Below are 57,671 nucleotides of genomic sequence, written 5' to 3'. Positions count from 1 at the left end.
ATCGCCCGGCTGACCTGGGCTACTCCCGGGGTGTAGGCGATGGAAAGGTCGCGCTTGCTCTCCAGCGGGGCAGTGAGGCCTATCCGCAGCTTGCCACCCTCGTGGGCGCTGAAGATTTCCTCGCTGGTGAGATCGATTCGTGCGGAGTTGCCGGTTTCGCTAGTCACGTGTGTTTCCTTCTGTTGATCCTTCCCATCACGGAAGGGCGCATGGGTGGCCCGGCCGGGCACAGGTTGACAGGAGCAGGTCCTGAAGGAGACCCGGCTGGCCGTGCAAAACGCGTGGGGCGCGGCACCTTCGACTCGACTGTAAACTGGGTTCGGGACGGCCGCGCAGTCCTTGGCTGGTCGAGCTAGGGACCGGATTTTCAAGGTTACCCGACGTCCGCGCCGCTGGGCCCGCTTGTGTCATTTACCGTCCGATTGTGTCGCCTTCCCTAAGGCAATGCTTGCAAACCTGCAGGTGCTGCAGTCTAGTTGTCCACGTTTTCACAGTTGTAGACCGAAGTTATCCACAGGCGTGTATAACTTTGGGGATTATTTTTCCGTTGGGCCGCTGATCGCCGGAATGACGTTATCCACACCTGTGGAACTACATGTGTGTAAGTTATCCTCACTGTGGACAACCCCTGTGGATAAAGCCGTTTATCCATAATTCGGGACGGAAATTCTCCACACTCTCACCCACAGGATGGGGACAAAGAGAAGGCGGACAGACACTGCTTCCGAAATGGACGCGGTGCCTGCCCGCCTGGGGCGGACCGGGATGCCTTAGGCGAACGCCTTCAACGCAGTCACTGCTACCAGGAGCAGGAAAATGGCTGTGAGTCCCGTGAATTGCACGATGTTGCGGTTCTTACCCTTGGGCGCATAGGCCAGCACCACGGCGGACAGCGCGCCGACCAGCAGACCGCCCAAGTGCGCCTGCCAGGCTATGCCGGCGACGACAAACCCCAGCACGGCGTTGATGCCGATCAGCACCAACAGCGACCTCACTTCACCGCCACGCTGCCGCTGCACGATGAACAAGGCGCCGAAGAGTCCAAAGATCGCTCCGGAGGCGCCGACCACGGGGACATTGGGCGCCGAGAGCAGGAGCACGCCGACGGATCCACCGAAGCCGGACAGCAGGTAGAGCGCAAGGAACCTCAGGCGCCCCAGCAACGGTTCGAGGTGCCGGCCCAGGATCCACAGTGCGTAGAGGTTGAAGGCGATGTGCAGCAGGAAGTTCGGCGAATGCAGGAAGGCCGAGGTGATCATTCGCCACGGTTCCGCTGGCAGGAAGGGATTCGGCAGGGTGTACAGCGGCGCGTACAGGAACTGTTCGGTGAAGCCCGGGATGACCCACTGCAGCAGATACGCTACGGCGCAGATGCCGATCAAGGTCAGCGTCACCACCGGCCGGCCCATCGTCGCGGCCCCGCCGTAGACGGTACGGACCGCCGGCGTGCTCCGGGAAGTTTCCCTGACGCAATCGACGCACTGGATGCCTACCGAGGCCGTGCGCTGGCATTCCGGGCAGGCCGGACGTCCGCAGCGTTGGCAGCGCACATAGGAAACGCGGTCCGGATGCCGCGGGCAGACGGGGACATCGGTCTGCGGCGGTTCGGCCGGCATTCCGTAGGACATGGAGGCGCTCCTGCTGGGACATGGTCCCCGCCCGGGGTTCCCGGGCGGGGACGGTAGGCAAACTTAGAGCTGCTCTACGGTGATGTTCTTGATGACCACATCTTCCAGCGGCTTGTCACGCATGTCAGTGGCCACCGCATTGAGGGAATCGACGACGGCGCGCGAGGCTTCGTCGGTGACGTCACCGAAGATCGTGTGCTTGCCCTGGAGCCAGGTGGTGGGGACGGTGGTGATGAAGAACTGCGACCCGTTGGTGCCGCGGCCGCCCTGGATGCCTGCGTTGGCCATGGCCAGCTTGTAGGGCTCGTTGAAATCCAGGTCCGGGTTGATTTCGTCGTCGAACTGGTATCCCGGGCCGCCGATGCCCTGGCCCAGCGGGTCTCCGCCCTGGAGCATGAAGTCCTTGATGATGCGGTGGAAGATGACGCCGTCGTAGAGGGGAGCGTTGGTCTCTTCACCGGTTTGCGGGTGCTTCCAGGTGATCTCGCCGGTGGCCAGTCCCACGAAGTTCTTCACGGTCTTCGGGGCGTGGTTGCCGAACAGGTTCACCACGATGTCGCCGTGGTTGGTGTGGATAGTGGCTTTAGCTGTAGCAATAGCAGTCATGGCACCATTCTTCCACGCCGTTTTGAGCCCAGGCCCGCCAGTGGCCGGTTCCGCGGTGAGTGAAAATCCTGCGTATTCCTTTGCCGGCATAGCCGTGTCCAAACACAGGAAGTAGGCTGAGGAGCGACCGTCACCATTTCCGGGAGGTAGTTGTGAAGAAAACCGATCGAGTAACCCGCGAAGCAGAAGGCAACGTTTTGGTCGCCGTAGAAACAGCGAAGGACTGGGCCTCTCCCAAAGTGGAAGCCGCTTTAAACTGGGCCGTCCCGCGGATCGAAAAAGGTATTGGAACGGCAGCCAAGGATCTCTCCCACGGCCTCGCCACTGTCACGCCGCGAATCCAGGGCGGGCTGGAGGGCTTGGCGCCCAAGATTGCCCAAGCCATGGATGAGGCGGCACCGCGGATCCAAGTCACCCTTGACCGTGCGACCCCCGCCATCACGCATGCCCGTGACAAGGTGGTCGGCGAGTACATACCGACCGTCTCCGCCCGGCTCGGCGCCACCGCGGACCAGGTCGCCAGGACCTTGGACAAGACGGCCGTGCCTGTCTCCGTCCAGGCCGCCGCGATCAAGGCAGGCGGATCCAAACGGGCACTGAAGAAGGCTCAGAAGGCGGCCGCCGAGAGCGCCAAATTGGCCGCCAAGAAGCTGAACAAGGCCCAGAAATCGGCTGCCGGGAGCGCCAAGCTGGCCGCCGCCAAGGAGCTGCAGAAGCAGCAGAAGACCCGCGGCGGCAAGGGGTGGCTGATTGTCGGCATTCTCGCCGCAGCAGCCGTGGCAGCGGTGGCCGCCTGGCGCGCTGCCCGTCCGGTCGAAGATCCTTGGAAGACACCGGTCCAGCCCACCACTCCGGCGGCCGCCCCGGTAGCGGGACCAACCGCCACCCAGGCAGCACCGACCGCAGCAACCGCCGAGACTACTGCGGGAACCACTCCTGCTGCGGCCTCGGCCAAGCACGTGGACACCGCGGGTACCGATGCTGCAGCCGGCACGGCTGCCCCGTCTGGCACGGCAGCCGCCGGCGGCAAGAGCGCGGCCAATGGCGCCTCCCGCTCGGCGCGATCGGCCGGACAGAAGGCGGCCGAAGCTGCCGACAAGGCGGAAGAGAAGGACGTCAAGGAGTAAATCCTAGCGAACCCGAGCATGCGAATGGGAGCTCCCGGATGGGGGCTCCCATTCGCCGCTTCTGGCCCAATGGGGCACGGTCCGTGCCTCCCCGCCTGCGGAGAACGGGACTGATAGATTCATGCCGTGAAGAGTGCCGCACCAGGGGTTTCGATCATCATTCCGGCCTTCAATGAAGAGTCCGTCATCCGCCAGTGCATCTACGCTGCCCTGTGCCAGTCCGTGGCTCCGTCGGAGATCATCGTGGTGGACAACAAATCCACCGATGGCACGGCAGACCTGGTCCGCAGCATGCAGCACGAGTACCCGGACGTGCCGCTCATCCTGCTCCATCAGGATGCCGAACAGGGCCTGATTCCCACCCGGAACTTTGGCTTCACCCATGCCACCGGGGAAATCCTGGGCAGGATCGACGCGGACTCGGTGCTGGAACCCGACTGGGTCGAGCAGGTACAGCGGGCCTTCGCCGATCCGGAGGTCATGGCGTGCACCGGTCCGGTGCTGTACTACGACATGCCGCTGCGCCGCTTTGGGCTGCAGGCCGACGACCGCATGCGCCGCTTTGTCCTGAAGCTGGCCAAGAAGCAGTACCACTTCCTCTTCGGATCCAATATGGCCATCCGGCGCGGAGCCTGGGACATCATCAGCCACGAGGTGTGCCTCGATGAAGAGGACCAGCTGCACGAGGACATCGATATTTCCGTGCATCTGGCCGACCACGCACTGAGGATCCAGTACGTGCCGGAAATGATCAGCGGCATGTCGGCCCGGCGGTTGGAAGATTCGCCCAAGGACTACCGGTACTACGTCACGCGCTTCGAGCGGACGTACAGCGCCCACAAGATTCACCGCCGTGTGTTTCGGGTACCGATGCTGATCTTCATGACCGTGTACTATCCGGCAAAGCTGCTGCGCCGGGTCCACCAAGCCCGGACCCAGCTGCGCGTTCCCCGAGGCGGGCTGTAGCCGGCTATTCCGGCGCCGGGCCGGTGGCTTCCGCGGCCGGCGCCGGTGCAACCAGCTTTGGTCGATTCTGCGAGAGCACGACGGCGGCCAGCCCGGCCAAGATCAGGCCGAGCCCGATGTACGTGCCCCAGGGCAGGCTCTCACCGAGGAATATGGCCGCCAGTAGCGCTGCCCCGGGGATTTCCAGCAGTATGAACATGGAAACCACCAGCGGGCTCAGAACGGCCAGCAGGTGATTGAAGACCGAGTGGCCCAGCAGCTGGGCAACGACGGTTACGCCGAGGATCCCGATCCAAGCCTCAGCGGGAAACCCCACCAGCGGCTGGCCGAAGGCCAGCGCCATCACCAGCAGGATCACTGCGCACAGCCCGTAGCAGATGGTGGTGTACGGTCCGGTCGAAAGCCGGCGCCGGACCCTGCCTCCGGCCATCGTGTAGATTCCCGCCATCGCCCCGCCGACCAGGGCGAGCAGGTCGCCCAGGAGCGCCTCATTGGAGAGCTGCAGGTCGAATCCGGAAATCACCAGCACGCCGACGAAGGCGAGACCGACGCCGCACAGGATCAGCCGCGAGGCCTTGATTCCGCGAAGCCTGTTGAACAGGACGATCCACACCGACTGCAGGCAGACGAGAGCGGTAGCCGCCGCCACGGAGGTCAACTGCAGCGCCGTGATGAAACAGGCAAAGTGGAGCGCCAACGCAACCGCCGCCAGCGCGCTGTAGCCAAGGTCCGACGTCGTTAGTTGCCGGAACTCCCGGCGGCGGCCGACGGCCGACGGGACGCCCATTACCACGGCACCGAGCATGTTCCGCCAGAAGGCGATGGCGAGGGCCGGCGCAGCAGTGGCCGCCATGATGGGACCCGAGGCGGAAATGCCGATCACGGCCAGCGTGGCCAGGAAAATGATCACCCCTCCAGCGTAGGGGCGAAGCGGGGCGATCACGCGCCATGCGCTAGCGAATGGACGGCAAATGCAACGAGGCCCCGATCCGCAGATCGGGGCCTCGTTCATCCGGTGGAGGCAAGGGGACTCGAACCCCTAACCCCCTGCTTGCAAAGCAGGGCGGCAAGAGGCGTTTGTGCTTTGTTCAAGGCCTCTGCCAGCTTGAACATGTTGCTGGCGTTCAGCTCCCGAGTCGCACTGCTCAGCAGCCGGGCAATGTCGATCTGCACGTCGACCAGTGCCAGCGTGGCGTGGCCAGTCATCGGGCGGAGCGCTGATGCATGCGGCCTTTATGTAGGCGTCGATGATCGGCTGCAGGCGCTGCCCGAAGCCCGCTTAAACTGCTTCCAAGCGGTCCTCGGCGCCAAGCGGTCCTCGACGTCGTCGCCGAAGTAGGCCACGCCGTCGTCGGCCGCGTCCAGGTGGCCGTGCAGGCTCAGCTGCAGGATCCAGAAGATCACGGTGGCCAGATGGGCCTGATCCGCGTCGATGACTAATGTGCCGTCGTCGACCCCCGGTTCCTGGGGAGGCCTCCGAACACAAGGGAACTCCGCGTTCCGGCCGTTCAGTGGCCGGTGCTGCCGGGGGAGGGCGCCAAGCCTTCCGCGCGCGCCGGGTTGAGCGCGTCGAGCGCCGGCAGGGCTTTGCCGTCCCAGTCGAAGAGGGTCAAATTGCTGTGGTTGTTGCCGGAGCCGGTCCCTGCCGGCACGCCGGGCAGCCAGCCGGGTTCCCAGACGAAAAAGCCCGCGCCATGTCCGGACGGCACATCGGCCAGCACCCTCCTGAGGCCCTGAAAGAACCGGGCCTGTCCTTCGGGCGTAGGGGGGTAGAGTTGTCGCTCCGGCAACTGTGCTGCGCTGCTGACCACGCTGGGTACAGAGTCACCGCTTTCCAGGGTCCAGGGATAGGCCGTCTCCACAATGACGATGTCCTTGTCGTACCTGGCGGCCAGGAAGTTGAGGTTCCGCCCGAGGTTGGCCAGCGGGCCGCTCCAAAAGGGGTAGTAGGTGAGGCCGATCATGTCGAACGGCATCTCGTTCCGCCGGACCTGATCCAGGAATTTTGCCGTGGTGTTCGCGTCGCCGCCTGAATGGGCGTGGATCAGGATCAAGGGGGGATGACCCGGATTGCCTTCCCTGGCACCGGCCGCTGCCGCTTTGAACACGGTGGCGAAGCCGTCCCACCACTCACCCCATTCGAACACGATCTGTCCCCAGGGCCAGAGCATGCCGTACGTGACCTCATTGCCCACCTGCACTATCGCCGGCGGCGTGCCTTGCCGGGCGAAGGCCGCGACCACGTCACGGGTGTAGGTCCTGACTGTCTCGGCGAGTTCGTCCAGATCCAGTCCGGTCCATGCGGCAGGAATGGGCTGGTTGCGCACGTCCGCCCACGTATCCGCATAGTGGAGGTCCAGGAGGAGGTCCAGCCCGGCGGACTTTGCCCGCCGTGCCAGCGCAAGGGCGGAATCCAGATCGCTGGTCCCGGGGCGGGGATTGACCCACAGCCGCAGCCGGGCGTAGTTGACCCCGTGGCTACCGAGGGCTTCCTCAATGGGAAGAGTCCGCCCGTTGTCGCTGACGTGGTTATCGATGGCCTCTTCCTGAAGAGTGAAGGAAATGTCGGCCCCGACAATGGGCACATACGCCGGTCTGTTGCTGGCAGGGCTGCCTGGTGACACAGTGATCCCTCCGAGCAGGGCGGCGGCTCCCACCACGATCAAGGGCAGTTGCCTCCTGGCTATCGGCCTCTCGCCGGGTGCCCACTTCGGGCCGTGCCGCGACTCATTACTGGAAGTCTCCGCCGTCATCTTTAGTAAGCCCCCGCACAGTCTTTACTTTGGAGCAGAATACACTCGTTGGGTTTCCCAGCGTCGTCCATCACAAGGTTTCCGATTTCGCCGAGCCGCCCGTGTACTGCCTTACCCGTGTACTGCCTTATCAGTAGCTGACAAGGCCCAGCAGATACTGGGGATACTGTACAGCGGCGGTAAGAACCAGGGCACAGACACAGGCAGCGAGGGTCAGCGGCGCCGCTGCCGTAGTTCGCACCGAGGTGGCCAGGGGGACGCCGGCCGCGCGTGCCGCTTCGAGTGCATGCAGCAACGGGACGGCCAGGGCCACAACGGCGTAGCCGGCGGCTCCCAGCAGGCATAGGAAAACGTACCCGTAGGCGCCGGTGGTTGCCTCACCGATCAGGGCAGCGGTGGCGAGCGTCGCGGAGATGATCGCGTACGGGAGGATCAGCCACGCCCGCAGGGGTTCCAGTTCCCCGGAGGTCTTGGGCGTCACCCGGAATACCACCGGGCGCGGCTGGGCTTTTTGCCACACGGCTGCAGCAACGCCCCAGGCGACAAACGGCCAGCGCGCCAAACCGTACAGCCAGTTCTCCCAGCTCACAACGGGCGCGTTGGCCGGACGCAGCATGCCACGGCGGCGCAGGAAAAGAATCATCCCCAGCATGCACAGGCTCAGCGCCATCCATCTGCCCAGGAACTCGAAATAGTTCACGTTGACCCACGGCGTGCCCGTGACGGCTGCCACCACCGGCAGGGCCAGTCCCGCTACGGTGACGATGGCCAGGAGAGGGTAATAGGACAGGGCGAACAGGAAGCGCACCCGCAGCCGCCAGGGGAGTCTGCGGATATGCTTCGGCGCCATGGCCATGAACAGGACCATAAGGCTGCGGGACCACTGGAACTCCTGCGTAATCATTGCGGCAAAGGTTCGCGGCCCTTCGCCGTGGGCCTCAGCGGTGTCTACGAAGGCGGATCGCCAGCCTGCCGAGGTGAGGAGCAACGACGTCGAAAAGTCCTCGGCGAGTTCGGGCCCGATCCCCCCGATGGACTGCACCGCCTGGGTGCGTACGGCGTAATGGGAGCCGATGCAGGCGGGCGCGAGCCCGTCAGAGTGGCCCAGCTGGAAGGGGCCGTGGAGGGTGGCCTCCCGGTGCAGCCGCCCCCGGGCGGACCAGGAGCTGGCAGCGTTGGAGTCGTTGACACTCGGGGCGGCAACGTAGCCGATGGCAGGATCCGCAAAGGGGCGGACCATCTCCGCCAGATACGACGGCGAGGGCACATGGTCGCAGTCCAGTTGCGCCACGACGTCGTAATCCCGGTAGCCCCAGCTGTCGTAGAAGTAGGCGAGGTTCCCCTCCTTGCACTTCGTCCGCCGCGGCCACTGCGGCTGGTGATACTCGGCGATGCCGAACCTGGTGGAGACCCGGACTCCGTGCTCCCGGCACCAATCGAAAACTTTCTGGTCGGGGTCCTCGTCGCAGAGCCAGACGTCGTAGGCATGGGGTAACTGTTGGGCCAGCATCGCCAGGAGGGTGTTCCTGGCCAGGTCCCAGGGCTCTGACGGTGCCTTGGTGACGACGAAGGCGACGCGAAGGTCCGGGACCGGAATGTCCGGGTTGACGCGGCGGAGGCGGTTAACCATCACCAGGAAGTAGCAGGGCAGGTAGGAGACGTAGAACAGCAGAACAGAGTTGAGTATCAGGCCCGCCCGCCCGAGGCGATGCTCCGGTTGGAGCCACCACACCCAGAACGCGGTGAAGACGACTGCCCAGACTGCCGTCAGCAGGGCGACGACGACGGCGTCACGGGTGGACAGTGCCGCAACGAACGTCCCGCGTGCGGTAGGAGGCAACGTGGCCCTCCGTCCCGCGAAGACCGGTCCGTCAGGAGTGGACGCAACGATGGCGGTGCTGGGATGCCGGCCGTCGCGGGCGCTGCCGGTGGGCGTGTCATCGGGGGCCTGGTACGGCGCCGGGGTTGTCGGCACCTTCAGGCTCTCGCTTTTCATGCGCCTGTCCCGGTGTCTGTAGCCGTGCCGGCGTATCCCTGTGGGTTTTGCTCCTGGAACCGCCAGGCATCCCGGCACATGTCGGCCAGGTCCCGGGTCGCCTTCCAGCCCAGTTCGATGCGTGCCAGTTCCGGCGAGGCGACAAGTTCCGGGACGTCGCCCGGCCTGCGGTCGGTCAAGCGGTAGGGGACGGAACGGCCGGTGACCGCCGCGAACGCCTGGACGAGCCCTAGCACGGAGGTTCCGACCCCGGTGCCGAGGTTGTAGCGGCGGCATCCGGGCACCCTGCCGGTTTCCAGGGCGAGCCGGTGCCCTTCAACCACGTCCAGGACGTGAATGTAGTCCCGTACGGCGGTGCCGTCCTGGGTGGGGTAGTCCGAGCCGAAGATACTCAGTTCCTGGTGCCTGCCCGCGGCGAGCTGGGCCAGGAAGGGCACGATGTTGCTGGGCACTCCGGCCGGATCCTCGCCCAGCCGGCCGCTGGGGTGGGCGCCGGCGGGGTTGAAATAGCGCAGCGCCGTCACCGACCACTCGGGGTATCGGGCGCAGAAATCCTGGAGGATGAGCTCGCCCATCCATTTGCTCCGGGCATACGGGTTCGTGGGACGGGCCGGCGATTCCTCCGTGAGCGGTCGCTCTGCGGCATCCCCGTAGATGGAGCAGGAGGAGGAAAAGATCAGGTGCTTAACGTCGGCGCCGCGCATGGCGTTGAGCAGGCTGAGCAGCCCGGAGACGTTGTTGCTGTAGTACTCCAGCGGCCGTTGGACGGATTCCCCGACCGACTTGTGGGCTGCGAAGTGAACGACGACGTCAACCGCGTACCTGGCGAAGACCTCGGCCAGGGCCGAGCCGTCATTGATGTCGAGCTGATGGAACGTGAGCTGGCCTCCGCCGAGCTCCAGGATCCTGCCGATCGCCGCGGGGGAGCTGTTGACAAGGCTATCGACCACCACGACGTCATAACCGTTGTCCAGCAGATCACGGCAGCAGTGGCTGCCGATGAAGCCGGCGCCACCGGTCATCAGGGCTGTTGGACGCGGCATCAAAGGGATACCAGCGCTGGCTTCGACGGACCTTCGAACTGGGCGCCGGCGACGCTTCCGGCGGCTGCCACGACTTCGTCAGGTAGCGAACGGAAGTACTCAACGGTCCGGCGAAGCCCGTCCTCCGTGGTCATCTCCGGCTTCCACCCCAGCCGCTGTACCGCCAGTCCGATGTCCGGGCAGCGGCGGATGGGATCGTCCACGGGCCGTCGATGGAATTCAATGCCCGACGACGAGCCGCTGACCTCCAGGACCAGCTCGGCGAGCTCCTGAACTGTCTTTTCCTCCGGATTGCCAAGGTTGACGGGCCCTGTTACATCACAGTCCAGCATCGCGATGAGGCCCCGAACGAGGTCATCGACGTAGCAGAAGCTGCGCGTCTGGGCGCCGTCACCATAAATGGTCAGCGGGTCACCGTTTAGCGCCTGGACGATGAAGCTGGAGACTACCCGGCCGTCCTTGGCCCGCATCCGGGGTCCGAAGGTGTTGAAGATCCGTACTATGCCCACGTTGACGCCGCGGCTGCGCGCATAGGCCATGGAGATGGCTTCGGCGAACCGCTTGGCCTCATCGTAAACGCTCCGCGGCCCCACCGAGCTGACATTGCCCCAATACTCTTCCGTCTGTGGATGGATGGCCGGATCGCCGTACACTTCGCTGGTTGAGGCAAGGACGAATCTGGCCGATTTGCGCTCGGCCAACATGAGCGCATTCTCAGTGCCCCCGCTGCCGGCGGCCAGGGTTTCCAACGGGAGGCGGTGATAGTCAGGCGGGGATGCGGGACTGGCCAGATGGGCCACCATGTCCAGCGGCCCGGCTATGTCAAGGCGCTCGCTGACGTTTCCGTGGACAAAGGTGAAGCCAGGGTCAGCTGCGAAGGAGGCGAGGTTGCTCATCCGACCAGTCGATAGATCGTCCACGCATATCACCGAATCGCCTCGGCGCAACAATGTTCCGCACAAGTGAGATCCCAGGAACCCCGCGCCGCCCATCACTAAAGCACGCATACACTGCCTCCGCCGCCCCCATGGTGCCCCAGAAGGGCACACTGCCAATGACTCAACCTACGGGCGGAGGCGGTAGCAGGCGCGGGTAGTGTGTACCCGTTTGTCCCTGCGCGGTACCTGCATTCGAAACAGGGCTGCGTGTCCGGGTACAGGTAGGGGACCGGCCGAAGTTCAGTTCACGTCGTCGGGGTGCTGGCCGATCCTGCCATTCCGGTCCAGCCCGGCCAGTTGCGCCATGGCCTCCGGGTCCAGATTAAAGTCCCCGACGCGCCGGTTCTCGGCCATGCGCTCCGCGGAGCTGGCCTTGGGAATCGCGGCGTGCCCAAGCTGCAGGTGCCAGCGGAGGACGATCTGCGCGGGGGTCCTTCCCGTTGACCTGGCCAGTTGCGCCACTACGGGATCTGCGAGCGCGGCGCCCCGGGCCAGGGGGCTCCACGCGATGGTCTGGATGCCATAATCTGCGTTGAACCGGCGCACGCGGTCCTGCTGGAGCCACGGATGCAGCTCAATCTGATTCACTGCCGGTACAACGTCGGTGGCCTTGAGCAATACCTCCAGATGCTCGGGATGGAAGTTCGAGACGCCGATGGCCCGCACGCGTCCTTCCTGGTATAACCGCTCGAGTGCCCGGTAGGTCTCCACGAACATATTCCGCTTCGGCTGCGGCCAGTGGATTAGGTACAGGTCGACGTAGTCGAGGCGCAGCTGTTGCAGGGAGGCATCAAAGGCCCGCAGCGCCTGGTCATAGCCGTGGTCGCCGTTTTAGACCTTGGTGGTGACGAAAATGTCCTCGCGACTGGCGAATCCCTGGGCGATGAACCGGCGCACCTCGCCGGCGCCGGATTCGTTGGCGTACAGCGCGGCCGTGTCGATGTGTCGATAGCCGATATCCACCTGTGGGCGGCGATGGCTTCGGCTGATCCCTGTGCTGGCCGGAAGTTCCCCAGCAAGGCGTACGCTTCGATGCGATTGTCCAGGGCGGGCTGGGCGGCGCTGTTCTGCTGGGTGGTTTCAGGGCGGTCGTCCATGGCTGGGGGCCTTTCGGGAGCTGTGGGTGGAGTGAAGCGTAGCCCTTGCAACCGACCCAATTACTGTGCCCACCGCTCCATCAGCCAAACCCATCTGAGGTTAGGCAACACCGCGCCGGGGTTCGACACCATAAACAAGTTCATGGCCAACGACCAAGCTTCGGCACTTACTGGCCTCCAACAGTCCAAGGCAGCACACCATGCCGTGGTGGAGAAGCCCGTTGTTCAGCGGGCGTTCGCTGCTATCCGCAACGCGGAGGGACGTACAATTTCGGAACAACGAGCCTACGATGCCGCGTTGAAGGGCCGCGAGGGCAACGACGACTCCCAATACGGCGACTAAGCGTCCAGCACGGCGGCCCTGGAGCCTCCCGGACCCTCAAGGAACGCTAGGCCGCCTGAGGACGTCACCAACAAGGCGGCGGCATGATTCCTGGAGCAGTTCAGAGCATGCCAGTCGTCGTCAGGGTCCTTTGCGGTTACGGGACTCTCTGCCACCATGAACTATGCGCGCAGAGCCGGGCGAGCCAATGTCCGCTGGTGACGAGAAACACCGGACCTCCACAAACCATTCGACGGATACGAACGGGAAACCAAGCAGCCCAACTGCGGGTCGCCTTGGACGAGGCCCGGGCACGACAGACGCCCGAAGCGGTGGTACGACTGGCCCAGCTGACACCGCCGCCGCTGCAGTCACCCTTCGATACTCTGAGATCGCCGGATGGGAAGCTCCGGACGGATCCGGCATCACGGAGAGAAATGGCCCGCTATTTGCGCCGTACAATTCGGGCCGCGCAATTGCGGGTCGCCCTGGACGAACAGCGGGGCCGGCCGACTCCCGAAGCCGTGAAGCAACTGGCCCAGAGAAAGCTTCCGACATTGATGCAGGGCACGGCAAGGCGCCTGACGTGGACGGACGGTTTCGGCGCCGATCAGTTGACCTCAGAACATGACCGGGGGCCGGTGACGGCCGCCCTATTCGGGGCTGAAGTCACAACGGACCGTGTGGCAGGCTCAGCATGTGATTTGTGGCGTGATCGCCGCGCCGGGTCACCGAGGCAGGCAGTGGGGTAGAGGCTCCTGTGCTGAAGCGGCGTGATCACATTCAGCCAGTCCGCACGTGGTGGGTTGGGGCGGGGCCCGAACCAACCAGCGCTATCGGCGCTGCGCAGGGTCTCGATGTAGTTCTGGAGCCGTTCCGTGCGTGCCCGGGCGGGAATACCACGCCCGCTGCGCGCCGGCCGTGCAGGCTTCGATGAGAACTTCCTGGGCCAGCCCGTGCCGATGCCCACCCTGCCCGGTGTGGAGACGGTCCTGTTGCCCTACACGCACTTCTCGGTTCTGCTGCGCCCGGATAAGCGACTGGCCGCCGTTACAGGACTGGGTATGGACGGCAGCAAGCTCATGGACCTGGACCGGGCCGGGATCCCCTGGCGGCTGGATCCCCGGCTGGCCCCCGACCTGCAGACGGGCGAGCGGGTCTACGCCCGGAACGACATCGACCGCGGCCACCTGGTCCGCCGGGCCTCGGCGGTCTGGGGCGACACGGCCGCCGAGGCGAAGCTGGCCAACGAAGACACCTTTCACTACACCAACGCCGCTCCCCAGGCGGCCAAGTTCAACCAGGGCATCGAACTGTGGCTGGGCCTGGAGTCTTACCTGCAGGAGCATGCCGCCGAATACCGGGACAGGATCGTCGTTTTCACCGGGCCGATTTTCAGCGCCCAAGATCCCGTGTATCGGGTCGTGGAGATCCCGTTGCGCTTCTTCAAGGTCGCCGTGTTAATCCACCAGGGAGAGTTGGCGGCCGTCGGATACGTGGTGGACCAGACGCCTGAGCTGAGCGAACTGCCCGACGTCCCGCGGCCGGAGGCCATCGACGACGTCCCGCCGCTGGGCCCGTTCCGGATGTTCCAAGCACCCATCAGGGACATCGCCGAGCTGACCGGCCTGGACCTGGACCAGTTGGTCGCCGTGGACCGGATGCCGATCGCCTCGACCCTCGGCACTGCCGGCGTCGGGTCCACGTGGCGGCAACTGAATGCCGTCGAAGACCTCGACCTGGACTTCGACCTGGAGGACTAGACCGGCTCGGGTTGGTTTGCACTAAAGCGGCTACGACCAGGGTCGGCATCGAGACGATTGACGGCATCGGCGGAGGGCCTTCAAAACGACCGGACACGAAGGGGAGCTGATGACGCAAGACCCACAACATAATGTCAGTTATGTTGTGGGCGGTGAAGTCAGGTGGCCCGGCGGACGACCAGACGGCCCGGTCAAACTTCAGAACACGTTTCGAGTTAGTGATGGCGGATGAGCACACCAACAAGACCCCGGACGACGTTTCAGTCATCTGAACTGAGCCGCGCTTCCGCTGAAGTCTTTGCGGCTGCGGCCGACCACCCTGTCCGGATTACCCGCCGTGACGGTGAGTCCTTGGTGCTGATGTCCCAGAGCGCAGATCAGGCGCAAGCATCACTGTTGCAACTGGCGGCCCAACTTGTCGCTGTCACTTGCATCCACAGTGAAGGCGGTGTTGGAATCGGTCACGCTGCGGCGTGCCCTCCAAGGTGGGTTGTAGCAGCTCATAGGATGGCCGGAAGATAGGGCGATGAGGGGGCGTGGAAACGTGGGCCGGTTATCGAATGCAGCGATATACGGGGTTGGCTCGATGATGGTTATCGTCGGCCTGACTAGTGCCTTTTTCTCCTGGCTCGGTTTCGGTGGGATTGATGAGGCCAATGACGACATCCGGCCCTCTGCGCTCCGGATTGGAGTCACTCTCGGTTTTATGGGACCAGCCGCCCTGGGGGCCGCCCTGGTGTTGTTCGTTATCGCGCGGGGCATTTGGGCAACGTTCAGGCGAAGCAAGGGGTAAGGGCGGGAGGGGACGGAAGCCTGGTCAGGTGAACGACACCTACCCGGCGTCCCAGCAGCCGGCGCAGGAATGGGAGGGCTTAGGCTCGTCCTTCTCTGTGCGGTGGGGTGAACGGGTACTGGCCCCGGTGAGCTACAGGGCCGTCGACATCATCTCCCAGCACGAAATCCACGGCCTTTTTTCTGAGAACGAACGCGACGAGTACAAGGGCGAGAGAGGCCAGAATCCCGAATAGCATCGCAGGCCCGCCGACAGCTGCGAAGGATCCGGCGTGTACACAGACGCCCGCGAAGATCACTGCCATGAAACTTAGGGAAACTGCCAGGACATTAGCCCATCGCTTTGCTCGACCGGGCGAGGCTCCGCTGGCCGCCGCGGCCGAAAGTAGTTGCCACGCTGCCAGCAAAGCCACCTCAAATCCGCCGATTGCAACCACGATTGCAGTGAGGTACGGGGCCGCCAGATACGCAACCTCGGGGTAGGCCTCGGCGTACTCAGCCGCGGTGCTCGGAACAATCATGACTTTGGTGAGCAATGCCCCCAGGGCAAATGCTCCGAGGAGAACACGGAGAGGTGCGACTCGCTGGCTGATCATGTCGGAATCATAGTTTTACCTGCATTGCCTGTCAGCGGACCTCCGTGGGCGCACCGGGCGCACCTAGTCGAGAGGGCTGTCAGCTCCCCGCATGTTTCCGCGGGGGCCTTAGGCGCACTAGGCGCACCAGACCAAACACGTATCACTACCATTTCTCTGCCGAATATCTACCGATTGCAGTGGCTTGGAGGGCCGACTCTTGGTAAGAACAGTAGGCACTTCGCTGTCGAAAACGGCGCTGACCTGCGGTGATACAAAAAGGAAGGCCCGAACCTTTGCGGTTCAGGCCTTCCTTTTTCCGGTGGAGGCAAGGGGACTCGAACCCCTAACCCCCTGCTTGCAAAGCAGGTGCGCTACCAATTGCGCCATGCCCCCGGAAGGGTTCGGCCGGTACCTGTCCGGCCGAGACGGAGTCAGTCGACCTTGTCGGTCGCCTTACTCCATGCGGATTTCTCCGCTTCGGATTCCTGCCACTTCTTGTAAGCGAACACGCCCGCAGCCGCGGCTGCCAACAGCAGCAACTTCTTCACGGTGTCCTCCCAAAATCGGTGGGATTGGTAAATCCGTGGGCGTACCAGGACTTGAACCTGGGACCTCTTCGTTATCAGCGAAGCGCTCTAACCGCCTGAGCTATACGCCCCCTGCCCTTGCGGGCCGAGATACGACTTTACAGCACGCCGGGCCGGAACTTCAAATCGGCTCAGTCGTCCGTCAGCGTGACCCCGATGCCACCCACCAGGGTGGCCGAGATGTTGTAGAGCACCGCGGACAACATGGCCAGCGCGGTCAGCAGAACCACGTTGACGACGGCGATGATGGTGGCGAATGAAGCCACCTGTCCCAATGACGCATAGGAGCGCAGGTCGAACCCGCCGCCCTCGGTGCCGGCGATTTCCGTCAGGAGCCCGTTGACGCGGTCGAAGATGCCGGTGATGTCCAGCGTCGTCCAGAGCACGATGGAAGCCACCACGGTGACGATGCCCAGCGCAACGGAGAGCAGGAAAGCCATCTTCAACACCGACCACGGGTCTACCTTGCTGACCAGCAGGCGGGCACGGCGGACCTTGGCCTTCGGCGCCGGCCGGACCAGCCCGGCGCTGCCGGTCTGACCCGCGGGGCGCTGCCCGCCGTTAGCCGGACGCTGCCCGCCGCTGGCCGGCCGCTGGGCGGGGCGGGCGGGCGTGCCGCCGCGAGTGGTACCAGCCCGAGGCGCGTTGGCCGGCTGCGGGCGGGTGCCCGGCCGTGGCGTTTTAGGTGTACTCACTCGTTACCTCCGTTTTCCGGCGCCGGCGATTCGGCTGCGGACTGCGTCATGTCTGCGTCCAACGGTACTTCATCGTTGGCCTGCGGCGCAGTTTCGGCGTCGGTTTCGGCGTCGATCGCGGTGCCGGTTTCGGGAGCTTCGGGAGCGTCCGGATTCTCGATGTCTTCCTCGTCGCCGCCCAGGCCCCGCTCGGAGTTCCGTGCCACGGCGATGATGCGGTCCTTCTTGTCCGGCTTGGCGAAAATGACGCCCATGGTGTCGCGGCCGCGGGCGGGAACGCCGGCGACGGAGGAGCGGACCACCTTGCCGCTTTCCATCACCACCAGCACCTCGTCTTCTTCCTGGACAATCAGCGCGCCGACCAGATGCCCGCGTTCCTCTTGGTACTTGCCCACCTTGATGCCCAGGCCACCGCGGCCCTGGACCCGGTATTCGTCGGCCAGGGTCCGCTTGGCGTAGCCGCCCTCGGTGACAATGAAGACGTAGGAGTCGTCGCGCACCACGCCTGCCACCAACAGTTCGTCGTCCTCGCGGAACTTCATGCCGGTCACGCCCGAGGTGGCCCGGCCCATAGGCCGCAGCGCCTCGTCCGTGGCCGTGAAGCGCAGCGACTGGCCCCGGCGGGAAACCAACATCATGTCGTCGGTTTCGGCCACGAGCCGCGCCGAGACGAGCTCGTCGCCTTCGCGCAGGTTGATCGCGATGACTCCGGCGGACCGGTTGGTGTCGTAGTCTTCCAGCCGGGTCTTCTTGATCAGGCCGCGTTTGGTGGCCAGCACCAGGTAGGGCGCCTGCTGGTAATCCTTCAGGTCCATCACCTGGGCAATGTGCTCATCCGGCTGGAACGCCAGCAGGTTCGCTACGTGCTGCCCCTTGGCGTCGCGTCCTGCCTCGGCCAGTTCGTAGGTCTTGGCCCGGTAGACCCGGCCCAGGTTGGTGAAGAACAGCAGCCAGTGGTGCGTCGTCGTGACAAAGAAGTGCTCGACGACGTCGTCCCCACGCAGCTGGGCGCCGCGGATCCCCTTGCCGCCGCGCTGCTGGGACCGGTAGTTGTCGCTGCGGGTGCGCTTCACGTAACCGCCGCGGGTAATGGTCACCACCATTTCCTCTTCGGGAATGAGGTCTTCCATGCTCATGTCCCCGCCGTAGCCCATCATGATCTGGGTCCGCCGGTCGTCGCCGAACTTCTCCGTAATCTGCGCCAGTTCCTCGCTGACAATGCTGCGCTGGAGCACTTCGGAGGCCAGGATGCGGTTGAACTCTTCGATCATGCGCTCCAGTTCCGCGTGGCGGTCCTGGATCTTCTGCCGTTCCAGCGCAGCCAGCCTGCGCAGCTGCATGTCCAGAATGGCCCGGGCCTGATCCTCGTCGATGTCCAGCAGCTGCATCAGGCCGTCGCGGGCTTCTTCGGTGGTGGACGAGGCGCGGATCAACGCGATGACTTCGTCCAGGGCATCCAATGCCTTGAGCAGGCCGCGCAGGATGTGCGCTTCTTGTTCCGCCTTGTTCAGCCGGAAGCGCGTGCGGCGGACAATGACTTCCAACTGGTGGGTGACCCAATGCCGGATGAAGGCGTCGAGGGTCAAGGTGCGCGGCACGCCGTCGACAATTGCCAGCATGTTGGCCGCGAAGTTTTCCTGCAGCGAGGTGTGCTTGTAGAGGTTGTTCAGCACCACCTTGGCCACGGCGTCGCGCTTGAGCACAATGACCAGGCGCTGGCCGGTACGGCCCGACGTCTCGTCGCGCAGGTCCGCGATGCCGGCGACCTTGCCGTCCTTGGCCAGTTCGGCGATTTTCATCGCCAGATTGTCCGGGTTCGCCTGGTAGGGAAGTTCGGTGACGACCAGGCAGGTGCGGCCCTGGATTTCCTCTACATTGACCACCGCCCGCATGGTGATCGAGCCGCGGCCGGTGCGGTAGGCGTCTTCGATGCCCTTGTGGCCCAGGATCTGCGCACCGGTGGGGAAGTCAGGTCCCTTGATCCGCTGGATCAGGGCCTCGAGGAGTTCCTCGCGGTTGGCGGTCGGATTATCCAGGTACCACTGGACGCCCTCGGCCACTTCGCGCAGGTTGTGCGGCGGTATGTTGGTGGCCATGCCGACGGCGATGCCCGAGGATCCGTTGACCAGCAGGTTCGGGAAGCGGGCCGGCAGGACGGTTGGTTCCTGGTTCTTGCCGTCATAGTTGTCCTGGAAATCGACGGTGTCTTCGTCGATGTCGCGGACCATTTCCAGCGCCAGCGGCGCCATCTTGGTTTCGGTGTACCGCGGGGCGGCAGCGCCGTCGTTGCCGGGCGAGCCGAAGTTGCCCTGTCCCAACGCCAGCGGGTAACGCATGGTCCAGTCCTGGATCAGCCGGACCAGGGCATCGTAGATGGCCATGTCGCCGTGCGGGTGGTACTGGCCCATGACCTCGCCCACCACGCGCGCGCATTTGTTGAAGGATCGCTCCGGCCGGTAGCCGCCGTCGAACATCGCGTAGATGACGCGCCGGTGCACCGGCTTGAGACCATCACGGACGTCCGGCAGCGCGCGGCCCACGATAACCGCCATGGCATAGTCCAAGTAGGACCGCTGCATTTCGGTCTGCAGGTCCACCTGCTCCACCCGGTCGGTGAGGATTTCGCCCTCGATCGGCTCTTCGCCGATGCCTTCAGGCAGGTCCGGCGTCTCTTCGTCGCTCATCGTTTCAGTTCCTTTACGTCAAAGCCTGGTCGCGGTCCGCTGCCCATGGGCTCGCCATTGGCGGGTCCATAGGGGACGCGCTAGATATCGAGGAAGCGGACGTCCTTGGCATTCTGCTGGATGAAGGAGCGCCGGGATTCGACGTCCTCTCCCATCAGCACCGAGAAGGTCTGGTCCGCTGCGGCAGCGTCCTCCATGGTCACCTGCAGCAGCGTGCGGTGGTCCGGGTCCATGGTGGTGTCCCACAGTTCCGTGTAGTCCATCTCGCCCAGGCCCTTGTACCGCTGGATGCCGTTTTCCTTGGGCAGCCGCTGGTTGTTCGCCAGGCCGCGGCGGACGGTTTCGTCCCGCTCGCGGTCACTGAACACATAGTCGTGCGAGTGGTTCGACCACTTGATCCGGTACAGCGGCGGCTGCGCGAGGTACACGTAGCCGTTCTCGATCAATGGCCGCATGTACCGGAACAACAGGGTCAGCAGCAGCGTGGTGATGTGCTGGCCGTCCACGTCGGCGTCGGCCATCAAGATAATTTTGTGGTACCGGGCCTTCTCGACGTCGAAGTCCTCGCCGATGCCGGCGCCGAAGGCGGTGATCATGGACTGGACTTCGGCGTTGCCCAGTGCTCGGTCCAGCCTGGCCCGCTCCACGTTCAGGATCTTGCCGCGCAGGGGCAGGATGGCCTGGGTTTCCGGGTTCCGGCCGCGGACGGCAGATCCACCGGCCGAGTCACCCTCCACGATGTAGATTTCCGACTTGGATGGATCGCGGGACGAGCAGTCCTTGAGCTTGCCCGGCATGCCGCCGGATTCCAGCAGTCCCTTGCGCCGGGTGGATTCGCGTGCCTTCCGCGCGGCCAGCCGGGCCTGCGAAGCCTGGATGGACTTGCGGATCACATCGCGGGCCGGGCCCGGATTGCGTTCCAGCCAGTCGCCGAGTCCGTCCGTGACAACACGCTGCACAAACCCCTTGGCCTCGGAGTTGCCCAGTTTGGTCTTGGTCTGGCCCTCGAACTGGGGCTCGCCCAGCTTCATGGAGACGACGGCAGTCAGGCCCTCGCGGATGTCATCGCCGGTGAGGTTGTCTTCCTTCTCCTTGATCAGGTTCTTTTCCCGCGCGTAGCGGTTGATCAGGGACGTCATCGCGGCACGGAAGCCCTCTTCGTGGGTGCCGCCTTCATGCGTGTTGATGGTGTTCGCGTAGGTGTGGACGCTCTCCGAGTAGGAGGTGGTCCACTGCATCGCGATTTCCACCGAGAGCTTCCGCTCCGTGTCCTCGGTCTCGAAGGCGATGACCTCGGGGTGGATGACTTCCACCTTCTTGGAGGAGTTCAGGTGGGTGACGTAGTCCAACAGCCCGTGGTCGTACTTGTAGACGACCTGGCGGTGTTCGGCCGTGGTCTCGACCTCGGAACCGGCGGAGTCCAGGTCCACGTCTTCGCTGTCCGGGGCGTGGGTTTCCGGACGCCGCTCATCGGTCAGGATGATCTTCAGGCCCTTGTTCAGGAAGGCCATCTGCTGGAACCGGGCGCGCAGCGTCTCAAAGTCGTACTCGGTGGATTCGAAGATTTCCGGATCGGCCCAGAAAGTCTGTGACGTACCGGTCTCGGTGGTCTCCTCGCCGCGGCGAAGGTCGCCCACCGGCATGCCGCCGTTGGCGAACGACTGTTGCCAGACGTAGCCCTGGCGGCGGATCTCGGTTTCCACCCGGGCGGACAAGGCGTTGACCACGGAGATGCCGACGCCGTGCAGGCCGCCGGAGACCGCGTACCCGCCGCCGCCGAATTTGCCGCCGGCGTGCAGGATGGTCATGACCACCTGGACCGTCGGCTTGCCTTCGGTCGGGTGCATGTCAACGGGGATGCCGCGGCCGTTGTCCACCACCCGGACGCCGCCGTCGGCCAGCAGCGTGACATCGATTGTGTCGCAGTAACCCGCAAGCGCTTCATCAACGGAGTTGTCCACGACTTCGTAGACCAAATGGTGCAGACCACGCGGACCGGTGGAACCGATGTACATGCCCGGCCGCTTGCGGACGGCTTCCAGGCCTTCGAGGACAGTGATGTCGCTGGCGTCGTAATGCTTGCCGTCGTTGCCCTCTGCCATTGCGGGTTCTGCGCCGGTGTTTTCCAGCTCGTTGTCCTCTGCCACAGTTGCCGTTGACTCCTTGTGTTCCGTCCGGATGGACTCGTGTGTCGGCGCCCTTCCACACTGAGGACGGGCGCCGCCCAGTCAATTCTACCGTGTCAGGGCGGTGAAACCTGCACAAACATGGCTCTAAGCGGCACGGAAAGCGGCTTTTAACGCCTCCGCCGGGTACTTGATGGGACCGTATATGTCCGTAGGGCCCCGCAGCGCTCTGCATGCCGTTTACGCAAGCGCGTCCCGGATGCTTCCGGATTGCACGTTTCGAGGGCTGGATTTAGCCGTAGGTATCCCGCGGTCCGCGGCCGCTGACGGTCCGTTTGCCCTTGCGCCAGTTGGGCGCGGCGGGTGCAAGGACCTGAATTTTGGTCACGACGCCGGGGCCCAGCTTTTCGCCGAACCGCTTCAGCAATGCAGCGTTCATCAGCCTCAACTGCGTGGCCCAGGCGGTGGAATCGCAGCGCACTTGCACCGTCGTGTCCTCGAAGCTTTCGGGCCGGCAGTGGGCTGCAATGTCCGCCCCGACCAATTCATCCCACCGCGAAATTACTGACCCGACGGCCACGGGGGAGTTCCAGCCGCGTTCTGCGACGAACCGGTCGAATACGCGGCCCAGTCCTTGCGGGTCGCGGCCGAAATCCTGCGGCGCGGCAACCGGCCGATTACCCCGGGATTGACGACGGCGGCTGTTGGCCCGGGTGCGCACGTCACCGCGGGCCGCAGCTGCCAAGCGAACCCTGTTGAGGACCGCCTTCGCCGCGTCCAAATCTTCCTCCCCGCCGGCGCCCAGGGCCGGTTCCGCTGCCGGCGGTTTGGCGGGCTGCGCATGCCCCACCAGGTCCGGCAGGCCGGTTTGTGCCACCGGGTCTGCTTGTTCCTGCGGGTTCGGCTGGCGCTCAGACGGTTTCCTGGCCACTGGCCACGCCTCCCGGAACCACCTTGAACTGTTCGCCGCTCAGGGCTTCGGGGATGTCCTCGGCCACGGCGGCGGTAACGATCACCTGCTCCGCATTGGCAACGATGCCGGCGAGCTTTGACCGGCGCTGGTTGTCCAGTTCGGCAAAAACGTCGTCCAGGATCAGCACCGGAGCCGCGCCGGGGGCCGGGTCGTCTTCGCAGAACACGTAGTAGGACGCCAGCCGCAGGGCCAGCGCCAGGGACCAGGTTTCGCCGTGAGAGGCATACCCCTTGGCGGGCGCCTGTCCCAGCATCAGTTCGAGCTCATCGCGGTGGGGCCCGACCAGCGAGATTCCGCGTTCCACTTCGCGCTTGCGTTGCTGTTTGAAGGCGGCAAGGTACAGCTCTGCCAGCTCCGCCGCGCTCAGGCTTGCCAGCGGCGGAAGGCCTGCACCGCCGTCGTTCTCTACCTCGCCGTCATCCGATAGCTGGCTATGGATGGTGGATCGGTACACGGCGGCAGCCTGTTTGGAGCCATCCGTCAGCGCGGCGTAGGCCGCGTTCAGGTGCGGCTGCAGGAGGTCCACCAGTTCCAGCCTGGCCTTCAGCAGCGCGGCCCCGGCCTCTGCCATGTGCTGGTCCCAAACCTCCAGCGTCGATTCATGGGCCGAGGTGAACCGTCCGCTGGCGCGGGCAGACTTGAGCAGCGCGTTGCGCTGTTTGAGAACGCGTTCAAAATCGCTGCGCGTGGCCGCGTGGTGCGGAACCAGGCTGGCCAGCAGTTCGTCCAGGAAGCGTCGCCGGTTGGACGGGTCGCCTTTGACCAGTGCCAGGTCTTCGGGGGCGAAGAGCACCGTGCGCAGGTGGCCCAGAATGTCGCGGGCACGCACCGGAGCGCCTCGGTTGATGCGCGCCCTGTTGGCCTTGCCGGCGGTGATTTCCAACTCCAGCGAAATGCTGCGTCCGCCGCGGTCTACCCGGGCCCGCACCAGCGAACGTGGACTGTCGAACCGGATCAGCGGTGCGTCATTGCTGACCCGATGCGATGAAAGCGACGCCAGATAGCCGATGGCCTCGACGATGTTGGTCTTGCCCACCCCGTTGGATCCAACAAACACGGTGACGCCCGGCTTCAGGGCGATGTCCAGCTGCGGGTAGGTGCGGAAATCGGTCAGCGAAAGGAATTCAACAAACAATGCGGTACTGCTACTTCGGCTCGGTGCCGGGGTTGGGCTGGGGCTGTCCGGGCTTCCTGACGGCGTGCCCGCCAAACTGATTGCGCAGCGCGGCCACCATCTTCATGGCGGGGGCATCATTTTCGCGTGACGCGAACCGCGCAAACAATGCCGCGGTGATGGCCGGGGCGGGAACAGCATGCGCGATGGCTTCTTCCACCGTCCACCGGCCTTCGCCGGAATCCTCCACGTACCCGCTGGTCTGGCTCAGACCGGGGTCCTCTGCGAGGGCTTTCACCATGAGGTCCAGCAGCCAAGACCGGACCACCGTCCCCTTTTGCCACGCCCGGAAAGTGCCCGGGACATCTTTGATGATGTCCTTGGCCTCCAGCAGTTCGTACCCCTCGGCATACGCCTGCATCAGCCCGTACTCGATCCCGTTGTGCACCATTTTTGCGTAGTGCCCGGCTCCGACGTCGCCCACATGGACGAAGCTTTCCTCCCGCGGACCCTCCGGCCTCAATGCGTCGAAGAGCGGCATCGCTGCCTCGACCAGTTCGGCACGACCGCCGGCCATCAATCCGTAGCCATTCGCCAGACCCCACACGCCGCCCGAAACGCCGACATCGAGGAAACCGATCTCCCGGTCGGCCAGGAGCGCTTCGTGGTCCCGGTCCGCGGTGAACTTCGAGTTGCCGCCGTCGATCACCAGGTCCCCGGCGGAGAGCTTGCCCGCCAGTTCGCTGATGACTGCGTCGGTAACCGAACCAGAGGGCACCATCACCCACACGGTGCGCGGGCTAGGCAGCGATTGGATCAATTCGTCGACCGTTGCGGTGTCGCTGACGTCGGGGTTCCGGTCATACCCGGTGACCTCGATGCCGCCGTCCCGAAGCCGCTGCCGCATATTGAAACCCATCCGTCCCAAGCCGATCAGTCCGATGTGCATGCTGCTCACTCTTTCCTCTCGTCAATGGGCGGTTCGGGGGCCGGTTACTGGTTGGGCAACCTCACTGGCATCAGCAGGTAACGGTAGTCTTCCTTGTCTTCGCCCTCGAGGTCGTCCTGGGCAGATATGACCGCCGGCTTCGGCGGCGTGGTGAAGGAAAACCGGACATATTTGCTGTCGAACGCGCTCAAGCCTTCGGAAAGGTAGTGCGGATTGAAGGCGACGGTGATCTCGTCGCCCGTCAGCGCAGCCTCGATCGCCTCTGAAGCCTGGGCGTCTTCACCTGTTCCGGCGTCCAAGGTCAAGAGGCCGTCAGTGAAGGCCAGACGGACCGGGGTGTTGCGCTCGGCCACGAGCGAAACACGGCGGACGGCTTCGATCAGCGTGGTGGTTTCAACAGTTGCATGGATCGGCGTGTTGTCCGGGAACAACGAACGGATCTTGGGATAGTCACCGTCCACCAGCAGCGAGGTGGTCCGGCGGCCGCCGCTTTCGAAGCCGATCAGTTCGCTGTTGTCGGACAGGGCAATGTTGAGGTCGCCGGAGCCGCCAAGGGTCTTGGCCACTTCACTCAAGGTTTTGGCTTTAACCAGTGCGCTGGTGGAGATGCCCGGGGTTGTCGGGCGCCAGTTGAGTTCGCGAAGTGCCAGACGGTAGCGGTCCGTCGACAGCAAGGTGATCAGATCGCCTTCGATTTCCATTCGGACACCGGTCAGGATGGGCAGGGTGTCGTCGCGGCTCGCCGCAATGATCACCTGGCTAACGGCCTGGGCGAAAGCCTCGCCGTCCACGACCCCGCTGACATCCGGCAAGGCCGGGAGTTCCGGATAATCGCCTTCGGGCATGGTGGCCAGGTTGAACCGGCTGTTGCGGCAGGTCAACGCCACCTTTGAGCCGTCGGTTTCAATGTCGACCGGGGCTGACGGCAAGCTGCGGCAGATGTCGGCCAAGAGGCGCCCGGACACCAGGATGGTTCCCTCAGCGGCAACGTCCGCCGGAATCTGAAGACGTGCCGAAATCTCGTAGTCGAAACTGGCAAGGCTGACCATGCCGCCTTCAGCACGAATGAGTAGGCCCGACAGAACGGGGACCGGCGGACGAGGTGACAGGGAGCGGGCTGTCCATGTCACGGCTTCCGCCAGAACATCCCGATCAACTCTGAACTTCACTGAAGTAAGCCGCCTTTCACAACGAACATGCTGGGGAAGGCCGCCTGCGACTGGACTGGTGGAAATGCTCGGACTACGGCACCAGGCTGAAGCAGATGGCAACAATTCTCTGTGCAAGCTTAGCCGCAGCAACGGTCAATGCGCACCGGCAGCACGTCGACGTTCGCTTGAGCTGCTCTGCAGGGTGCCGGGAAGCTGGGACAGGGTCAAATGTTATTTGAAAGAACTTCAAATAATGGGATTCGTAGTGTTAATAACGGCTGTGGATACTGTGGATAACCTCGGTGCCGCTTGCCGTTGCGCGGAAGTTGCCTGTTCACAAGATGTGCAGGGAGCTCGCAGTGGGTGTTGGGTAGCTGTGGAGGAAAATCCTTGTGATTTCGCGTGTCCACAGGCAGCCCGGCAGTTGTCCTCTTAAGCACCGGGGTTCTCCACTTAACTATCCACAGCCTTATCCACACCTGTTAATTTCACCGGTGTGGTTCGGGCCTGAAGCCGCCGGCGAGGCTAACTTTCGCGCTGCTGCTGCTTTATGCGGTTGGTCAGCTCCGTCACCTGGTTGTAGATCGCGCGGCGTTCGGCCATCAGCTCACGGATCTTCCGGTCGGCATGGATGACCGTGGTGTGGTCGCGCCCGCCAAGCTCCTGGCCGATTTTCGGCAGGGACATGTCGGTAAGCTCCCTGCACAAGTACATAGCGATCTGGCGGGCTGTCACCAGTGTCCGGGTACGGGACTTACTGGTCAGTTCCTCCATGCTGAGCTTGAAATAGGCGGCCGTCTGGCCAAGGATCGTGGCGGAAGTGATTTCCTGCGCACCCTCGTCGGTGATGAGGTCTTTGAGGACGATCTCGGCAAGACCCATGTCGACTGCCTGTTGATTCAGGCTGGCGAAGGCGGTTACTCGGATGAGGGCGCCCTCAAGCTCGCGGATATTGGTGGAGATCTTGGAGGCGATGTATTCGAGGACCTCGTCGGGTACCGAGAGCCCCTCGCTGATGGCCTTCTTGCGCAGAATCGCGATCCGAGTCTCCAGCTCCGGCGGCTGGATGTCCGTCAGCAGCCCCCATTCGAAGCGTGACCGCATCCGTTCTTCGAAACCGGAGAGTTGTTTCGGCGGCAGGTCGGAAGTGATCACTACTTGCTTGCTGTGGTTGTGGAGAGCATTGAACGTATGGAAGAACTCTTCCTGCGTCGCATCTTTGTTGGCCAGAAACTGGATGTCATCGATCAGCAAGATATCGACGTTGCGGTACAACTGCTTGAAGCTGGCGCCTTCATCGTCGCGGATGGAGTTAATGAAGTCGTTAGTAAATTCTTCGGAATTGACGTACCGGACACGGATCCCGTTGTAGAGATGCCGGGCGTAGTGCCCGATGGCATGCAGCAGGTGGGTTTTTCCGAGCCCGGAGTCGCCGTAAATGAACAGCGGGTTGTACGCCTTGGCGGGGGCTTCGGCCACCGCTACCGCAGCCGCGTGTGCAAAGCGGTTGGACGAGCCGATGACGAAGGTGTCGAAAATGTACTTCGGGTTGAGGCGGCCCAGTTCTTGGGAGGCGCTCTCCTTGGGCGGCTGCGGCAGTGCCTCGTTCCGCACCACCGACGGAGCCGGCCGGGGCTCTTGTTCGGGTTCTGGCTCGGCGTGCGGAGCCAGATCTGTGTCGACGCTGAAAGCGCACAGGATATCGTCCTTGAAAACTTCGAACAGCGCGTCGTGCAGCGGATCCTTGAGCTGCTGCGACTGGAAGACTTCGCGGGTCAATTCATTGGGGAGGGCAACCAGCAACGTCGTACCGATCAGCCCTTTCGCCTGGGCCAGAACGATGAAACCGCGCTGCCTGGGCGAGACGCGATCGTCCTGTTCCAGCGTGCGGACCACTTTGCGCCAGGAACTTCCGACGTCGTTAATTTGGTCCGTGTCCACCTAGATACCCCTCAGAAGCTCAACTTGCTTCGGCCTCTGCCGACAGCGCGCCCGAAATCCACAGACTTATTCACAGACGGTGGATAAGGGGCTCCTGCAAGCGTAGAGCATGATTCTGCTTGATAACAGCCGGGATGCAGGGGCCTGTGGACGCCCTGCTCTGAGTAGTTCGAACCGTGCAAACCGCGTTTGAGCTAAAGTTGTCCACAGGTGTTATCCACGGAAACGCCCGGGCTGCGAGCCGGCGGGTTTGACGGTTCTTACTGCCATCGCCTAACGTTGACTAGTCCTTCATGTCTACTTTGGTATCCCTGCACGCCCCGCGTCCAGGACCTGAAGTAGGCCCCTATATTAGAGCGTCGACCTGTTCTTCCCCCTGTTGCAACGGGTCCAACCGCATCTGTCGACCGTCTTGGAGTAACCACCGTGAGCAAGCGGACTTTTCAGCCGAATAACCGCCGTCGTGCCAAGAAGCACGGCTTCCGCCTTCGCATGCGCACTCGCGCCGGCCGCGCCATCCTGGCAGCACGCCGCAGCAAGGGCCGTACCGAATTGTCGGCCTAAATAGCCAGTTTGTCGATCCGGCTGTGAGGTTCCGTTCCCGCAGCAACGCGTTTCGGCTGGCTGCGTAGCGCCATGCTCTCGAGTCAGCACAGGATGCGCGCATCGGCGGACTTCTCAACAACTGTACGTTCCGGCGTCCGATCAGGGCGCCGGAACTTGGTGTTATATGCGGCAGCGGTTAACCCGGCCCAACCGACAGCTTTTGGCTTCATTGTCTCTAAGGCTGTGGGGAACGCCGTCATCCGCAACCGCGTTAAGAGGAGACTGCGGGAACTCGCAGCGGCTAGTCTGAGGGACAATCAGTATTCCCAAGGACTCGCAGTTGTTGTGCGCGCTCTTCCGGCAGCGGCCAGTGCGGACTTCGACGCGTTGGAACATGATTACCGGAAGGCGTTCAAAACGGCCGTGATCAAGTTGACTGCAACGCCTATCGCGCCCGCGCGCGTTGCGCCCGAGGAGAAGGGATGAGCGGCATGAGTTCCACTGCCCAGCGCCTACACGCTCCCTCCCGCTTCGTCGCCGCCAAAAGGATCCAGACGATCCCGCAGTCCGTATTGATTGGCGCTCTGGCGGTCTACCGCAAGACCATTTCGCCGCTGTATGGCCAGGTGTGCCGCTTTTTCCCGTCCTGTTCTGCCTATGCCCTTGAGGCTGTGACCGTTCACGGTGCCACCAAAGGCAGCTGGCTGGCAGCGCGACGGTTATGCCGATGCCATCCCTGGAATCCCGGTGGCGTAGACCATGTTCCGGCGTCGCCTTCCTTTGACCTGTGGCTGCAGGAAAACCCTGCCAGAATCCCCCGGATAATTGAACTCAATCACCCAGTCATTCCGGCCGACGATGAAGGCCGCGAGGCGGCCCGAGGAGTAAACAACTAATGGACTTCTTAAACACGATCCTGACTCCCTTTACATGGGTAGTATCTGGGATCCTGTGGGCTTTCCACGCCGGTTTCTCCTGGTTGGGTATGGATCCGGCCAATGGCTGGACCTGGACGTTCTCGATCATCGGCTTGGTGCTGATTATCCGGGCAGCGTTGATCCCGGTCTTCGTCAAGCAGATCAAGGCCCAGCGGGGCATGCAGGCACTGCAGCCTGACTTGCGGAAACTGCAGCAGAAATACAAGGGCAAGACCGATCAGCTGTCGCGCCAGGCCATGACGCAAGAGCAGATGGCCCTGTACAAGAAGCACGGTACCAACCCGTTCTCGGCGTGCTTGCCGATGCTCGTCCAGATGCCGTTCTTCTTTGCGCTGTTCAGCGTGCTGAACAATGCCTCAAAGGCCAATGACAACGGGGAAGGCATCGGCGCCCTGTCGCCGGAACTCATCCGCCAGTTCGACGAATCGACCATCTTCGGCGCTCCGCTGTCGGCTTCCCTTCTCCATGGCGGGGGCGGCGCGAACCAGACAGCTGTTGTTGTCCTCTCGATCATCATGATCCTGGCGATGACGGCCTCGCAGTTCATCACCCAGAAGCAGATCATGGCCAAGAACATGTCTGCCGAAGCGATGCAGTCGCCGTTTATGAAGCAGCAGCAGATGATGTTGTACATCCTGCCGCTTGTGTTCGGCATCGGCGGCATCAACTTCCCGATTGGTGTCTTGATTTACTGGACCACCACCAACATTTGGACCATGGCACAGCAGTTCTTCGTTATCCGCCGCATGCCTACTCCGGGTTCGCAGGCAGCCCGTGAACTGGCGGAACGCCGGGCGAAGAAGGGCTTGCCGATGGTCCCGCTGCTAGGTGAGCGGAAGAGCGAAGAGCCTGCGGTGGAAGCACCCGCAGAGCCGAGAGGCCAGCGCCATCAGCCACAGCGTAAGAACAGGAAGAGAAAATGAGCAGCGAAAGCGTATCCGAAGTGACTGAAGAACTTTCCGGCGAAGCAGCTGCGGCAGACGAGCAGGAGGAAGGTGCCGTTTCGAATTCTGCCAAGCGATTGGATGAAGAGGGAGACGTAGCTGCGGACTACCTCGAGGAACTTCTCGACATCGCCGATATCGATGGGGACATCGATATTGAAGTTCGCAACGGTCGCACGTACATTTCGATCGTTTCCGAAGACGAGGACAATGACGCCCTCAAGTCGCTGGTAGGGCCGGACGGGGAAGTACTCGAAGCCCTCCAGGAGCTGGCCCGGTTGTCGGTCCTGACATCTACAGGCAGCCGTTCGCGGTTGGTGCTGGACATCACCGGCTACCGCGAAGGCCGCAGCAAGGAACTGCTCAAGATCGCAGAGGATGCGGTCGCCGAGGCCAAGGAGACCGGCCATGATGTGGCGCTGGAGCCTATGAGCGCGTACGAGCGCAAAATCGTTCACGACGCCATCGCCGACCTTGGGCTGGTCAGCGAATCGGAGGGCGAGGGTTCCAACCGCCACATCGTGGTGTCGGTGGAGTCCTGAGCTTGTATACCGGCCGGTTTGGGGCATAGGTATGTCCATAGTTGAGATGACGGTGGCCGAGTCCAAGGCTGCCCAAGCCGTATTTGGCGAGCGGCTGGAGCTGGCCGAACGATACGTCGCCCATTTGGCCACGTCCGGAATTGAACGGGGATTGCTAGGCCCCCGTGAGGTCCCGCGGTTGTGGAACCGGCACGTCTTGAACTGTGCGGTTGTCGCCAACCTCATAGGGCCAGACGCCGCGGTTGCTGACGTCGGGAGCGGTGCCGGCCTGCCTGGACTTACCTTCGCGCTGGCGCGGCCAGACCTGCGTCTGACGCTGATCGAGCCGTTGGAGCGGCGGGTGGTCTGGCTCAATGAAGTTGTCGACGATCTGGGGCTCGACAACGTCACCGTAGTACGTACACGCGCAGAGCTTGCCGCGGACCAAGTTACGGCGGATGTTGTGACGTCCCGGGCAGTATCTGCCTTGGACAAATTGGCCCGCCTGTCCATTCCACTGCTGCACGGTAGTGGTGAAATGCTCGCAATCAAGGGTCGCAGCGCCGCCGACGAAGTTGAAAAGGCTACGAAGGTCATTCGGAAGCTGGGCGGGCGCGAGACTGAGATCCTGACCGTCGGAGATGGACTCTTGGAAGAGCCGACGACGGTCGTCAGAATCCTCGTTGCCCCGTAACCTGTTGGTCCACACACCCCCGGATCGCCCCTGATTCCGGCCGTGCAACGATAGGCTAGGAGGGGTCGGTGCCGGGAGAGTGAAAGCGGGCAAATCGAAAATGGCGATGAGCGACATGGTTTCGGGAGTAAGCGGGGCCGAAGCCGATGAGTCGTCTTCTATCGGTGAGTACCACCAATCGAATGCGGTTGTTTTGCGCACAGGAACCGGTCATGTTTCACGTGAAACCACCCGCGCTAATGAGGCCGAACTGGCCAACTCCGATGTCAAGATAGAGGCTACGGTTCCAAACGTTATGGATTCGATCGACGAAAGCACACCTCTCGCTCACGAACTGGCGAGCGAAAACCGCAGGCGTGAACGATTGAAAGCCAAACAGCTTCCCCGGCCGACACAAACCAGGGTACTGACAGTCAGCAACCAAAAGGGCGGCGTCGGCAAGACCACCACCACGGTCAATATCGCGGCCGCTCTGGCTATTGCCGGCTTGAACGTTCTTGTCATCGACATCGACCCCCAGGGGAACGCATCCACGGCTCTCGGTGTCGAGCATCATGCGGAAGTCGACAGCATCTACGACGTCCTCATCAACGACATGCCGTTGGGCGAAGTGATCGCTCAATGCCCGGATATCAACCATTTGATTGTTGCACCTGCCACCATCCACCTAGCTGGCGCAGAAATTGAGCTCGTCTCATTGGTAGCACGAGAACAGCGCCTACGCCGTGCCATCGAAGTTTATGCTCAGGAGCGGGAGACAGCCGGACTGCCTCGCTTGGACTATGTCTTCATCGACTGCCCTCCCAGCCTCGGGCTCCTCACCGTCAACGCGTTTGTGGCGGCGCAAGAGGTTCTCATTCCTATTCAGTGCGAGTATTACGCACTGGAAGGGTTGAGCCAGCTCCTTAAGAACATTGAAATGATTCAGAAGCATCTCAATGCCGGCTTGGTCGTTTCCACGATCCTGCTGACCATGTACGACGGTCGGACAAACCTCGCCGCTCAAGTAGCAGCTGAGGTCAGGGAGCACTTCCCCAACGAGGTTCTCAGCGCGGTTGTCCCCCGATCTGTCCGCATCTCCGAGGCTCCGAGCTACCAGCAGACGGTTATCACTTATGACCCATCCTCCAGCGGAGCCTTGTCATATCAAGAGGCTGCGGCTGAAATCGCTGAGCGCGGCAAGTAACTGAGAATTCGATCTGTAACGGTAGAATTACGCCTTAAATGAGGTAGTGCGCGACAGCTCGGCGCATGACGGAAGAGGGTCCAGATGAGTGAAAAACGCCGTGGCTTAGGGCGAGGCTTGGGCGCACTGATTCCCAGCTCGCCCGTTAGCGAAGTGCCTGAATCAACAGAAGGTCAAGGGTCTCAGGCTAGGAAACGCGCTGAGCGACCTGTCGACGTCTTCTTCCCTGCTTCCTCTAGGCGGGAGGATGCGGACGCGGCGATCCTCACCACTACGGATTCGGAAACGGTTGGCGGATCGAGCGCAGCACAGGTGGCCGAGGTCCTGAGGGCCCCTAGGAAGATCACGCCGAATGGCGCTAAGAAGCCCTCGGCCAAGAAGTCGCTCAAGAGTGCGACGCCTGCACCGTCCCCGCTCACCAGCGACCCGGCGCCCGCGGAGGGCAGCAATGAATCCCAGACGCCGGCTACCAAGCAGGCGGATGATAGGACCGAAGATCAGCAGCAGCCGGCCAACTCCGTCGTTTCACGTGAAACGACAGGACAGGACTTGGTTGAAGTTCCAGGGGCAACGTTCGCCGAGGTTCTGGTTTCAGCAATTCAGCCGAACCGCAAACAGCCGCGCACTGTTTTCGATGAAGAAGACATGGCTGAACTGGTGCATTCGATCCGGGAAATCGGTGTCCTGCAGCCTATCGTTGTCCGACCGGCTGACGATGTAGAGGCCCAGTATGAGCTGGTCATGGGTGAGCGCCGTTGGCGGGCTACCAAGGCTGCCGGGCTGGAAACTATTCCGGCAATCATCAGGTCAACGGCAGATGACGATCTCCTGCGCGATGCACTGCTTGAGAACCTGCACCGAAGTCAACTCAATCCGCTCGAAGAAGCTGCGGCTTACCAGCAGCTACTTGATGACTTCGGATGCACCCATGACGAACTTGCGGATCGTATCGGTCGTTCCCGGCCGCAGGTATCCAACACTTTGCGGTTGATGAAGCTTCCTCCGCTCGTACAGCGGCGCGTAGCAGCCGGCGTTCTCAGCGCAGGGCATGCCCGCGCCCTCCTCGCACTTACTGATCCTGCCGAAATGGAGAAACTGGCTCAGCGGATTGTTGCCGAAGGGTTGTCCGTCCGTGCAACGGAGGAAATCGTTTCCATGAGCGATGGTTTGCGCCGCCCAAAGCGTGAAGGGCGACCTCGCGAGGGAGCACGTCATGAGCGGCTTGATTACCTTGCTAGTTCGCTTTCTGATCGCCTGGACACTAGTGTAAAGATCACATTGGGTGCCAAGAAGGGGCGAGTCAGCATTGAGTTTGCAAGCGTCGATGATCTGAATCGCATCATGGATGTCTTAAACCCAGCGGCCCCTTAGCCGCTTGTTTCACGTGAAACGGAGGGACTCGTCCAGCGTGGGCGGGTCCCTCCTCTTTTCTCACTTGACTGTGGAATTTGCCCCCAGCTTGCCTGATCCCTGTTAAGCGCTTCTTGCGTCACTTGCCTGCGCCTCTCCCGCTGGTCCGGGCCGAGGGTACTCGAGCACCGGATGTAGACCAAGGAACCGAGATGCGGCTCGGACTTAGACGTCGGTTTGGCGGCGGAGACTTCGGCCTCGGTTGTCTGTTTCACGTGAAACGGACGACGTGGCGCTGCCTCGCCATCTGCTGCTGAGAATGCATCTCGATATGATGCGTGGAGCATGGAGATCATCTCATGCAGTTGCTCTGTTTCCAGAGCGAGCAGACCATGTTTCACGTGAAACTTCTTTGCCTTCTGTCTTTAGGGTCCCTTAGTCTTTGCGTTTGCAATTCACCGAAATGGGGACCAGGGCTACGGGGTCTGCCCCTGAGAGTGGCAGCTTTCTTCTATCCGCCCACCCACTCGCTGACGGCAGCTGGCCAGACCGCCGTTGAGTTCGGCCGTGGCCGAGGGGTCGTCCGGTTGCTAGATCTAGCCTGAAATAGTTTCACCTGTTATTGCAGCGTTGCCGGCTGGACGTCACCGCCGCGTTTCCGATAGCCCTTGGAGCAGCGCCGGGTCTCGGCGTTTCACGTGAAACGGGGAGCGCCAGGGGCTATTCCAGCGCTGATGGCGGGCTTGTGCCGCCCCGCCAAGCTGGCCGAGCTCGTCAGTGCTGCTGGCTAGAAGGAAAGCGGCTCCCCATTACCCTCCAGTAACTCGTAAGTGGCAGATCCAGTTAGACCTGGCCGAAGCGCTACATGTGCGCAGCGCTGCCCGGAAGCGGATATAGATGCTTGTGTTTCACGTGGAACATACTTGTTGTCCGACAACGGGAGCGCTCTGACCCGGAGCACGTCAGAGACACAGACGGTGGGGTCGCCAAAGAGAAGGGGCGCATTGGGTCAACCTCAGAACTGAGGGTACATGTTATGAAGGCGCATGCTTGGGGCTGCTGCCGCGATAATCGATCTAATCAATTGACGCAGACCGCAACCCTACGCTCGCGGGTTTTGGCGGTCCTACCTTTCCCCGGCCAGGGCCACCATCTCGTTTCCCTCCTAGCGTACGCCGAGAAGACATTCGCGTTCACTTACCGTTTAAGCGGATAACGTCGTTTCCCAATCTTTAGCAGGAAAAAGGCAGGTGAGTTTCACGTGAAACCGTGCTGCTCGCCCGCCGGATGGTGCGAGTTCTAGGTCAGTAAGGAACGGAATTGGCCCGCCTTGCGCTCCTGAAGGCGTAACGGCAGTACCACTTGCCAAAGCGAATCTCGTGCGTAGCGCTGGCCAAGAGCGCGTGGTAGGGAGTGTGTTTCACGTGAAACACTCGGAATTGCCCTACAAGGAGGGCTATGGCGCTGAACCACACACGGTCCGGCCGAGCGGGTAGGAAGAGAGCACACGCCACCCGTGAGACCAACCCGAAGGGCTGAAAACCTCAAAGGCGCAAGGCAAGTGCTTCCGGCTTACGACTGACCATCCTTGTTCGATCACCTCCACCCTGCCAACGCAATCCCGTAACGGTGCGCTGGCGGGATTTCTGGACGCGGGAGTTGGCTTCCGAAGCCAGGCCTCTCCTTGGCACAAATGTAAAAGTCCGGTTGAATGTTGCGGTCGCTGGGAGTTGAAGCATCTTCGTCCCCGGTCTCAACCAGGAGAAAGGACGGCGTCAGGAGTTTCACGTGAAACCGTTGGCTCGACTGATGTCCGTAGGGCGGTGGACGCAAAGCGAGAGCGACACGGGCCCGCTCGTATCCAAGTCCATCCCAGGCAGGCTCCCGGGCCGTTCAGGCGGGGAGCTGCAAGGACGGCGTAACCCGAGATAAATAGCGATTCAGAGGTGGTGTTTCACTTACGTGGTCACCTCTATTTGGGCAGGGCACCTCTACGTCAGCCGTTCATTCGCAGATGCCAAAGCGACGAGCCAATCTGGCGCCGAACGTGGAAGTCTGGAACGACGGAGGCGTACCGAGCTCGGAGTATGAAGACTCGGTGCGCCGCCGGCTAGCTCGTGACACGCGGCGGTGTTTCACGTGGAACGCGAACGGTGGCCGGAGCACTCTGTTCGGAGCCAGCAAGGCGACAAAGCCCGTGCAGGTCAGGTGATTGATTGAGCGGGGACACCCCTGTAGCTAAATGTTGTTCCGTCCCGGTCGCTTCCGAAACATAAAAGGGACTGTTGGCGGGAGAAGTGACTTGACCGCAAAGAGCACCTCGCCGGACTCGTTGAGCAGTTGGACAGGAATTGAGTAGCCTCCAGCATGTGCCGAGTCACGAACTGGGGGGCGGCATGCATCCATGTCGGTCTGAGGGTGAGGATACCGCCAAGAGTTTCACGTGAAACACCGACCTCAGATCATCCCAGCATGAAATTTCAACGACACAGAATGGGTTCGAAGCGGGCGGGGGAGAACTCCCACAATCAGTCGAGGTGAACAATCAAGTTTGCCCGCCCAGGGAAAAGAGTAACGGCCTGCCGGAGGACTGCGCACCAAAATCACTAGGCGCGGCCGGCAAGGGGGACGCTGTAACAAGAAAGACGAGAGACTCACCTCGTACGCGGAGAGGAGACCCTGGAGGAGCAGTATTGTCCGTTTCACGTGAAACAGAGCGGTGAACGAATGATCTAAGACGGCGGATTGAAGCGAAGCACGTCGTCTAGAGCAAGGGTCCCCGTCGGCTCATCGTCCTCTTCCAAAAGGTAGAGGCGTTGAATCGCTATGACGACGGAGTCAGCCAAGATTTGACGGAAGATCGGATCGGCAAGCCTGGAAGAATCGAGCGGGCTGCTCAAATAACCAATGTCCAACTGAACAGATGGCGTGCTGGGCAGGCGTAGTATGTCCCAGCTGCGGCCGTGAAGACCCAGAGACGTGGACCCTGTTCGAGCGACGACCTCCTTCAGGATCAGTTCCGCGGCACGGTGGCCGATAGGAGAGCGAACCTCGCCGGATTCGGGGCGGCCCCAGAAGAAGGCACTGACACCATTGGCCGCTGGTTGCGGCAACCAATCACAGTGGATGGCAATGCTCAGACTAGGCGACGACTTCTTGATCAGGTCTGCGCGGACGTCACTCCCATCCACGGGTTGCTTCTCAATGATCGACACACTCGCACCAAGCTCTGTGAGGATCTTCCCTATGCGGTTGGATACGTCGCTGGCGACGAGCTTCTCTGTGAGTGGCAGACCCGAGGAAGAGTCGATGATTTTCGCTTGCGCGTCTTCGGCCGACCCAGGCGCGATGGCGATGGTGCGGCCGCGTAAGGTTGCAGATGCTTGGCTGAGGCGTTCGTAGTCACGCAGGGAAAACGCCTGGCTCGGACTGATAGTCCGGTTGATGCGCTCCATCGATGAAATCAGTTGTCCATCGGCGACACCGGATGCTTCGAGGCCAAGGTTCAGTTGCAGTTCACGGACTGCCAGGTGGGTTCGTTCCCCGTACTCGCCATCAATGTGGCCGTAGTAAAAACCAAGAAATGAAAGTTGGCGCTGCAATTCCGTGACATCGTCGCCTCGAAGCGAAGGACCTTCCGGAGTATAGGCAAGCTGGCGGGCACCGAGTTTGAACTGTGCCTCGGCCAAGGCTCTTTCGGTCTCGGGGCCCGCGACGCCGTCCACCATCAAACCGCGGTGCTGCTGAAAGGTGCGGACGGCAGCGTCCACATGATCATCAAACACCATGGGGTTGTTTACCTGGTCCGGGGCAAGATACGCCATAGAAACGCCAGCGCGTAGTAGCCCTTCACGGAGGGCTACTACGCGTCGACTGATGTCTGAACGGCGCAGACTCTGGTCTGCCGCGTCGTTTTCCATCTTGTTAGTTGAGGAACTCAGCGAATTCCTGCTCGATGACCTGCTTCGGCTTCGCTCCGATAGAGGTCGCTGCTACCGCGCCGTCCTTGAAGACGTAGACGGCGGGGATGGAGGTGATGCCGTACTGCGCAGCGGTGGCGGGATTGTCATCGACGTTGAGCTTGACGACTTCAACCTTGCCGGAGTGTTCGGCAGCGATGTCATCGAGGATCGGCGAGAGCATGCGGCAAGGGCCGCACCACTCTGCCCAGAAGTCCACAATCACGGGCTTGGTGGACTTCAGGACATCCGCTTCGAAAGTAGCGTCGGTGACATCTTTTGCGTTACTCATGCTGTTCTCTCTTTCTCGAACCGGTTCAGACGGTTGCGGGCTCAGCGATGCCGGCCTGGCTGCTAGCAAGGTCGGCCAGGTAATGTTCCACATCGATGGCGGCGGCGCAGCCGCTTCCCGAGGCGGTGATTGCTTGGCGGTACGTGGGATCGATGACATCGCCGGCTGCGAAAACCCCCGGCAGCGAGGTCTTGGAGGACCGGCCTTCAACCGCGATCGTGCCCTCGGGCGTCAGTTCCAACTGATCCTTGACGAGGGAGACCCGGGGATCATTGCCGATGGCGACGAAAACGCCGGTCACTGGCAGCACCGTCTCGGAACCATCGACCGTGTTTTTGAGCTTCAGTGCGGAAACTTTGTTGTCGCCTTCCAGACCGACGACTTCCGAGTTCCAGACGAACTTGATCTTCTCGTGCGCCAAGGCACGCTCCTGCATGATCTTGGAGGCACGCAGGGTATCGCGGCGGTGGACAACCGTGACAGAGTCCGCGAACTTGGTGAGGAAAAGGGCTTCTTCCATGGCTGAGTCGCCTCCGCCGATTACCGCGATGTCCTGGTTCTTGAAGAAGAAACCGTCGCAGGTTGCGCACCAGCTGACGCCGTGTCCGGCTAGGCGCTTTTCGTCGGGAAGTCCGAGTTCGCGGTAGGCAGAGCCGGTGGATATGATCACCGAACGCGCCAGGAAGGTTTCGCCTGAACCAATGGTGACCTTCTTAACATCACCTTCCAGCTCGAGGCTGGTGACATCTTCGAACAGGATCTCGGTCCCGAACCGCTCGGCCTGCTTTTGGAAGTTCTCCATCAGCTCCGGCCCCAGAATTCCACCGGGGAAACCGGGGTAGTTTTCCACGTCTGTGGTGTTCATCAGTTCGCCGCCTGCCTCGACGGAGCTGGCAATGAGCAGTGGGTTGAGATTGGCTCGCGCAGTGTAGACAGCTGCCGTGTAGCCGGCCGGACCGGACCCTACGATGATGACGTCGCGGACGGACGGTGTGGTTTCTGTGCTCACTGCCTGCGAACCTCTTCCTCTGGTTTTGATGTACGCCTGGCCCGGCCGCCTTGAGCGGGCAGCAAGGCCAACACTTCTCTCAACGGCGCGTGGCGCCGGCTTATTCCGTGCTCGGGCGGCACGGCCCGCCTCTCAGCGGCTAGGAGACCTCGATCTCTGCCATGCGGATGCCGTAAGGCGGACCGCCCATGGGGTTGGAGAGCTTCGGCAACTGCGTGAAGTTGATCAGGACGTACTGGGCTTTGGGAGCCGCGCCATCCTGTTCAGGCACCGGGATTGTGGTCTTCTGCGCGGTGAAGCTTCCCTGGGCTACCTGGCTGGCGCCGTCCAAGGTTGGCTCGTCATTCAAGAGCACGGAGAAGTTTCCTCCGGTCCCGCTCAGTTGCGTCAGCTCCACAGAGCTGATGCTCGACGGTTCCTCAAGCTCGACGACCAGCGCCATGTTTCCGGCATAGCCACCAAACTTGTCCGACACGTACTGGAAGCTGGCCCAGTAGGTGGCGGGGTTACCATCGACGGCTTCGGACAGCTTGCCGTCGTTCTCCGCGTCGAGTTCCTGCATGTCCGGAACCTGGCGGGTGAGATCCGCGATGACCGGCTCGACAACTTCAGCGGCAGGGGCCGATTCTTCTTGCGCATCGGTTTCCGCTGGACTGGAAGCGGCGCCGGTTTCATTTCCGGTTTCCGATCCGTCGGCGACCGGTCCGCCGCGGAAGAGGTTCAGTTGGCTCACCGCCACGACGATGGCGATTACCAACAACACGGCCAGCAATCCGCCCACCAGCAACTTGGACGACCTCGGGCTGTTGCGTTCCTCGTCGTCGTACTCGTCGTACTCGTAGTCGTCTGTACCGGGTTCGTTGCTCGTGTGGGCTGCCGACGGGAACATGGCGGCAGATCGGACGTCGGCCTGATCGCCGTCGTCCTCCGACCACAAGCTGACCCTGGGCTTCTCGGCAGGCGGCTGGGCGGCTGCCGGCCGGGAAGCCGGAACCTGCCGCGAGACGGGCGCCGTTGCCGGGCTTGCGGCAGGTGCCGGCGGCGCAGACGGCGGCGGCGGCACGTGCGCGCCGGCGGAGGCAGCCGCGGCGGCAGTTCCGGCAGCGGATCCGGCGCCAGAGGCCACGCCTTCCGGCTGGCGGCCGAACCGGGCTTTGGCGGTTCCTTCCGGCGCGTTTTTGCCCAGCTTGGGCAGGTCGAGCTTGTTCAGCCGGTCGCGGAGGCTTTGCCGAGGCTCTTCTTCGTAGTCCTCGTACTCGTCCTCGTACGGCTCCGGTTCGGTGGAGCGCACCTGGCCGAATATTTCGGAACCGAGTGTGTCGGTGAAGAAGGGCTCAACATACGGGCCGTCCCGCTGAATGACCAGGTCCAGTAGATCAGCGGCCTGCGCCTCGTTGGTGACCAGATAGGTGACCCCATCGGCGTTGCCAAGGTCCAGTATCTGAACGTTGCTGGCCCGCTCGCCGGTGGCGATTTCGCGGGCGCTCATGGCTACCTGGCTGGCATTTTCCGGTGCTGACACCAAGATGCTGACGGGCCGGTTGAGCACCTGGTCCACACCGTCGAGGACCAGATCTTGTTCGGCGGAGGCAAGCACTTGGGCTGTGACCTTGTAACGGCCACCAAGCAGCATGCCCACATCAACTGGCTGCGGCACTAGTTCCTCCCGGCTGTCCTGGACTGGCGCCCCTGACTAGATAATTTGATTTCCATGCTAGCCGGTACCGGAGCCGATTCCCGTTTCTGTCAGGCGCGTCCGGGCAACCGATTCATGATGGGCGCCAGGAAGTCCTGCAGCTCCTGAACGCGCAGGGCACGTAGCAGCAGCAGGTAAACGACGGCCATCACCAGCCCGACGACGGCGATGGTCACCATCGCGGTGGCGATGGACTGCCAAGCGAAGCCGCCAGGAGCGTAACCGCCGAACAGCCACAGCACTGCCGCTCCGACTAGACCGGAGCCCAATGCCGCGTAGCCGAGGCGAATGTAGGTGTCCACGACGCGCCCGGCCCCGTAGTCTCCCAGCCGCCGCCGGGCGAAGTGGTGCGCCAGCACGGCCGAGATCACGTGGAACACCGCGAACAGCAGGGCCAGCGCGTAGACCACCATGGTGGGGTCGACCAGCCAGGCGATCAGCACGGCCAGCAGTACCGAGGCACCGGAACAGATGGCCTGCATGATCAGCGGCGTCTTGGCGTCTTCCTCCGCGTAGAACACGCGTCCCAGGAAGAAGTAGATGCTCATGAAGGGCATGCCGGCCGCCATAATGGCAAGGACCTGGCCCATCGACGCGGCGGACGCCGCTGCGGTGGGGCCTGATCCCGCAAACAGCCGGGCCAGCGGGCCGGCCAGCACCACCACAGCGGCCGCACCAAAGACGGAGGCGATGCCGATGGTGCGCAGGCCAGAGCTCACGGTGCTCCGGACGTCGTCCACTGCGCCGACCGATTGCTGGCGGGACAGTCTGTTGAACAGCACTGTTGCCACCGAGAGGACGAAGACCGAATGCGGCAGCAGCGCGATCAGCTGCGCCGTGTTCAGCGCATACTCGCCGGGGATCGATGCACCGGATCCGGCCACTTCAGCACGGGCAGCGGTGGCGCTGGAAGCGATGGACCCATAGAACAGGTAGGCAGTGTTGGCGATGACCATGGTGGCCAGGCTCCACAGCGCCACTTTGCCGGTGGCCGCGAAGCCCATTCCGCGCCAGCCGAGCTTGAGCTTCAGGCCCAGCCCCAGCCGCCCCAGCGGCCACAGCAGGATGAGTGCCTGCAGCACGATGCCCAGCGTGGTGCCGCCGGCCAGCACCGCTGTCTGTGCGCCGGTCCAGAGTTCCGGATCGCCCTTGCCGGGCAGGTAGCGGCCGTACAGCGCGATGTAGAGTCCCAGTGTGCCGATGGCCACCACGTTGTTCAGGGCAGGGGCCCACATGTACCAGCCGAAACGCCCGTGGGCATTGAGCACCTGGCCCACCACTGCATACAGGCCGTAGAAGAAGATCTGCGGCAGGCACCAGATGGCGAAAACGGTGCCAAGCTCCAGCATGACCGGTGTCCAGCCCCGGGTCAGGACGGAGATGATCGGTCCGGCAAGGAGCGTTGCCAGCAAGGCAATCCCGGCCAGCACCAGCAGCGTGAGGCTGAGCAGGCGGCTGACAAAGTCGGCGCCGCCGTCGCTCTTCTGGCTGGCTTTGATGATCTGCGGCACCAGCACCACATTGAACACCCCGCCCGCCAGCAGCAGGTAGATGATGTTCGGGATGGTGTTGGCCTTCTCGAAGATGTCGCCCATCGTCGTGTTGGCACCGATGGCGACCGCGAGCAAAGCGGTCCGGACGAAGCCCAGGACCCGGGACACCATGGTTCCGGCCGCCATGATGGCGCTGGACTTGGCCGTGCTGTGCTGCTCGGGGTTTTGGGCGGGGATCTTGGTCTCGGACATCGTCCTCTATGTTCTCACCTGAACAACGGCCGGAGGGCCGCACTGGCGTCCTCAGACGTGTCCGGGCAGGACTTCCCGGGCCAGGTCAACGATCCGCCGTTCGTTCGGGAAGGACAGCTTCCGGCCCAAGTCCGCCAACGGCACCCACGCCACGTCGACTGCCTCATGGTCCGGGTCATTCTCTATGGTGAGCAGGCCGCCGGTGGCCTCGAGCAGGAAGTGGTGCACGGTCTTGTGGACGCGGTGGCCGCTGACGGTGAACCAGTAGTCGATGCTGCCGAGCGTGGCCAGCACCCGTCCCTTAATTCCCGTTTCTTCTTCAACTTCGCGGACGGCCGCCTCTTCATTGGTTTCCCGGCCCTCCGGGTGGCCCTTGGGCAGGCACCACTCGAGCCTGCCGCCGCGATTGAAACGGGCGATGATCGCCACGTTCAGGTCGCTGGTGGACGTATCCACCACCACGCCGCCGGCCGAGATTTCCTCCACGGTGGGCAACGAATGGTGTCCGGGCGCGGCACTGCCCACTGACGCTGTCAGTGGGGTGCGCTTCGGGGCGCTCGGAACCGGGTGTGCCATGCGTCCACTCTAACGATTTTTGTCACGACCCGAGGATGCCGACGCCGAGCCGCCGGGACATTGTTAAACATCGTGCCCGGCATCTGGCACGCTTAAGTCACTATGGTTCACCTTTTTGGTTCGCAGTTCCCTCCCGCAACCGGCTCCAACGCCCCGTCCCTGCCGTTGCCGGCAGTGGTGATCGAACTGGGAGAGCTCTTTGCAGACGCGGGCCACGAACTCTCGCTGGTCGGCGGGCCCGTGCGCGATTTGTTCCTGGGTCGCATCTCCCCGGACCTCGACTTCACCACCGACGCCGATCCGGACGCCACCATCGCCGTCGTCAAAAAATGGGCGGACACGTTCTGGGAGATCGGCCGCGACTTCGGCACCATCGGCATGCGCAAGGGCCAGCACACCATCGAGGTGACCACATACCGGGCGGAGGCCTACGACCCGGATTCCCGCAAGCCCGTGGTGGCGTTCGGAACGTCCCTGGAGGACGACCTGTTCCGCCGCGATTTCACCATGAACGCCATGGCGCTGCGGCTGCCCTCGCTGGAACTGGTGGACCCCTATGGCGGCGTGAAGGATCTGCACGCGGGCCTGCTGCGCACCCCGGGCGCGCCGTCGTCGTCGTTCTCCGATGATCCCCTGCGGATGATGCGCGCCGCGCGGTTCGCCTCGCAGCTGGGGGTCACCGTGGCGCCCGAGGTGGCGGCAGCCATGAAGGACATGGCCGGCCGGATCGAGATCATCTCCGCCGAACGCGTCCGCGACGAACTGGTCAAGCTGGTCAACGGCAAGGACCCGCGCACCGGTGTGGATCTGCTGGTGGACACCGGGTTGGCCGACCATGTGCTGCCGGAAGTCGCCGCGCTGCGGTTGGAAATCGATGAGCACCACCGGCACAAGGACGTCTACCAACACTCGCTCACCGTGCTGGAGCAGGCCTGCAACCTGGAGACGGACGACGACGGCGCACTGCCGGGTCCGGACTTCGTCCTGCGGTTTGCCGCCCTGATGCACGACGTCGGCAAGCCGGCTACCCGCCGCTTCGAACCATCAGGTGCGGTCAGCTTCCGCCACCACGACATGGTGGGCTCCAAACTCACCGCCAAGCGGATGAAGAAGCTGCGCTTCGACAACGACACCATCAAGGCCGTGTCCCGGCTGGTGGAACTGCATATGCGTTTCTACGGCTACGGCGAGGCCGGCTGGACGGATTCGGCCGTCCGCCGCTACGTCAACGACGCCGGGCCGCTGCTGGAACGCCTTCACCGGCTGACCCGCTCCGATGTCACCACGCGCAACAAGCGCAAGGCAGAGCAGTTGGCCTTTGCCTACGACGACCTGGAGCAGCGCATCGCCACGTTGCAGGAGCAGGAGCAGCTTGAGGCCGTGAGGCCGGACCTGGACGGCGCCCGGATCATGGCGCTGCTGGGCATCAAGCCCGGGCCGTTGGTCGGCCGGGCGTACAGGTTCTTGTTGGAAGAACGGCTGGAAAACGGGCCGGCGGCGCCGGAAGAGGCTGAGGCGAAACTACTGGCTTGGTGGCGGGAACAACCGGAATTTTCGGAGCAGCCCTAGCCATGGCCGCGGGTGGTCCGCAGGATTTCCCGGTGCTGTGGTTGATGCGCCACGGCGAAACCGAGTGGTCGCGGGATCACCGGTACACCGGGCTGACGGACCTGGAGCTCACGCCGGCCGGCGTCCAGCAGGCCCGTGACGCCGCTGCGAAGCTGGCCGGAGTCCGTTTTCATACCGTCCTGACGTCTCCCTTGCTCCGTGCGCGACGGACCGCCGAGCTGGCCGGTTATCCGGAAGCGGAAGTGGTGCCGGAAGCGCACGAGTGGGACTACGGGGACTATGAAGGGCTACAGAGTGCCGAGATCCGGGCCAAGGATCCCTCGTACCTGATCTGGACCCACGGCGTCCGCGGCGGCGAGTCGCTGCAACAGGTGGCGGACCGGGCCGACCGCGTCATCGCGAAAGTACTGGACGGCGGCCCCGGGGCAGCGTTCAGCCGCGCGACTTCCGTCGGGGCTTCCGCAGGCCGCCCGCCGGCCCCCGGCCCAACGTCGTCCGACACGTCCGAACCGCGGCAGGTGCTGCTGGTGGCCCACGGACACTTCCTCCGCGTGCTGGCCGCCCGGTGGCTCGGGATGGAACCGGTCGAGGGCCGGCATTTTGTCCTCGAGACCGCTGCCGTCTGCCGGTTGGGATGGGATAAAAAGACGCCCGCGATAGCCGGGTGGAACCTCTAGCCACATAGCGGGCAGAGGTGGTATCGAAAAGGAGGCACCGCCGTCGTTCTGCGGCGTGTTGATGAGGACACCGCTCGGCGACGCAAACGGGGTCCGATTCCGCCTCCTGCCGGTGAGCAGTCAGCAGGCGAAGCGGCACAGGGAACGTGGTGCCAATCGGCCGGCGGACAGTTGTAGCGACACGCCGTCAATCGCTGCAACTATTCTCCACTCGATGAGCTGTGGAGATTTTCCGCGCTTGACCCCCTCCTGTGAGGGTGCGGGCAAGCGTCAGCCGTCGTTTTGCGGCGTGTTGATGAGGACACGCCGGTGGAAAGAAGAAAACGCCCACAAGTTCCGCGAACTGGCTAGGCAGAAGCAGCCGTCGTCGGGTACGTTAAACACGTCCGATTGAACTTTCTCAATCAGGAGAGTTGGATCCGGACTGTTTCTATTGGCGCTCTTAAGAAAGGGAGGTGGGATCTGTGAATATGACCAAGACGCCGGGCGGAGTGTTTAACTCCTTCGCCGCGCTCCGACGACCCGCCTCCGCCATTTCTGCGCACTAGAACTTCGCTGATTGGGCCGGTTCATGTCATGAACCGTTTTTCGCTCATCGCCGCATTTCTCTAGCTCTCCCGCGCGGAGGCCTCACCTTCTTGTTTGAGGACTTCGCTATGAGCACCCTTACCGCATTTCACTCTGCCCTTGTGGTCACTTCTGCCGGTTCTTCAACAACCGCCAAGGGCTTCGTACCGGCAGCCGAAATTCCCGCGGATTCCGCCATGCTTCCTGCCCGAATTCCCGCCCATTCCCGAGAGGAAACCCTGATGAAACCGCTGGATGCAGCCATATCGCCTGCACCCGAACGATCCCTCCGTCCGTCCGCACCGCGTCCGTCCGATGAGGGGCAGCGCGGCCACGGCCAGCTGATCAGCGCCGGCAGCTTGCGCGGCCTTGATGCAGCCGCCGGTCCCGGAGGCAGTGTTGCCGAAGGCACCGCCTCCGAAGCTTCCGACTCCGCACGGCCGGCGCCCGGACAAGCCGCAGCTGCGACGATGCCGAATTTCTTGGACAGGCAGGAGGTGAATGCCGTGATCCGCAAGCTCCGCCAGAGCGTCTCGCTCTGGAAACGAATACAGAACGTGCGTGTTGATGATCAGCGCTTGGAACAAGTGCGCGACAATCTGCTGTCGCACCAGCAGCTCATCCGCTGAAGTTCCCAGCCAAGCAGGTGCAACTAAATACGCCGTCCTGTAGGGGACACTTTCGCGAGGAGGATCCGATGAATCACATTGGACCCGATGTAGCTGAGGCCCGCGCCCGGGTTGCTGCCCGGCGCGGGCTTCCGCCTTTAACCGGGCACGCGACTGCACCACCGCAGCTGCACAACCCGGCTTCCGAACCAGCATCGCCGCTAACCATTCGCGGGATCCGCGCCACCGCTGCGGAAGGCCTTTTGTCTTGCTCCTTGGCGGCTCATCGGACCAGGACTGAGCCCATCAGTCTGATGGAACGTTTTGCCATTGATCGCTAAGTATGCTTATCGTAGAGGCATCGCAACCTGAGGAGGCAACATGATCGGTTTCATTATCGCTGGGCTCGTTATCGGAGCACTTGCTCGCCTGATCAAGCCCGGAAAGCAGAACCTGGGCCTCGTGGCCACGCTGCTGCTTGGCATTGTCGGAGCGATCATCGGCGGTGTCATCGCTAACCTGCTGGGCACCGGGGACATCTTCGAGCTGAACGTCATTGGATTCATCGTCGCGGTTGTCGCAGCGGTGCTCCTGATCGGTGTGGCTGAGAGCCTGTCCGGTCGTCGGGCGGTCCGCCGCTAACGGCCGCAACACCGAAACAAGCAGAGGGCCTGCCGCGCGATTGCGCGGCAGGCCCTCTCTGCGTTCGGGCAACGGAAGCCAGCGGACCAACCAGCCCAGTCACGGAAACCCACCTGTTCCGGTCGGCGAGAGGTGGATCGCTTCTGACTCCGCGCGCCGGCGAGGAAAACGTTGCAGCGGGCCCCCGTATTTGATCCGGCACGGACCGGTGACGGCGGCGTTTGCGGCTGATACGTTGGCTGTGGCAGCAATGCTGCCCACATGGCCCATGCGAGGGAAGAAGGACGAAGATGTCTGAACCGGCTCCGCTGACCGATCTGGAGATTGCCCGCCGCGCTACTTTGCGGCCGATTACCGAGATTGCCGAGGCGGTGGGAATCCCGGATGAGGCACTGGAACTCTACGGCAGCTACAAGGCGAAAATCGATCCCGCCAAGCTCGGCGCGGGCTTTGCGGAACCCCGCGGGCAGGTGGTCTTGGTGACCGCTATGTCGCCGACCCCGGCAGGCGAGGGCAAGTCGACGCTGACGGTGGGATTGGCGGACGCGCTGGCAAAGGCCGGGCACAAGACCATGGTGGCCATCCGGGAACCCTCGCTGGGACCGATTCTGGGCATGAAGGGCGGGGCGACCGGCGGCGGCTACTCGCAGGTGCTCCCGATGGATGACATCAACCTGCACTTCACCGGGGACTTCCACGCCATTACCTCGGCCAACAACGCGTTGATGGCGCTCGTGGATAACCACATCTACCAAGGCAATGCCCTGGGCATCGACCCGCGGCGGCTAACGTTCAGGCGGGTCCTGGACATGAACGACCGGGCGCTGCGCCAAGTCGTGATCGGGCTCGGCGGCCCAACCCAGGGAGTGCCGCGCGAAGCGGGCTTCGACATCACGGTGGCCTCCGAGGTGATGGCCGTATTCTGCCTCGCGTCCGGCCCGGCCGACCTGAAGGCACGGCTGTCGCGCATCACCGTCGGCTACACCTACGATCGCAAGCCGGTGACAGTGGCGGATTTGGGCGTGCAGGGCGCCCTGGCCATGCTGCTCAAAGACGCCATCAAGCCAAACCTGGTGCAAACCATCGCCGGCACGCCCGCCTTTGTGCACGGCGGCCCGTTCGCCAACATCGCCCACGGCTGCAACTCGCTGCTCGCCACCCAGACCGCCCGCCGGCTCGCCGACGTCGTGGTCACGGAGGCCGGGTTCGGCTCGGATCTGGGCGCCGAGAAGTTCATGGACATCAAGGCCCGGGTCGGGGGATTCGCGCCGTCGGCCATCGTGGTGCTGGCCACCATCCGCTCCCTGAAGATGCACGGAGGCATTCCCAAGGACCAACTCAAGGAGCCCAATCTGGAAGCCGTCCAGGCCGGCATCGCCAACCTCGAACGGCACGTGGACAACGCCGCCAAGTTCGGGCTCACACCGGTGGTGGCCATCAACAAGTTCACCTCCGACAGCACAGAGGAACTGGACTGGGTGCTGGACTGGTGCCGGCAGAAGGGCGTTGAAGCTGCGGTGGCCGATGTCTGGGCGCAAGGCGGCGGCGGGACCGGCGGCGACGCGCTGGCCGAGAAGGTGGCACAGGTGCTGCAGCAGCAACAGTCCTTCTCACCGCTGTACGACCTGGACCTGACGGTGGAGAAAAAGATCGAGACCATCGCCCAGCAGATCTACGGCGCGGACCATGTGGAGTTCACCAGTCCGGCCCGCAAGCGGTTGGCCGAGATCGAGGCCAACGGCTGGGGCAAATTGCCGGTCTGCATGGCCAAGACGCAGTATTCCTTCACCGATGACCCTTCGGTCCTAGGGGCCCCCAGCGGTTTCAGCATCACCGTGCGCGACCTGATCCCCAAGACCGGCGCGGGCTTCATCGTGGCGCTGACGGGCGACGTGATGACCATGCCGGGGCTGCCGAAGGAACCGGCGGCGGGCCGGATGGACGTGGACGACGACGGCGTCATCACCGGACTCTTCTAGCGCCACCAGGGGTGGTTTCCCGGCCTGCCCGGCTGGCGACGTCCTGCGTTCAAAACACGCGGTTCAGCACCGGAGTCCGCAGTGCCACCAAGGTCAGGGCGAAGGAGCCGATGGTGGCTATGGAGAACTTCAGCGAGATCAGCGCCAGCGTCGGCTCATGGTCGGGGAAGACGTGGAACGTCAACCAGGTCAGGAACAGGTAGTGGCAGAGGAACACCCCGAAGGAGGCGTTCGACAGCTGGATCAGCGTCCGTCCCAGCCAGCTGGCCGGCTGCCACCCGGCCAGCAGATGGTACGTGGCGGTAAAGATGCATAGGGCTGCCGCGGTCACGCCCAGCCCCACGTAACTCGACGGGGTGATGATGTTGAGCAGCGGGGTGGAATCCTTGTGGATCCAGTGCCAGATGTTGAAAACGGAGAGCACGACGGCGGCGCCTCCTGCCGCTATGGCGGCACCGCGGGGGACGCGCAACTGGGTAAGAACCCAGCCCGCCATGAAGTAGCCCAGATAGGGGAACCACTGGGTCAGGATGTTCCACGGGTACTCCCAGCCCCACTCGAACTGGATGCCGGCCGCCTGCAGGCAGAACAGCGCCAGGGTCAGCACCAGCACGGCACAGGTCGCGGCCGCGGCGCGCCGCAGTGGAACCCGGTTCAGGTAGCCGGCCAGCGGCGGCGCCACCAGATACAGGCCCAAGATCAGCCACAGGAAGTAGAGGTGCGGATACACCTGGGTGTCGAAGACTGACACCAGCACCTCGCGCGGATCCAGTTGGCGGCCCAGGATCAGGTAATTGCCAATGAAGATGTAGACCAGATGCCACACCACCAGGGCAGGCAGCAGCCGCAGCGCGCGCTTCCGGTAGAAAGCCCTGGCGCCCTCGGTATGCGCCCGCGGTGCCAGCACCAAGGCGCCGGAGATGGTGACGAAGACCGGCACAACCCAGATGAACGCGATGTCGATGATCGCTGCCGGCAGCCAATCGGGCTGCGAGCGGGCGTCGTCGTCGCCGGCCAACTCGCCGAAGGAGTGGATGGCCACCACTCCCACAATGCTGACGATGCGCAGGATGTCCAGGGCATAGTTGCGGCGCGGGCGAGGGGCCGCTCCGTCAAGCTGCCCGGAAGGGGACGGGGAGGGTACGGCCATGGCCCCAATCTACCCGGGCACAGTTGCCGCCCCGGCAAAGGTTAAGGGCCGGTCCTTGGTGGACCGGCCCCTAACCTGGAGTGCGTCTTAGTTGTCAGACTCGCCGCGGATGAAGGCTTCGACCTTCTCGCGGGCGGTTTCGTCGTCGTACTGCTCCGGCGGGGACTTCATGAAGTAGCTCGACGCCGACAGGATCGGTCCGCCGACGCCGCGGTCCAGGGCGATCTTGGCCGCGCGGATCGCGTCGATGATCACGCCCGCAGAGTTCGGGGAGTCCCAGACTTCGAGCTTGTACTCGAGCGAGACCGGGGCATCGCCGAAGTTGCGGCCCTCCAGCCGAACGAATGCCCACTTGCGGTCGTCCAGCCAGGCCACGTAGTCGGAGGGGCCGATGTGCACGTCGTCGTCGCCCAGTACGGCAGACGTGTTCGAGGTGACGGCCTGGGTCTTGGAGATCTTCTTGGACTCCAGACGCTCGCGCTCAAGCATGTTCTTGAAGTCCATGTTGCCGCCGACGTTGAGCTGGTAGGTCCGGTCCAGGACCACGCCGCGGTCTTCGAACAGTTTGGCCATCACGCGGTGGGTGATGGTGGCACCGATCTGGCTCTTGATGTCGTCGCCGACAATCGGAACGCCGGCGGCGGTGAACTTGTCCGCCCATTCCTTGGTCCCGGCAATGAAGACCGGAAGCGCGTTGACAAAGGCCACGCCGGCGTCAATGGCGCACTGGGCGTAGAACTTGGCTGCCTGCTCGGAACCGACCGGCAGGTAGCAGACCATGACGTCAACCTTGGCGTCACGCAGCGCAGCAACCATGTCCACGGGCTCGTCGTCGGATTCCACGATGGTCTCGCGGTAGTACTTGCCCAGGCCATCCAGCGTGTGGCCGCGCTGTACCTTGATGCCGGTGGGCGGAACGTTGGCAATCTTGATGGTGTTGTTCTCGCTGGCTCCGATCGCGTCAGCCAGGTCCAGACCCACCTTCTTGCCGTCCACGTCAAACGCCGCGACGAACTGCACGTCGTCGACGTGATAGGCGCCGAATGCGACGTGCATCAGTCCGGGGATCGTTGCGCTCGGGTCGGCGCCACGGTAGTAGTGGACGCCCTGGACCAGCGAGGCCGCACAGTTTCCAACACCGACGATCGCTACCCGGATGGGGTTCTCTGCCACGGTTCTCCTTCGAAACACTTCTGTCTGGCCGCCACGCCGATGGCGGGCAGCCTATCCAGTCTACGCCGTCTTTCAACACCCTGCCGGGCCAAACCATTCCCGAGAGGGCAGCGCTATTTCCGGGCGGGCCGGGGGCTAACCGCTCACTGCAGTGGAATCGTGCGACTGCCCCACCGGCTTGGACTCGGGCGACCCACGCTGGCGCAGGTAGACGGACAGGATCACCATGGACCAGACGGCCAAAAATTCGGACTGCCAGTTCTGCAGTGTCCGGTTCCAAAACTCCGGGGAGCCCAGATAATCACCCCAGCTGCCCAAATCCTGCAGGTTGCCGATCTGGCTCTCGGCGAAAGCGCTGAAGCCGCTGATCGACTGCACCAACCAGGACCCCACAAAGATGGCGCCCATCATCAGGCCCAGCGAGTTCGAGAACACTTTGGTGCGCCAGCCGCCTGCCTTGGCCCACTTGGGTGAATCCGGCCGGGCGAACCGGGCCAGAAGTTGTTCCTTGTCCGACTCCTTGCCCCGCTTGTCCAACTCCTTAGACTCTGGGGAGCCTTTCTGCACGAACCAAATGCTGCGAGCAGCGGATGGTGTTTCATCGGGCCAGCACCCCGATCGCTGCCATGAAGATCAGCCCGGCTGTGATGACTACCAGCACGATCCAAAAAGACCAGCGCATCTCAGCTTCCGTCCACTTCGCAGTCGTAGGGGCGTTCACCGCGGAAGGTGCAGCCCGCGCCGAGGACCTTCCATCGGTCTCCCGATCGGGTGAGGAACATGGTGTCCGTGTCCAGCACCACCTGCGCGTTCCGTCCATACGCCTGGCTCCCGGTCACCTTTCCGGCAGCGGGCAGGTCCAGTTGCAGGACCTTCCGCGAGCAGCTGCCGGGCTCGTCGCCCTCGGTTTCTTCCACCGCCACCGGGGCCAAGAAGTCGCACGCTGCGGCACCATCGCCAGCTTGGACTGCGGTCAGGAACCCGCTAGCGGCGGCGGCATCCTCACTGCCCGGGTTCAACGATGAACATCCGGCGGCCCCGAGGGCCAGCACCAGGAGTGCCGCCAACGACGGAAGCTGCCGCAGGCGCCGGCTGGAGCGACTCGTCTGCATTTTTCCTCCTGCCCGGTCAGTACCCCGGACAAGAGCGGTTCCAAACGGTGTGCTGCTTGCCTGGTGTATTCCTCAGGCAGGAAGACGGCGGGCATTGCGCAGCCGCCGCACCAGTTTCAGGGCCGGCGAGGGCAGCACGGTGCGCAGCTTCGAGCGCATCTTGCGGCGCTGCACCGCAGCCAGCCGTTCAGGATCCGTCGCCAGTTTGCCCGCCCGGGCTCGTTCGGCGAAGTTCACCAGCAGGTCGTCCAACGGCACGGTTTGGACATGGAAGTAGTTGTCCCGCAGCCACCGATGGTCGGGGTGCCGGAACCGGGCGGCCACCAGATCCTCCAGATTCCCCACCAGTCCGGAGCCGTCGAAGACCTTGTTCAGCATCTGCTCGGACAGGCCGAAGTCGTCCAGAATCAGCACCGGCAAGCCGGCGTCGAGCGCTTCCAGGGCAGCCGTGGAGCTGACCGTGACCATCGCCGCCGCCGGCGTGAGCTGAGCGGACATGGGGCCGGTGCAGAACTGCAGTTCGTGTCCGCCGACGGCGCGTGCCGCCACCAGATCCGACCAGAGCTGGTCGAAGGGGTACTGCTCCAGGTGCGTCTGCGGCTCGCCGGCCCACGCCCGCAGCTTCACCCGCACCGACAGTTCCGGCCGGCGCCGCGCCAACGCCGCCAAGGCCTGCAGGATGGCCACGCGCTGTTCGCGCTCCACCGGAACCTTGGCCTGCGGCGCAAAGACCACCGAGCGGAGCGGGACCTGCTGCGGTTCCGGGCGGCCCGGCGAGGCCAGGAACGGCAGCCGTGAGACCAGGATCCGCTGCGGCAGCCGCATGGCGTCGGCCAGATCGCTGAACGCGCGGCATTCGGCATGGCTGTGCGTGATGAAAGCGTCGCCGAGGGCGCGGTAGTTCAGCGCCTTGCGGGTGGCCGGGAAAGCAACGCCGGGCAGCGCGGACAGCAGCGCCGGCCGGTGCGGCATCCGGGAGGCCTGCGTGAAAACTTCTTCCACCACGGGTCCGGTGGCCGCTGCCAGCACGACGTCGGCGCCCGCCAACGCGGTCCGCAGGCCCGACGCGGGGATCACCCGGGGCGCCTTGCCGGCCAGGAACGTTCCGGCGGTGGCTGCCTGGATCTGTTCCAGCGTGGGCAGAATGGGGGAGCGGACCAGCAGCACTTCGCGCTCCCAGCCTTCCCCGAGGGATTCCAGCGTGGCGCAGGCAAACTTTAGGTAGGAATCGCTGTCTGCAATCGCCAGCACGCGGAACGGCTGGACCGCGTGGTCCCCGCCGACTGGGGACTCGGCCGTGCCTTGCGGACCCAGTGTCATCGCTTGCCTCCTTCGCGCAGGGAACTGCTCAGGTGCCGGCGCAGTTCTTCCGTTGTCTCCGGCAACCACCAGTCGTCCGGTACCGGCTGTCCCTTCAGCGGTACGCCGGACGGGGCCAGGATCAGGCGCAAGGAGGCCAAGACGGTGGAGGGCAGCGCGCGGACAACCTGCCCGGGCCGCAGGCCGCGCAGCCGCATTTCCACCGGTATCGTGTGCTGTTTGACGCGGATCATCGGGTGTCCGTCCAATTCGTTGAGGAGATCCGGTTGTTCCCGGCGGTGCGGAAAATAGGCCACCGGGCCCTCCTCGGTCAGCGACCGCACCCAGTCCTTGTACGGCTCGGGCCGGATCAGTTTGTCGGCCGGCATGGCGGAACCAACCACAATGGTTGGTTCGAGGATGTTCTCGGTGATCGGCTGGGTGCCCAGCCACTCGAACCGGTGCCGTTCCAGATGGCCGCCGAGGGCCCTGAACTTCTTCTCCACGGCGTCCGGCACGGACAACGCCGTGAACACCAGCAGTCGGCCCTGGCTCGCCATCCGGCGCAGGGTCCACCACGTGGCCAGGCCCAGCGCCTTCCGCCGCATGGTCGGCACGGCCCGCGGACGGATCAGCGGGGTGGGCCCATCGCTGACCAGCATCTGCAGCAGGCTCAGCGTTGCCAGACCGTCGTCCACAATGACCAGTTCGTCGGCGACCACGCCGCGCAGGAGCTCGGTCTGTACCTTGCCGGAATAGGCGTCGCCGGTCACCCAGCGGTCCAGTTTCCGGCTGCGGACGGCGGGCAGGGCGGACGACGGCGGCGTGAACCGAACCCCGCTCGGCACCTGTGCCATCAGCGACTTCAGCGTGCTGTCCATGCCGACGGCGTCGCTGCGCGGGTGGATCAGTGTTTCCTGTCCAAGCAGGCCGGCACCGTGGGCCTCGACGGCGCTGAGCAACTGCAAAGGCGACTCTGCCCAGACGGCGGCACGGCCGAAGCGCGGGCGAATCAGTTCGCTCCGGTGCCCTCGCCGAGTTTTGGCCCCGGGCTTCGGGTGGGCCAGGCTGCGATCCACTGCCGGACCCAACTGGGGGAGGAACGCCGCCGTGACCGCTGTCTCCGTTATCACTTCCGCCTCATGAGGCCACGGCCGATTTGAGTTTGCGGACGGCACGCCGGCCCATCCGCTCGACCTTGGCCAGCGGACGCGCGCCGACAGCCGGGGGCAGTCCGCCGGGGAGCTGAAGCTTTGTCAGCCGCCGCCGCTTGAAGTAGCGCATCTGGGGTCCGTCCTGAATGCTGTGCAGATAGGTTTCCGCGCTGGGGCGGACTGCTGCCAGCGTATCTGCCTGCATGCAATAGGAAACGGCCTCGACCAGCGGCTGCAGCCGCCGGGCCGCCGGAGTGTCCGCATCTTCCTGGTCTGGCGCCTGGGCGTCCCGTTCCAAAACGGCATCGATGATGGTGACGGGCAGGCGGTTGCTGTTTTCGTACGGACTCAGCCGCTCCAACAGCAGCGCCGTCCCGACGGCCGCGGCGTCGATGTTGAACAGGTATTTAGCTGTCATCAGGGCGGTGGAGAAGCAGCTCACCACCAAGTGCGGCTGAAGCCGCTGCATGACCACTTCGGCCGGGGCGGAGGATTCCAGGATGTCCAGCTGCATGCCAAGCTCCCGTGCCGCGGCCTCGATGGAGCGGACGGCTCCCGGCCCGGCGCTGGGGTGGGGTTTGAACACGCAGTGCCGGATTCCCCGGTCTTTGGCCTTCTCGATCATCCGCCGGTGAAGCGTCACTTCTTCCTCGGCCGAGAGGATCCCCAGATCGGCCAGGTACTGGCCCAGCAGCAGGGCGGTTCCGGCGCCTGCATCCAAGGGCTGGGCTGCGGGAAGGGCACCGGGCGGCAAGGACCGGTCCAGTTCTTCCATGGCGCGGCGCAGCGAAGCCGGATCCACCGGAACCAGTTTCGGATCGTGTTCGCGCAGCAGTTGCGGGCGCAGACCCGGAACCAGATCAACGTACAGCAGGGAATCCAGCCGCTGGGCCACGGCCAACGGGACGGGGTTCCGGGTGGGGCCGTAACTCATCAGACCGTCCGAATGCACGGAGACCGGTGCGCTGGCGAAGATGCGGGCCAACGCGATCGCGGGATCCACCTGGATGGATTCGACGTAAAGGTGCACCGGTTCGCGGCCCAGCTCCCATTCCGAACGCAGCAGCTTCTGCCACAAGTCGAGGTCTTGTTCGCGGGGATTGAACTGACCGGGCCGGCGGGGCCAGAGCAGGCTGCTCAGGTCCACGACGCGGTCGAATCGGCTGGCCGTTTCGGTGAAACCCGGCGACTCGTGGAACGGGACGGTGATCTCCGGAATCATCGCGTTGTCGGTCAGCACCAAAATGCGTTCATTGTCCGTCTCCGGCAAGGCGGCGTCGTCGATGGCCGCTGCCAGCGAGACGCATTGGTACAGCGTTGAGACGACAAAAAGCTCTTTCACTTCAATGCTCCGATTGCTGTTTCCAGCGTCTTGCGCCGGCGGTCGCCGAGGGACTGCAGCCCGGCGGCGACCGCCGCATCCGGAAGGCCGGCCACGGCAGCGCGCACTCCGGACGTCAGTTCCTGGCGGACAGCCCGGGTCATGGAATCCGACCGATCGAGGTGGTGGCACGCGATGGCGAGGAATTGCCGGATGGCCTTCGGCCGAAAACGGTCTGCCTCGCGGTCTTCCGCCACCAACCGGAAGACCTCGGCGTAGCTGCGCAGGAAATCCAACTGCCTGCGGTCGAAGATTTGGCTCAGCGACGTCGCGACGCCCCGGCGGTAGAACGCGCCCAAGTGATCCGAGACCGCATAGGAGGATGCCTGCAGATGCAAGCGCCAGATCCACGGACGGTCCTCGGCGGTATGCAGTCCGTCGAGGAAATGCAGTAGGCCGGCCTCTTTGAGCGCGCTGTTAAAGATGCCGAACGGCGCGTACGGATAATCGACCATGGTCGAATCGTTCGAAGGCCCAATGTCCTGGCGAGGGTCGAGGGCGATGCCGCGCACCGCTTGCGGGGCACGGTGAACGGTCCGGACTCCGTTGGTGTGGCGGATGTGGTCCACGCGGAGGAAGTCCACGCCCAGCTGCACGATTTCCTCGGTGATCCGGGACAGGTGCCCGGGGGCGTACCAGTCGTCCGGATCGAAAAAGGTGATGTAGCGGCCGGTGGCGGCGTCCAGGCCTTGGTTGCGCGCCGCGGCCAGGCCGCCGGCGGTGTCGTTGCGGTGGATCTGCAGGCCGGGGAGCCGGCCGGTAAAGGCGGCGGCCAGCTCCCCGGTCCCGTCGGTGGAACCGTCATCGATGACGATGATTTCCATCACCGAGGGATCATCAAACTGGCGGGTCAGGCTGGTCATCGCGTCGCGGATGAAAGGTGCCTGGTCTTTCGCCGGAATGATGACGCTCAGTAATGGCTGGTTCATGAGGGGTGCTTAGCCGTCCACCCGGCGCAGCCGGGACAGCGGTGCCAGTTCGCCCGGGAACACTTGCTTGACGCCGTCGCCCATGGCATCTTCCAGGATCCGGATGTCGCGGATCAGCGCCTCGAAGCCCTTCGGCTCCAGCGAGG

General features: G+C 63.5%; 50 protein-coding genes, 3 tRNA genes and 2 pseudogenes (1 of these 55 running past the window's edge). 17 read left to right on the top strand and 38 right to left on the bottom strand.

What is annotated here, in order from left to right; genetic code table 11:
* From AC5RWT_RS09870 to AC5RWT_RS09860, 3 genes are all read right to left on the bottom strand, one after another.
* Positions 1 to 167 carry the 5' portion of an NAD(P)-dependent malic enzyme gene (locus AC5RWT_RS09870; protein ID WP_494080078.1) on the bottom strand. The gene continues 1,009 nt to the left of window position 1, outside the view, so only the first 167 of its 1,176 coding nucleotides appear in the window; it begins with the start codon at positions 165 to 167; its stop codon lies off the left edge, out of view.
* A 603-nt stretch (positions 168 to 770) separates the two neighbouring features.
* Complete coding sequence (locus AC5RWT_RS09865) at positions 771 to 1,628, bottom strand: rhomboid family intramembrane serine protease (protein WP_494043316.1); 858 nt, start codon at positions 1,626 to 1,628, stop codon at positions 771 to 773.
* Positions 1,629 to 1,691: 63 nt separating this feature from the next.
* Complete coding sequence (locus AC5RWT_RS09860) at positions 1,692 to 2,234, bottom strand: peptidylprolyl isomerase (RefSeq protein ID WP_127513194.1); 543 nt, start codon at positions 2,232 to 2,234, stop codon at positions 1,692 to 1,694.
* Positions 2,235 to 2,386: 152 nt separating this feature from the next.
* Here AC5RWT_RS09860 and AC5RWT_RS09855 point away from each other — a divergent pair, with 152 nt between their 5' ends.
* Together AC5RWT_RS09855 and AC5RWT_RS09850 are read left to right on the top strand one after the other, a co-directional pair.
* On the top strand, positions 2,387 to 3,361 hold the full coding sequence (locus AC5RWT_RS09855) for a hypothetical protein (protein WP_494080077.1): 975 nt from the start codon (positions 2,387 to 2,389) through the stop codon (positions 3,359 to 3,361).
* A 126-nt stretch (positions 3,362 to 3,487) separates the two neighbouring features.
* The gene (locus AC5RWT_RS09850) at positions 3,488 to 4,327 is read left to right on the top strand and encodes a glycosyltransferase family 2 protein (RefSeq protein WP_494043314.1); all 840 of its coding nucleotides are present in this window, start codon (positions 3,488 to 3,490) and stop codon (positions 4,325 to 4,327) included.
* Positions 4,328 to 4,331: 4 nt separating this feature from the next.
* On the opposite strand, the gene AC5RWT_RS09845 is transcribed toward AC5RWT_RS09850, so the two are convergent.
* From AC5RWT_RS09845 to AC5RWT_RS09810, 8 genes and pseudogenes are all read right to left on the bottom strand, one after another.
* Entirely contained in the window at positions 4,332 to 5,237 is a 906-nt protein-coding gene (locus AC5RWT_RS09845; protein WP_494080076.1) for a DMT family transporter, read from the bottom strand.
* Between the two features lie 106 nt (positions 5,238 to 5,343).
* Positions 5,344 to 5,459: transfer RNA gene (locus AC5RWT_RS09840), tRNA-Ala, on the bottom strand.
* A gap of 101 nt (positions 5,460 to 5,560) precedes the next feature.
* Complete coding sequence (locus AC5RWT_RS09835) at positions 5,561 to 5,731, bottom strand: hypothetical protein (protein WP_494080075.1); 171 nt, start codon at positions 5,729 to 5,731, stop codon at positions 5,561 to 5,563.
* A 104-nt stretch (positions 5,732 to 5,835) separates the two neighbouring features.
* Positions 5,836 to 6,912 carry a glycoside hydrolase family 53 protein gene (locus AC5RWT_RS09830; protein WP_494080074.1) on the bottom strand — a complete coding sequence of 359 codons (1,077 nt, stop codon included), beginning with the start codon at positions 6,910 to 6,912 and terminating at the stop codon, positions 5,836 to 5,838.
* A gap of 298 nt (positions 6,913 to 7,210) precedes the next feature.
* Positions 7,211 to 9,076: a glycosyltransferase family 2 protein gene (locus tag AC5RWT_RS09825; RefSeq protein ID WP_494080073.1), complete on the bottom strand. Its 1,866-nt coding sequence runs from the start codon at positions 9,074 to 9,076 to the stop codon at positions 7,211 to 7,213.
* Positions 9,073 to 10,119, bottom strand: a complete 1,047-nt coding sequence (gene galE, locus AC5RWT_RS09820; protein ID WP_494080072.1) for a UDP-glucose 4-epimerase GalE — start codon at positions 10,117 to 10,119, stop codon at positions 9,073 to 9,075. The genes AC5RWT_RS09825 and galE overlap by 4 nt, the downstream gene beginning before the upstream one ends.
* On the bottom strand, positions 10,119 to 11,111 hold the full coding sequence (locus AC5RWT_RS09815; protein ID WP_494080099.1) for a UDP-glucuronic acid decarboxylase family protein: 993 nt from the start codon (positions 11,109 to 11,111) through the stop codon (positions 10,119 to 10,121). The genes galE and AC5RWT_RS09815 overlap by 1 nt, the downstream gene beginning before the upstream one ends.
* Before the next feature lie 186 nt (positions 11,112 to 11,297).
* Positions 11,298 to 12,020, bottom strand: a pseudogene (locus AC5RWT_RS09810) (aldo/keto reductase).
* Between the two features lie 276 nt (positions 12,021 to 12,296).
* Here AC5RWT_RS09810 and AC5RWT_RS09805 point away from each other — a divergent pair.
* Both AC5RWT_RS09805 and AC5RWT_RS09800 read left to right on the top strand, forming a co-directional pair.
* Positions 12,297 to 12,497 carry a hypothetical protein gene (locus AC5RWT_RS09805; RefSeq protein ID WP_494080071.1) on the top strand — a complete coding sequence of 67 codons (201 nt, stop codon included), beginning with the start codon at positions 12,297 to 12,299 and terminating at the stop codon, positions 12,495 to 12,497.
* Between the two features lie 857 nt (positions 12,498 to 13,354).
* Positions 13,355 to 14,239, top strand: coding sequence for a DNA/RNA non-specific endonuclease (locus AC5RWT_RS09800; protein WP_494080070.1), 885 nt, complete (start codon positions 13,355 to 13,357; stop codon positions 14,237 to 14,239).
* Between the two features lie 872 nt (positions 14,240 to 15,111).
* Here AC5RWT_RS09800 and AC5RWT_RS09795 read toward each other — a convergent pair.
* From AC5RWT_RS09795 to dnaA, 12 genes are all read right to left on the bottom strand, one after another.
* Positions 15,112 to 15,627, bottom strand: coding sequence for a DUF2975 domain-containing protein (locus AC5RWT_RS09795; RefSeq protein ID WP_494080069.1), 516 nt, complete (start codon positions 15,625 to 15,627; stop codon positions 15,112 to 15,114).
* A 302-nt stretch (positions 15,628 to 15,929) separates the two neighbouring features.
* Positions 15,930 to 16,002: transfer RNA gene (locus tag AC5RWT_RS09790), tRNA-Ala, on the bottom strand.
* Between the two features lie 38 nt (positions 16,003 to 16,040).
* Entirely contained in the window at positions 16,041 to 16,157 is a 117-nt protein-coding gene (locus tag AC5RWT_RS09785) for a DLW-39 family protein (protein ID WP_353915299.1), read from the bottom strand.
* A gap of 36 nt (positions 16,158 to 16,193) precedes the next feature.
* A tRNA-Ile gene (locus tag AC5RWT_RS09780) sits at positions 16,194 to 16,267 on the bottom strand.
* A 60-nt stretch (positions 16,268 to 16,327) separates the two neighbouring features.
* Positions 16,328 to 16,891 (bottom strand): DUF3566 domain-containing protein, encoded by a 564-nt coding sequence (locus AC5RWT_RS09775; protein ID WP_494043312.1) that lies wholly within the window; start codon positions 16,889 to 16,891, stop codon positions 16,328 to 16,330.
* Complete coding sequence (gyrA, locus tag AC5RWT_RS09770; RefSeq protein ID WP_494080068.1) at positions 16,888 to 19,575, bottom strand: DNA gyrase subunit A; 2,688 nt, start codon at positions 19,573 to 19,575, stop codon at positions 16,888 to 16,890. The genes AC5RWT_RS09775 and gyrA overlap by 4 nt, the downstream gene beginning before the upstream one ends.
* A gap of 80 nt (positions 19,576 to 19,655) precedes the next feature.
* Positions 19,656 to 21,677, bottom strand: coding sequence for a DNA topoisomerase (ATP-hydrolyzing) subunit B (gene gyrB / locus AC5RWT_RS09765; protein WP_494080098.1), 2,022 nt, complete (start codon positions 21,675 to 21,677; stop codon positions 19,656 to 19,658).
* Between the two features lie 316 nt (positions 21,678 to 21,993).
* Positions 21,994 to 22,578, bottom strand: coding sequence for a DciA family protein (locus AC5RWT_RS09760; RefSeq protein ID WP_494080067.1), 585 nt, complete (start codon positions 22,576 to 22,578; stop codon positions 21,994 to 21,996).
* A gap of 34 nt (positions 22,579 to 22,612) precedes the next feature.
* Complete coding sequence (gene recF / locus AC5RWT_RS09755) at positions 22,613 to 23,809, bottom strand: DNA replication/repair protein RecF (RefSeq protein ID WP_494043310.1); 1,197 nt, start codon at positions 23,807 to 23,809, stop codon at positions 22,613 to 22,615.
* Between the two features lie 10 nt (positions 23,810 to 23,819).
* The gene (gnd, locus tag AC5RWT_RS09750) at positions 23,820 to 24,737 is read right to left on the bottom strand and encodes a phosphogluconate dehydrogenase (NAD(+)-dependent, decarboxylating) (RefSeq protein WP_494080097.1); all 918 of its coding nucleotides are present in this window, start codon (positions 24,735 to 24,737) and stop codon (positions 23,820 to 23,822) included.
* A gap of 44 nt (positions 24,738 to 24,781) precedes the next feature.
* Complete coding sequence (gene dnaN, locus AC5RWT_RS09745) at positions 24,782 to 25,906, bottom strand: DNA polymerase III subunit beta (protein WP_494043500.1); 1,125 nt, start codon at positions 25,904 to 25,906, stop codon at positions 24,782 to 24,784.
* Between the two features lie 507 nt (positions 25,907 to 26,413).
* Positions 26,414 to 27,829, bottom strand: coding sequence for a chromosomal replication initiator protein DnaA (gene dnaA / locus AC5RWT_RS09740; RefSeq protein WP_494043308.1), 1,416 nt, complete (start codon positions 27,827 to 27,829; stop codon positions 26,414 to 26,416).
* A 426-nt stretch (positions 27,830 to 28,255) separates the two neighbouring features.
* On the opposite strand from dnaA, the gene rpmH reads away from it, so the two are divergent.
* The 8 genes from rpmH (at position 28,256) to AC5RWT_RS09700 (ending at position 34,029) form a co-directional block, all read left to right on the top strand.
* Positions 28,256 to 28,393: a 50S ribosomal protein L34 gene (rpmH, locus tag AC5RWT_RS09735; RefSeq protein ID WP_127513203.1), complete on the top strand. Its 138-nt coding sequence runs from the start codon at positions 28,256 to 28,258 to the stop codon at positions 28,391 to 28,393.
* Between the two features lie 72 nt (positions 28,394 to 28,465).
* A complete protein-coding gene (rnpA, locus tag AC5RWT_RS09730; protein WP_494080066.1) occupies positions 28,466 to 28,861 on the top strand; it encodes a ribonuclease P protein component in 396 nt (131 codons plus the stop codon).
* Between the two features lie 5 nt (positions 28,862 to 28,866).
* Entirely contained in the window at positions 28,867 to 29,271 is a 405-nt protein-coding gene (gene yidD, locus AC5RWT_RS09725) for a membrane protein insertion efficiency factor YidD (RefSeq protein ID WP_494043499.1), read from the top strand.
* Positions 29,271 to 30,236 carry a membrane protein insertase YidC gene (gene yidC / locus AC5RWT_RS09720; protein ID WP_494043306.1) on the top strand — a complete coding sequence of 322 codons (966 nt, stop codon included), beginning with the start codon at positions 29,271 to 29,273 and terminating at the stop codon, positions 30,234 to 30,236. The genes yidD and yidC overlap by 1 nt, the downstream gene beginning before the upstream one ends.
* Positions 30,233 to 30,799: a Jag family protein gene (locus tag AC5RWT_RS09715; protein ID WP_494043305.1), complete on the top strand. Its 567-nt coding sequence runs from the start codon at positions 30,233 to 30,235 to the stop codon at positions 30,797 to 30,799. Before yidC ends, AC5RWT_RS09715 begins: the two co-directional genes overlap by 4 nt.
* A gap of 37 nt (positions 30,800 to 30,836) precedes the next feature.
* Positions 30,837 to 31,472: a 16S rRNA (guanine(527)-N(7))-methyltransferase RsmG gene (gene rsmG / locus AC5RWT_RS09710; protein WP_494080096.1), complete on the top strand. Its 636-nt coding sequence runs from the start codon at positions 30,837 to 30,839 to the stop codon at positions 31,470 to 31,472.
* Between the two features lie 106 nt (positions 31,473 to 31,578).
* On the top strand, positions 31,579 to 32,658 hold the full coding sequence (locus AC5RWT_RS09705; RefSeq protein ID WP_494080065.1) for a ParA family protein: 1,080 nt from the start codon (positions 31,579 to 31,581) through the stop codon (positions 32,656 to 32,658).
* An 84-nt stretch (positions 32,659 to 32,742) separates the two neighbouring features.
* A complete protein-coding gene (locus AC5RWT_RS09700; RefSeq protein WP_494080064.1) occupies positions 32,743 to 34,029 on the top strand; it encodes a ParB/RepB/Spo0J family partition protein in 1,287 nt (428 codons plus the stop codon).
* Between the two features lie 2,711 nt (positions 34,030 to 36,740).
* Here the strand turns inward: AC5RWT_RS09700 and AC5RWT_RS09695 are convergent.
* The 6 genes from AC5RWT_RS09695 to AC5RWT_RS09670 all read right to left on the bottom strand — a co-directional run bounded on the left by AC5RWT_RS09695 (position 36,741) and on the right by AC5RWT_RS09670 (position 43,285).
* The gene (locus tag AC5RWT_RS09695; protein WP_494080063.1) at positions 36,741 to 37,928 is read right to left on the bottom strand and encodes an N-acetylmuramoyl-L-alanine amidase; all 1,188 of its coding nucleotides are present in this window, start codon (positions 37,926 to 37,928) and stop codon (positions 36,741 to 36,743) included.
* Positions 37,929 to 37,932: 4 nt separating this feature from the next.
* On the bottom strand, positions 37,933 to 38,259 hold the full coding sequence (gene trxA, locus AC5RWT_RS09690; RefSeq protein ID WP_494043301.1) for a thioredoxin: 327 nt from the start codon (positions 38,257 to 38,259) through the stop codon (positions 37,933 to 37,935).
* 25 nt (positions 38,260 to 38,284) lie between these two features.
* Positions 38,285 to 39,268: a thioredoxin-disulfide reductase gene (gene trxB / locus AC5RWT_RS09685; RefSeq protein WP_494080062.1), complete on the bottom strand. Its 984-nt coding sequence runs from the start codon at positions 39,266 to 39,268 to the stop codon at positions 38,285 to 38,287.
* Between the two features lie 139 nt (positions 39,269 to 39,407).
* Positions 39,408 to 40,925, bottom strand: a complete 1,518-nt coding sequence (locus AC5RWT_RS09680) for an ABC transporter substrate-binding protein (protein ID WP_494043299.1) — start codon at positions 40,923 to 40,925, stop codon at positions 39,408 to 39,410.
* An 89-nt stretch (positions 40,926 to 41,014) separates the two neighbouring features.
* Positions 41,015 to 42,709 carry a murein biosynthesis integral membrane protein MurJ gene (gene murJ, locus AC5RWT_RS09675; protein ID WP_494080061.1) on the bottom strand — a complete coding sequence of 565 codons (1,695 nt, stop codon included), beginning with the start codon at positions 42,707 to 42,709 and terminating at the stop codon, positions 41,015 to 41,017.
* Positions 42,710 to 42,760: 51 nt separating this feature from the next.
* A complete protein-coding gene (locus AC5RWT_RS09670; RefSeq protein WP_241914109.1) occupies positions 42,761 to 43,285 on the bottom strand; it encodes an NUDIX hydrolase in 525 nt (174 codons plus the stop codon).
* Positions 43,286 to 43,387: 102 nt separating this feature from the next.
* Here AC5RWT_RS09670 and AC5RWT_RS09665 point away from each other — a divergent pair, with 102 nt between their 5' ends.
* The 5 genes from AC5RWT_RS09665 (at position 43,388) to AC5RWT_RS09645 (ending at position 49,327) form a co-directional block, all read left to right on the top strand.
* Positions 43,388 to 44,854, top strand: coding sequence for a CCA tRNA nucleotidyltransferase (locus AC5RWT_RS09665; protein WP_494080060.1), 1,467 nt, complete (start codon positions 43,388 to 43,390; stop codon positions 44,852 to 44,854).
* A 2-nt stretch (positions 44,855 to 44,856) separates the two neighbouring features.
* A complete protein-coding gene (locus tag AC5RWT_RS09660) occupies positions 44,857 to 45,531 on the top strand; it encodes a histidine phosphatase family protein (protein WP_494080095.1) in 675 nt (224 codons plus the stop codon).
* A 656-nt stretch (positions 45,532 to 46,187) separates the two neighbouring features.
* The gene (locus tag AC5RWT_RS09655; RefSeq protein WP_494080059.1) at positions 46,188 to 46,727 is read left to right on the top strand and encodes a hypothetical protein; all 540 of its coding nucleotides are present in this window, start codon (positions 46,188 to 46,190) and stop codon (positions 46,725 to 46,727) included.
* Between the two features lie 360 nt (positions 46,728 to 47,087).
* Complete coding sequence (locus AC5RWT_RS09650; RefSeq protein WP_494043294.1) at positions 47,088 to 47,348, top strand: GlsB/YeaQ/YmgE family stress response membrane protein; 261 nt, start codon at positions 47,088 to 47,090, stop codon at positions 47,346 to 47,348.
* Positions 47,349 to 47,638: 290 nt separating this feature from the next.
* Positions 47,639 to 49,327: a formate--tetrahydrofolate ligase gene (locus tag AC5RWT_RS09645; protein ID WP_494043293.1), complete on the top strand. Its 1,689-nt coding sequence runs from the start codon at positions 47,639 to 47,641 to the stop codon at positions 49,325 to 49,327.
* A gap of 49 nt (positions 49,328 to 49,376) precedes the next feature.
* Here the strand turns inward: AC5RWT_RS09645 and AC5RWT_RS09640 are convergent, their stop codons facing one another.
* The 9 genes and pseudogenes from AC5RWT_RS09640 to AC5RWT_RS09600 form a co-directional block, all read right to left on the bottom strand.
* Positions 49,377 to 50,477: an acyltransferase gene (locus AC5RWT_RS09640; protein WP_494080058.1), complete on the bottom strand. Its 1,101-nt coding sequence runs from the start codon at positions 50,475 to 50,477 to the stop codon at positions 49,377 to 49,379.
* A gap of 87 nt (positions 50,478 to 50,564) precedes the next feature.
* Positions 50,565 to 51,650, bottom strand: a complete 1,086-nt coding sequence (locus tag AC5RWT_RS09635; protein WP_494080057.1) for an inositol-3-phosphate synthase — start codon at positions 51,648 to 51,650, stop codon at positions 50,565 to 50,567.
* Between the two features lie 135 nt (positions 51,651 to 51,785).
* Positions 51,786 to 52,217 carry a DUF6766 family protein gene (locus AC5RWT_RS09630; protein ID WP_494080056.1) on the bottom strand — a complete coding sequence of 144 codons (432 nt, stop codon included), beginning with the start codon at positions 52,215 to 52,217 and terminating at the stop codon, positions 51,786 to 51,788.
* Positions 52,218 to 52,333: 116 nt separating this feature from the next.
* Positions 52,334 to 52,762: a hypothetical protein gene (locus tag AC5RWT_RS09625; RefSeq protein ID WP_494080055.1), complete on the bottom strand. Its 429-nt coding sequence runs from the start codon at positions 52,760 to 52,762 to the stop codon at positions 52,334 to 52,336.
* A gap of 72 nt (positions 52,763 to 52,834) precedes the next feature.
* On the bottom strand, positions 52,835 to 54,082 hold the full coding sequence (locus AC5RWT_RS09620) for a DUF6716 putative glycosyltransferase (RefSeq protein ID WP_494080054.1): 1,248 nt from the start codon (positions 54,080 to 54,082) through the stop codon (positions 52,835 to 52,837).
* Positions 54,079 to 55,194: a hypothetical protein gene (locus tag AC5RWT_RS09615; RefSeq protein WP_494080053.1), complete on the bottom strand. Its 1,116-nt coding sequence runs from the start codon at positions 55,192 to 55,194 to the stop codon at positions 54,079 to 54,081. The genes AC5RWT_RS09620 and AC5RWT_RS09615 overlap by 4 nt, the downstream gene beginning before the upstream one ends.
* Before the next feature lie 7 nt (positions 55,195 to 55,201).
* Positions 55,202 to 56,557: a polysialyltransferase family glycosyltransferase gene (locus AC5RWT_RS09610; protein WP_494080052.1), complete on the bottom strand. Its 1,356-nt coding sequence runs from the start codon at positions 56,555 to 56,557 to the stop codon at positions 55,202 to 55,204.
* Positions 56,554 to 57,525, bottom strand: coding sequence for a glycosyltransferase family 2 protein (locus tag AC5RWT_RS09605; protein WP_494080051.1), 972 nt, complete (start codon positions 57,523 to 57,525; stop codon positions 56,554 to 56,556). The genes AC5RWT_RS09610 and AC5RWT_RS09605 overlap by 4 nt, the downstream gene beginning before the upstream one ends.
* A gap of 9 nt (positions 57,526 to 57,534) precedes the next feature.
* Positions 57,535 to 57,671: pseudogene (locus tag AC5RWT_RS09600) on the bottom strand (N-acetylneuraminate synthase family protein); the annotation flags it as partial.

This window comes from Arthrobacter sp. Dra40, from assembly GCF_059091905.1.
Note: the sequence above shows the minus strand (reverse complement) of the source record. Positions and strands in the feature narration are given on the sequence as shown.

Excerpts from the sequence above, each read along its gene's own strand:
- AC5RWT_RS09865 (WP_494043316.1), bottom strand. The coding sequence starts at position 1,628 with ATGTCCTACGGAATGCCGGCCGAACCGCCGCAGACCGATGTCCCCGTC.
- AC5RWT_RS09860 (WP_127513194.1), bottom strand. The coding sequence starts at position 2,234 with ATGACTGCTATTGCTACAGCTAAAGCCACTATCCACACCAACCACGGC.
- AC5RWT_RS09825 (WP_494080073.1), bottom strand. The coding sequence starts at position 9,076 with ATGAAAAGCGAGAGCCTGAAGGTGCCGACAACCCCGGCGCCGTACCAG.
- galE (WP_494080072.1), bottom strand. The coding sequence starts at position 10,119 with ATGCCGCGTCCAACAGCCCTGATGACCGGTGGCGCCGGCTTCATCGGC.
- AC5RWT_RS09815 (WP_494080099.1), bottom strand. The coding sequence starts at position 11,111 with ATGGGCGGCGCGGGGTTCCTGGGATCTCACTTGTGCGGAACATTGTTG.
- AC5RWT_RS09805 (WP_494080071.1), top strand. The coding sequence starts at position 12,297 with ATGGCCAACGACCAAGCTTCGGCACTTACTGGCCTCCAACAGTCCAAG.
- AC5RWT_RS09795 (WP_494080069.1), bottom strand. The coding sequence starts at position 15,627 with ATGATCAGCCAGCGAGTCGCACCTCTCCGTGTTCTCCTCGGAGCATTT.
- gyrA (WP_494080068.1), bottom strand. The coding sequence starts at position 19,575 with ATGAGCGACGAAGAGACGCCGGACCTGCCTGAAGGCATCGGCGAAGAG.
- gyrB (WP_494080098.1), bottom strand. The coding sequence starts at position 21,677 with ATGGCAGAGGGCAACGACGGCAAGCATTACGACGCCAGCGACATCACT.
- gnd (WP_494080097.1), bottom strand. The coding sequence starts at position 24,737 with ATGCACATCGGACTGATCGGCTTGGGACGGATGGGTTTCAATATGCGG.
- rnpA (WP_494080066.1), top strand. The coding sequence starts at position 28,466 with ATGCTCTCGAGTCAGCACAGGATGCGCGCATCGGCGGACTTCTCAACA.
- yidD (WP_494043499.1), top strand. The coding sequence starts at position 28,867 with ATGAGTTCCACTGCCCAGCGCCTACACGCTCCCTCCCGCTTCGTCGCC.
- yidC (WP_494043306.1), top strand. The coding sequence starts at position 29,271 with ATGGACTTCTTAAACACGATCCTGACTCCCTTTACATGGGTAGTATCT.
- AC5RWT_RS09715 (WP_494043305.1), top strand. The coding sequence starts at position 30,233 with ATGAGCAGCGAAAGCGTATCCGAAGTGACTGAAGAACTTTCCGGCGAA.
- AC5RWT_RS09705 (WP_494080065.1), top strand. The coding sequence starts at position 31,579 with ATGAGCGACATGGTTTCGGGAGTAAGCGGGGCCGAAGCCGATGAGTCG.
- AC5RWT_RS09700 (WP_494080064.1), top strand. The coding sequence starts at position 32,743 with ATGAGTGAAAAACGCCGTGGCTTAGGGCGAGGCTTGGGCGCACTGATT.
- AC5RWT_RS09695 (WP_494080063.1), bottom strand. The coding sequence starts at position 37,928 with ATGGAAAACGACGCGGCAGACCAGAGTCTGCGCCGTTCAGACATCAGT.
- trxA (WP_494043301.1), bottom strand. The coding sequence starts at position 38,259 with ATGAGTAACGCAAAAGATGTCACCGACGCTACTTTCGAAGCGGATGTC.
- murJ (WP_494080061.1), bottom strand. The coding sequence starts at position 42,709 with ATGTCCGAGACCAAGATCCCCGCCCAAAACCCCGAGCAGCACAGCACG.
- AC5RWT_RS09670 (WP_241914109.1), bottom strand. The coding sequence starts at position 43,285 with ATGGCACACCCGGTTCCGAGCGCCCCGAAGCGCACCCCACTGACAGCG.
- AC5RWT_RS09665 (WP_494080060.1), top strand. The coding sequence starts at position 43,388 with ATGGTTCACCTTTTTGGTTCGCAGTTCCCTCCCGCAACCGGCTCCAAC.
- AC5RWT_RS09660 (WP_494080095.1), top strand. The coding sequence starts at position 44,857 with ATGGCCGCGGGTGGTCCGCAGGATTTCCCGGTGCTGTGGTTGATGCGC.
- AC5RWT_RS09655 (WP_494080059.1), top strand. The coding sequence starts at position 46,188 with ATGAGCACCCTTACCGCATTTCACTCTGCCCTTGTGGTCACTTCTGCC.
- AC5RWT_RS09650 (WP_494043294.1), top strand. The coding sequence starts at position 47,088 with ATGATCGGTTTCATTATCGCTGGGCTCGTTATCGGAGCACTTGCTCGC.
- AC5RWT_RS09645 (WP_494043293.1), top strand. The coding sequence starts at position 47,639 with ATGTCTGAACCGGCTCCGCTGACCGATCTGGAGATTGCCCGCCGCGCT.
- AC5RWT_RS09640 (WP_494080058.1), bottom strand. The coding sequence starts at position 50,477 with ATGGCCGTACCCTCCCCGTCCCCTTCCGGGCAGCTTGACGGAGCGGCC.
- AC5RWT_RS09625 (WP_494080055.1), bottom strand. The coding sequence starts at position 52,762 with ATGCAGACGAGTCGCTCCAGCCGGCGCCTGCGGCAGCTTCCGTCGTTG.
- AC5RWT_RS09620 (WP_494080054.1), bottom strand. The coding sequence starts at position 54,082 with ATGACACTGGGTCCGCAAGGCACGGCCGAGTCCCCAGTCGGCGGGGAC.
- AC5RWT_RS09605 (WP_494080051.1), bottom strand. The coding sequence starts at position 57,525 with ATGAACCAGCCATTACTGAGCGTCATCATTCCGGCGAAAGACCAGGCA.